General features: G+C 60.8%; 60 protein-coding genes, 1 other RNA gene and 1 pseudogene (1 of these 62 cut by a window edge). 41 read left to right on the top strand and 21 right to left on the bottom strand.

From position 1 onward, the window contains the following. A protein-coding gene (locus LO50_RS15045) for a carbon-nitrogen hydrolase family protein (protein WP_044315502.1) crosses the window boundary here: on the top strand, positions 1-248 show its 3' portion. The gene continues 598 nt to the left of window position 1, outside the view; only the last 248 of its 846 coding nucleotides appear in the window; the start codon falls outside the window, past its left edge; it ends in the stop codon at positions 246-248. A gap of 2 nt (positions 249-250) precedes the next feature. Further along, positions 251-1,693: a metalloprotease TldD gene (gene tldD, locus LO50_RS15040; RefSeq protein WP_044315501.1), complete on the top strand. Its 1,443-nt coding sequence runs from the start codon at positions 251-253 to the stop codon at positions 1,691-1,693. Positions 1,694-1,757: 64 nt separating this feature from the next. Here the strand turns inward: tldD and yjgA are convergent, their stop codons facing one another. Further along, positions 1,758-2,279 carry a ribosome biogenesis factor YjgA gene (yjgA, locus tag LO50_RS15035; RefSeq protein WP_044315500.1) on the bottom strand — a complete coding sequence of 174 codons (522 nt, stop codon included), beginning with the start codon at positions 2,277-2,279 and terminating at the stop codon, positions 1,758-1,760. A 112-nt stretch (positions 2,280-2,391) separates the two neighbouring features. Between yjgA and pmbA the strand changes: the two genes are divergently transcribed. Beyond that, a complete protein-coding gene (gene pmbA, locus LO50_RS15030) occupies positions 2,392-3,738 on the top strand; it encodes a metalloprotease PmbA (protein ID WP_023445918.1) in 1,347 nt (448 codons plus the stop codon). 50 nt (positions 3,739-3,788) lie between these two features. On the opposite strand, the gene LO50_RS15025 is transcribed toward pmbA, so the two are convergent. The 10 genes from LO50_RS15025 to LO50_RS14980 form a co-directional block, all read right to left on the bottom strand. Beyond that, the gene (locus tag LO50_RS15025) at positions 3,789-4,061 is read right to left on the bottom strand and encodes an HPr family phosphocarrier protein (RefSeq protein ID WP_014821387.1); all 273 of its coding nucleotides are present in this window, start codon (positions 4,059-4,061) and stop codon (positions 3,789-3,791) included. A gap of 13 nt (positions 4,062-4,074) precedes the next feature. Further along, complete coding sequence (rapZ, locus tag LO50_RS15020; RefSeq protein WP_014821386.1) at positions 4,075-4,932, bottom strand: RNase adapter RapZ; 858 nt, start codon at positions 4,930-4,932, stop codon at positions 4,075-4,077. After that, positions 4,933-5,397 carry a PTS IIA-like nitrogen regulatory protein PtsN gene (gene ptsN, locus LO50_RS15015; RefSeq protein WP_014821385.1) on the bottom strand — a complete coding sequence of 155 codons (465 nt, stop codon included), beginning with the start codon at positions 5,395-5,397 and terminating at the stop codon, positions 4,933-4,935. It lies immediately after the preceding gene. Positions 5,398-5,404: 7 nt separating this feature from the next. After that, positions 5,405-5,713 (bottom strand): ribosome hibernation-promoting factor, HPF/YfiA family, encoded by a 309-nt coding sequence (gene hpf, locus LO50_RS15010; protein WP_003302844.1) that lies wholly within the window; start codon positions 5,711-5,713, stop codon positions 5,405-5,407. 73 nt (positions 5,714-5,786) lie between these two features. Then, complete coding sequence (locus tag LO50_RS15005) at positions 5,787-7,301, bottom strand: RNA polymerase factor sigma-54 (RefSeq protein WP_014821384.1); 1,515 nt, start codon at positions 7,299-7,301, stop codon at positions 5,787-5,789. A 146-nt stretch (positions 7,302-7,447) separates the two neighbouring features. After that, positions 7,448-8,173 carry an LPS export ABC transporter ATP-binding protein gene (gene lptB, locus LO50_RS15000; RefSeq protein WP_003302842.1) on the bottom strand — a complete coding sequence of 242 codons (726 nt, stop codon included), beginning with the start codon at positions 8,171-8,173 and terminating at the stop codon, positions 7,448-7,450. Beyond that, a complete protein-coding gene (lptA, locus tag LO50_RS14995; RefSeq protein WP_044315499.1) occupies positions 8,173-8,718 on the bottom strand; it encodes a lipopolysaccharide transport periplasmic protein LptA in 546 nt (181 codons plus the stop codon). The genes lptB and lptA overlap by 1 nt, the downstream gene beginning before the upstream one ends. Continuing rightward, a complete protein-coding gene (lptC, locus tag LO50_RS14990; protein WP_003302839.1) occupies positions 8,705-9,277 on the bottom strand; it encodes an LPS export ABC transporter periplasmic protein LptC in 573 nt (190 codons plus the stop codon). The genes lptA and lptC overlap by 14 nt, the downstream gene beginning before the upstream one ends. A gap of 8 nt (positions 9,278-9,285) precedes the next feature. Further along, positions 9,286-9,810, bottom strand: coding sequence for a KdsC family phosphatase (locus LO50_RS14985; protein WP_041014836.1), 525 nt, complete (start codon positions 9,808-9,810; stop codon positions 9,286-9,288). Further along, entirely contained in the window at positions 9,811-10,785 is a 975-nt protein-coding gene (locus LO50_RS14980) for a KpsF/GutQ family sugar-phosphate isomerase (protein ID WP_003302836.1), read from the bottom strand. A 281-nt stretch (positions 10,786-11,066) separates the two neighbouring features. Between LO50_RS14980 and LO50_RS14975 the strand changes: the two genes are divergently transcribed. The 11 genes from LO50_RS14975 (at position 11,067) to hisC (ending at position 19,654) form a co-directional block, all read left to right on the top strand. Next, entirely contained in the window at positions 11,067-11,882 is an 816-nt protein-coding gene (locus LO50_RS14975) for an ATP-binding cassette domain-containing protein (protein ID WP_044315498.1), read from the top strand. After that, a complete protein-coding gene (gene mlaE / locus LO50_RS14970; protein ID WP_003302833.1) occupies positions 11,875-12,672 on the top strand; it encodes a lipid asymmetry maintenance ABC transporter permease subunit MlaE in 798 nt (265 codons plus the stop codon). Before LO50_RS14975 ends, mlaE begins: the two co-directional genes overlap by 8 nt. Next, a complete protein-coding gene (mlaD, locus tag LO50_RS14965) occupies positions 12,672-13,130 on the top strand; it encodes an outer membrane lipid asymmetry maintenance protein MlaD (RefSeq protein WP_003302832.1) in 459 nt (152 codons plus the stop codon). Before mlaE ends, mlaD begins: the two co-directional genes overlap by 1 nt. 11 nt (positions 13,131-13,141) lie before the next feature. Further along, the gene (locus LO50_RS14960) at positions 13,142-13,789 is read left to right on the top strand and encodes an MlaC/ttg2D family ABC transporter substrate-binding protein (RefSeq protein ID WP_044315497.1); all 648 of its coding nucleotides are present in this window, start codon (positions 13,142-13,144) and stop codon (positions 13,787-13,789) included. Beyond that, positions 13,782-14,096 carry an STAS domain-containing protein gene (locus LO50_RS14955; RefSeq protein ID WP_044315496.1) on the top strand — a complete coding sequence of 105 codons (315 nt, stop codon included), beginning with the start codon at positions 13,782-13,784 and terminating at the stop codon, positions 14,094-14,096. The genes LO50_RS14960 and LO50_RS14955 overlap by 8 nt, the downstream gene beginning before the upstream one ends. 13 nt (positions 14,097-14,109) lie before the next feature. Beyond that, positions 14,110-14,601 carry a phosphate-starvation-inducible protein PsiE gene (locus LO50_RS14950; protein ID WP_044315495.1) on the top strand — a complete coding sequence of 164 codons (492 nt, stop codon included), beginning with the start codon at positions 14,110-14,112 and terminating at the stop codon, positions 14,599-14,601. Between the two features lie 99 nt (positions 14,602-14,700). After that, the gene (locus LO50_RS14945) at positions 14,701-14,940 is read left to right on the top strand and encodes a BolA family protein (protein ID WP_044315494.1); all 240 of its coding nucleotides are present in this window, start codon (positions 14,701-14,703) and stop codon (positions 14,938-14,940) included. Between the two features lie 103 nt (positions 14,941-15,043). After that, positions 15,044-16,309, top strand: a complete 1,266-nt coding sequence (gene murA / locus LO50_RS14940) for a UDP-N-acetylglucosamine 1-carboxyvinyltransferase (protein ID WP_044315493.1) — start codon at positions 15,044-15,046, stop codon at positions 16,307-16,309. A gap of 74 nt (positions 16,310-16,383) precedes the next feature. After that, positions 16,384-17,016 carry an ATP phosphoribosyltransferase gene (hisG, locus tag LO50_RS14935; RefSeq protein ID WP_044315492.1) on the top strand — a complete coding sequence of 211 codons (633 nt, stop codon included), beginning with the start codon at positions 16,384-16,386 and terminating at the stop codon, positions 17,014-17,016. Positions 17,017-17,185: 169 nt separating this feature from the next. After that, entirely contained in the window at positions 17,186-18,496 is a 1,311-nt protein-coding gene (gene hisD / locus LO50_RS14930) for a histidinol dehydrogenase (protein WP_044315491.1), read from the top strand. 111 nt (positions 18,497-18,607) lie between these two features. Next, positions 18,608-19,654: a histidinol-phosphate transaminase gene (gene hisC / locus LO50_RS14925; protein WP_044315490.1), complete on the top strand. Its 1,047-nt coding sequence runs from the start codon at positions 18,608-18,610 to the stop codon at positions 19,652-19,654. Between the two features lie 103 nt (positions 19,655-19,757). On the opposite strand, the gene algW is transcribed toward hisC, so the two are convergent. After that, positions 19,758-20,912 (bottom strand): Do family serine endopeptidase AlgW, encoded by a 1,155-nt coding sequence (gene algW / locus LO50_RS14920; protein ID WP_044315489.1) that lies wholly within the window; start codon positions 20,910-20,912, stop codon positions 19,758-19,760. A gap of 161 nt (positions 20,913-21,073) precedes the next feature. On the opposite strand from algW, the gene LO50_RS14915 reads away from it, so the two are divergent. The 3 genes from LO50_RS14915 (at position 21,074) to cysN (ending at position 24,846) form a co-directional block, all read left to right on the top strand. Next, positions 21,074-21,832, top strand: coding sequence for a Nif3-like dinuclear metal center hexameric protein (locus LO50_RS14915; RefSeq protein ID WP_044315488.1), 759 nt, complete (start codon positions 21,074-21,076; stop codon positions 21,830-21,832). 186 nt (positions 21,833-22,018) lie between these two features. Beyond that, complete coding sequence (gene cysD / locus LO50_RS14910; RefSeq protein WP_023445904.1) at positions 22,019-22,936, top strand: sulfate adenylyltransferase subunit CysD; 918 nt, start codon at positions 22,019-22,021, stop codon at positions 22,934-22,936. A gap of 11 nt (positions 22,937-22,947) precedes the next feature. Beyond that, on the top strand, positions 22,948-24,846 hold the full coding sequence (gene cysN / locus LO50_RS14905; protein WP_044315487.1) for a sulfate adenylyltransferase subunit CysN: 1,899 nt from the start codon (positions 22,948-22,950) through the stop codon (positions 24,844-24,846). Between the two features lie 264 nt (positions 24,847-25,110). Here cysN and LO50_RS14900 read toward each other — a convergent pair. From LO50_RS14900 to LO50_RS25400, 3 genes and pseudogenes are all read right to left on the bottom strand, one after another. Beyond that, positions 25,111-25,395, bottom strand: a pseudogene (locus LO50_RS14900) (YtoQ family protein); the annotation flags it as partial. 91 nt (positions 25,396-25,486) lie between these two features. Next, positions 25,487-26,884, bottom strand: coding sequence for an O-antigen ligase family protein (locus tag LO50_RS14895; RefSeq protein ID WP_044315486.1), 1,398 nt, complete (start codon positions 26,882-26,884; stop codon positions 25,487-25,489). Between the two features lie 127 nt (positions 26,885-27,011). Beyond that, entirely contained in the window at positions 27,012-27,458 is a 447-nt protein-coding gene (locus LO50_RS25400; RefSeq protein ID WP_044315485.1) for a pilin, read from the bottom strand. Positions 27,459-27,781: 323 nt separating this feature from the next. Between LO50_RS25400 and pilB the strand changes: the two genes are divergently transcribed. From pilB to yacG, 5 genes are all read left to right on the top strand, one after another. Beyond that, a complete protein-coding gene (pilB, locus tag LO50_RS14885; protein ID WP_044315484.1) occupies positions 27,782-29,485 on the top strand; it encodes a type IV-A pilus assembly ATPase PilB in 1,704 nt (567 codons plus the stop codon). 1 nt (position 29,486) lies between these two features. Next, positions 29,487-30,704, top strand: coding sequence for a type II secretion system F family protein (locus LO50_RS14880; RefSeq protein ID WP_003302807.1), 1,218 nt, complete (start codon positions 29,487-29,489; stop codon positions 30,702-30,704). A 2-nt stretch (positions 30,705-30,706) separates the two neighbouring features. Then, positions 30,707-31,576, top strand: a complete 870-nt coding sequence (locus LO50_RS14875; protein WP_044315483.1) for a prepilin peptidase — start codon at positions 30,707-30,709, stop codon at positions 31,574-31,576. A 131-nt stretch (positions 31,577-31,707) separates the two neighbouring features. Then, entirely contained in the window at positions 31,708-32,316 is a 609-nt protein-coding gene (gene coaE, locus LO50_RS14870) for a dephospho-CoA kinase (protein WP_031297489.1), read from the top strand. Continuing rightward, positions 32,313-32,510 carry a DNA gyrase inhibitor YacG gene (gene yacG / locus LO50_RS24215; protein WP_080902117.1) on the top strand — a complete coding sequence of 66 codons (198 nt, stop codon included), beginning with the start codon at positions 32,313-32,315 and terminating at the stop codon, positions 32,508-32,510. The genes coaE and yacG overlap by 4 nt, the downstream gene beginning before the upstream one ends. Positions 32,511-32,520: 10 nt before the next feature. On the opposite strand, the gene LO50_RS14865 is transcribed toward yacG, so the two are convergent. Both LO50_RS14865 and LO50_RS14860 read right to left on the bottom strand, forming a co-directional pair. Continuing rightward, the gene (locus tag LO50_RS14865) at positions 32,521-33,201 is read right to left on the bottom strand and encodes an energy-coupling factor ABC transporter permease (protein ID WP_044315482.1); all 681 of its coding nucleotides are present in this window, start codon (positions 33,199-33,201) and stop codon (positions 32,521-32,523) included. Positions 33,202-33,263: 62 nt separating this feature from the next. Beyond that, positions 33,264-34,301 (bottom strand): NADP(H)-dependent aldo-keto reductase, encoded by a 1,038-nt coding sequence (locus LO50_RS14860; RefSeq protein ID WP_044315481.1) that lies wholly within the window; start codon positions 34,299-34,301, stop codon positions 33,264-33,266. A 431-nt stretch (positions 34,302-34,732) separates the two neighbouring features. On the opposite strand from LO50_RS14860, the gene rplM reads away from it, so the two are divergent. From rplM to LO50_RS14825, 7 genes are all read left to right on the top strand, one after another. After that, entirely contained in the window at positions 34,733-35,161 is a 429-nt protein-coding gene (gene rplM / locus LO50_RS14855; protein ID WP_044315480.1) for a 50S ribosomal protein L13, read from the top strand. 14 nt (positions 35,162-35,175) lie between these two features. Further along, positions 35,176-35,568, top strand: a complete 393-nt coding sequence (gene rpsI / locus LO50_RS14850) for a 30S ribosomal protein S9 (protein ID WP_044315479.1) — start codon at positions 35,176-35,178, stop codon at positions 35,566-35,568. Positions 35,569-35,824: 256 nt separating this feature from the next. Further along, the gene (gene petA / locus LO50_RS14845) at positions 35,825-36,418 is read left to right on the top strand and encodes a ubiquinol-cytochrome c reductase iron-sulfur subunit (protein WP_014821354.1); all 594 of its coding nucleotides are present in this window, start codon (positions 35,825-35,827) and stop codon (positions 36,416-36,418) included. Further along, on the top strand, positions 36,418-37,629 hold the full coding sequence (locus LO50_RS14840; RefSeq protein ID WP_003302794.1) for a cytochrome b: 1,212 nt from the start codon (positions 36,418-36,420) through the stop codon (positions 37,627-37,629). The genes petA and LO50_RS14840 overlap by 1 nt, the downstream gene beginning before the upstream one ends. Further along, complete coding sequence (locus tag LO50_RS14835) at positions 37,629-38,408, top strand: cytochrome c1 (RefSeq protein ID WP_044315478.1); 780 nt, start codon at positions 37,629-37,631, stop codon at positions 38,406-38,408. The genes LO50_RS14840 and LO50_RS14835 overlap by 1 nt, the downstream gene beginning before the upstream one ends. Before the next feature lie 88 nt (positions 38,409-38,496). Next, positions 38,497-39,114: a glutathione S-transferase N-terminal domain-containing protein gene (locus LO50_RS14830; protein ID WP_003302791.1), complete on the top strand. Its 618-nt coding sequence runs from the start codon at positions 38,497-38,499 to the stop codon at positions 39,112-39,114. Between the two features lie 12 nt (positions 39,115-39,126). Further along, positions 39,127-39,525, top strand: coding sequence for a ClpXP protease specificity-enhancing factor (locus LO50_RS14825; RefSeq protein ID WP_044315477.1), 399 nt, complete (start codon positions 39,127-39,129; stop codon positions 39,523-39,525). A gap of 39 nt (positions 39,526-39,564) precedes the next feature. On the opposite strand, the gene LO50_RS14820 is transcribed toward LO50_RS14825, so the two are convergent. The 4 genes from LO50_RS14820 to LO50_RS14805 all read right to left on the bottom strand — a co-directional run bounded on the left by LO50_RS14820 (position 39,565) and on the right by LO50_RS14805 (position 43,007). Beyond that, positions 39,565-40,143, bottom strand: a complete 579-nt coding sequence (locus tag LO50_RS14820) for a BON domain-containing protein (RefSeq protein WP_014821351.1) — start codon at positions 40,141-40,143, stop codon at positions 39,565-39,567. Then, positions 40,140-40,733: a phosphoheptose isomerase gene (locus tag LO50_RS14815; RefSeq protein WP_013981954.1), complete on the bottom strand. Its 594-nt coding sequence runs from the start codon at positions 40,731-40,733 to the stop codon at positions 40,140-40,142. Before LO50_RS14815 ends, LO50_RS14820 begins: the two co-directional genes overlap by 4 nt. 109 nt (positions 40,734-40,842) lie before the next feature. Continuing rightward, positions 40,843-41,205: a YraN family protein gene (locus LO50_RS14810; protein WP_044315476.1), complete on the bottom strand. Its 363-nt coding sequence runs from the start codon at positions 41,203-41,205 to the stop codon at positions 40,843-40,845. After that, the gene (locus LO50_RS14805) at positions 41,205-43,007 is read right to left on the bottom strand and encodes a penicillin-binding protein activator (protein WP_044315475.1); all 1,803 of its coding nucleotides are present in this window, start codon (positions 43,005-43,007) and stop codon (positions 41,205-41,207) included. The genes LO50_RS14810 and LO50_RS14805 overlap by 1 nt, the downstream gene beginning before the upstream one ends. A 124-nt stretch (positions 43,008-43,131) precedes the next feature. Between LO50_RS14805 and rsmI the strand changes: the two genes are divergently transcribed. From rsmI to LO50_RS24210, 12 genes are all read left to right on the top strand, one after another. Continuing rightward, complete coding sequence (rsmI, locus tag LO50_RS14800) at positions 43,132-43,995, top strand: 16S rRNA (cytidine(1402)-2'-O)-methyltransferase (protein ID WP_014821347.1); 864 nt, start codon at positions 43,132-43,134, stop codon at positions 43,993-43,995. A gap of 72 nt (positions 43,996-44,067) precedes the next feature. Continuing rightward, positions 44,068-44,426: RNase P RNA component class A (gene rnpB / locus LO50_RS23870), an RNA gene on the top strand. A 293-nt stretch (positions 44,427-44,719) separates the two neighbouring features. After that, positions 44,720-45,175 (top strand): division/cell wall cluster transcriptional repressor MraZ, encoded by a 456-nt coding sequence (mraZ, locus tag LO50_RS14795; protein WP_003302783.1) that lies wholly within the window; start codon positions 44,720-44,722, stop codon positions 45,173-45,175. Then, the gene (gene rsmH, locus LO50_RS14790; RefSeq protein ID WP_044315474.1) at positions 45,172-46,119 is read left to right on the top strand and encodes a 16S rRNA (cytosine(1402)-N(4))-methyltransferase RsmH; all 948 of its coding nucleotides are present in this window, start codon (positions 45,172-45,174) and stop codon (positions 46,117-46,119) included. The genes mraZ and rsmH overlap by 4 nt, the downstream gene beginning before the upstream one ends. Positions 46,120-46,127: 8 nt before the next feature. Beyond that, a complete protein-coding gene (gene ftsL / locus LO50_RS14785; RefSeq protein WP_218857949.1) occupies positions 46,128-46,406 on the top strand; it encodes a cell division protein FtsL in 279 nt (92 codons plus the stop codon). Beyond that, positions 46,403-48,130 carry a peptidoglycan D,D-transpeptidase FtsI family protein gene (locus tag LO50_RS14780; protein ID WP_014821344.1) on the top strand — a complete coding sequence of 576 codons (1,728 nt, stop codon included), beginning with the start codon at positions 46,403-46,405 and terminating at the stop codon, positions 48,128-48,130. Before ftsL ends, LO50_RS14780 begins: the two co-directional genes overlap by 4 nt. Next, positions 48,130-49,593 (top strand): UDP-N-acetylmuramoyl-L-alanyl-D-glutamate--2,6-diaminopimelate ligase, encoded by a 1,464-nt coding sequence (locus LO50_RS14775; protein WP_044315473.1) that lies wholly within the window; start codon positions 48,130-48,132, stop codon positions 49,591-49,593. Before LO50_RS14780 ends, LO50_RS14775 begins: the two co-directional genes overlap by 1 nt. Beyond that, complete coding sequence (locus LO50_RS14770; protein ID WP_044315472.1) at positions 49,586-50,962, top strand: UDP-N-acetylmuramoyl-tripeptide--D-alanyl-D-alanine ligase; 1,377 nt, start codon at positions 49,586-49,588, stop codon at positions 50,960-50,962. Before LO50_RS14775 ends, LO50_RS14770 begins: the two co-directional genes overlap by 8 nt. Beyond that, positions 50,962-52,044, top strand: coding sequence for a phospho-N-acetylmuramoyl-pentapeptide-transferase (gene mraY, locus LO50_RS14765; RefSeq protein ID WP_014821341.1), 1,083 nt, complete (start codon positions 50,962-50,964; stop codon positions 52,042-52,044). Before LO50_RS14770 ends, mraY begins: the two co-directional genes overlap by 1 nt. 6 nt (positions 52,045-52,050) lie before the next feature. Then, complete coding sequence (gene murD, locus LO50_RS14760; RefSeq protein WP_044315471.1) at positions 52,051-53,394, top strand: UDP-N-acetylmuramoyl-L-alanine--D-glutamate ligase; 1,344 nt, start codon at positions 52,051-52,053, stop codon at positions 53,392-53,394. Next, positions 53,394-54,617, top strand: a complete 1,224-nt coding sequence (ftsW, locus tag LO50_RS14755) for a putative lipid II flippase FtsW (protein WP_044315470.1) — start codon at positions 53,394-53,396, stop codon at positions 54,615-54,617. Before murD ends, ftsW begins: the two co-directional genes overlap by 1 nt. Next, a partial coding sequence (locus LO50_RS24210) for a glycosyltransferase (protein ID WP_173425598.1) occupies positions 54,607-54,715 on the top strand: 109 nt, incomplete at its 3' end. The genes ftsW and LO50_RS24210, both read left to right, overlap by 11 nt.

Raw genomic sequence — 54,715 nt, 5'->3', positions numbered from 1 at the left:
CCATCGAGACTCAGTGCTATATCCTGGCTGCCGCACAGGGTGGAGAGCATCCTGGTGGTCGCCTCACCCATGGGCATTCGTCTATCGTGGACCCATGGGGCCGTCTGCTGTGCGAGCAGGCGACTGGCGAGGCGGCTTTGGTTGCCGCTCGGGATGCGTCCGAACAGGCTGCCATCCGCCAGCGAATGCCGCTGCAGCGCCACCGCCGATTTTCCGTACCGTGCCTGGCCACGGACCGTTTGGAGTGAATATGAGTGAACTGCTGTTACCTGTCACCGAGCGACTGCTGACACCTGGCGGCCTGGGTATCGATGACCTGCCAGGCTTGCTCGGTGAACTCGCCGGGCCCGGCGTGGATGCGGCGGACCTGTACTTTCAGGATCAGGTTTCCGAGTCCTGGGTGCTCGAGGATGGCATCGTCAAGGAGGGCGGCTTCCATCTGGAGCAGGGCGTCGGCGTGCGCGCACTGTCCGGCGAGAAAACCGGTTTCGCCTACAGCAACGCGATCACTGCCGATGCATTGCGTCAGGCGGCTCAGGCTGCACGCTCCATCGCGCGCAGCGGCCAGCAAGGCCAGGTCAAGGTGCTGTCCAGGGCGGCATTCGCGCCGTTGTACGCGCAGGACAATCCGCTCGACGGGCTCGGCCGTGCCGAGAAGGTCGAGCTGCTCAAGCGCATCGACGTCGCGACCAGGGCGCTGGACCCTCGCATCAAGCAGGTGACTGTAAGCCTGGCGGGCGTCTGGGAGCATATCCTGGTGGCCGGAATGGACGGTGGTATGGCGGCCGACATCCGCCCTCTGGTGCGTTTCAACGTCAGCGTGATCGTCGAGCAGAACGGCCGCCGCGAGCGCGGTGGCCAGGGTGGCGGCGGGCGTACCGGCTACCAGTACTTCCTCAGCGAGGATCGCGCCATGGGCTACGCCCGCGAGGCACTGCGTCAGGCGCTGGTCAACCTCGAAGCGGTGCCGGCACCGGCCGGTTCCTTGCCGGTTGTGCTTGGGCCTGGCTGGTCCGGCGTGCTGTTGCACGAGGCCGTCGGCCATGGCCTGGAGGGTGATTTCAATCGCAAGGGCAGCTCGGCCTACAGTGGCCGGATCGGGCAGAAGGTGGCGTCCAGCCTGTGCACCATCGTCGATGACGGTACCCTGGCGGATCGCCGAGGTTCGCTCAGCGTCGATGACGAAGGCACGCCGACCCAATGCACCACGCTGATCGAGAACGGCATTCTCAAGGGTTATATCCAGGACAAGTTAAACGCCCGCCTTATGGGCGTCGCGCCGACCGGTAACGGCCGCCGCGAGTCTTACGCGCATCTACCGATGCCGCGCATGACCAACACCTACATGCTGGCCGGCGAAAGCGATCCGCAGGAAATCATTCGCTCGGTGAAGAAGGGCATCTACTGCGCCAGCCTCGGCGGCGGTCAGGTCGACATCACCAGCGGCAAGTTCGTCTTCTCCACCAGTGAGGCCTATCTGATCGAGGACGGCAAGATCACCGCGCCGGTGAAGGGCGCGACGCTGATAGGCAATGGCCCCGAGGTGATGAACCGGGTGTCGATGGTCGGTAACGACCTGGCGCTCGACAGCGGTGTCGGCACCTGTGGCAAGGATGGGCAGTCGGTGCCGGTGGGCGTCGGCCAGCCGACCCTGAAGATCGACGAGATAACCGTAGGCGGAACGGGTGCGTGAAGCCGCGGCGAGTGCCAGCCGCGAGCTTCAAGGGTAGAGGTTGAGGTACGGGTTGAGATTGCCGTCAGCGCAAGCCGCGTTTGGCTTCGTCCAGTTCGCGGATGTACTTGAATATCTTACGGCTGGCGGCCGGCGGCTTGTTGCGCGCCGCCTCGTGCTGGGCGTGGCGGATCAACCCGCGCAGATGCTGGCGGTCGGTCTCGGGGTACTCGGATACGAACGCTTCCAGGGTGGCGTCGTCACCGCCGATCAGACGGTCGCGCCAGCGCTCCAGCGCATGGAAGCGCTCGTTGTATTGGCGCGTCGAGGCGTCCAGTTGATCGACCAGCGCGAGAATGGCATCGACATCCTGGTCGCGCATCAGCTTACCGATGTACTGGATGTGCCGTTTGCGCGCGATATGCGCCTTGTGTTTCGGCGCGTCGACCAGCGCCTTCTGCAACGCGTCGCTCAGCGGCAGGCGAGCGATGAGGTCAGGCTTGAGGGTAGTTAGCCGCTCGCCTAGCTCCTGCAGGGCAAGCAGCTCGCGTTTGACCTGGGACTTGCTTTTTTCGTCGAAATCGTCGGCGTCGGAGTGTTCAGACATGGGGATGGTCCACTAGGAAATGCCGCCATGATAACAGCAGCCCTGGCAGCAGGCTTCAGAGGAGCGGCGCCAGGTTGCAACTTGATTCGATTGCAGTGGTTTGGGAGTGCTTATGAGTGAAGTAGAGGGCATCGGCCCGCACGCGCTGCCCGGTTTGCGCGAGAAGGTCGAGCGCATCATCGAGGAAGCGCGCCGGCAGGGCGCCAGCGCCAGCGAGGTTTCGGTCTCCATGGAGCAGGGGCTGTCGACCACAGTGCGTCAGCGCGAGGTGGAGACGGTCGAGTTCAATCGCGACCAGGGCTTCGGCATCACGCTCTATGTCGGCCAGAGCAAAGGCACTGCGAGCACCACCGGCAGTGGTGACGACGCCATCCGTGAAACCGTAGCCGCCGCGCTGGCCATCGCCAGGCATGCCTCGGAGGACGAATTTGCTGGCCTCGCTGACGCTACGCTGATGGCTCGCGAGCTTCCCGATCTCGATCTTTACCATCCGTGGGCGGTCACCCCCGAACAGGCCATCGAGCAGGCGCTCAGCTGTGAAGACGCCGCGTTCGCCTTCGATCAGCGTATCCGCAACGCAGACGGCACTACGCTAAATACCCATCAGGGCTGCCGCGCCTATGGCAACAGCAACGGCTTCATCGGGGGCTATTGCAGCAGCCGTCACAGCCTGAGTTGCGTGATGATCGCCGAGAGCGAAGGGCAGATGCAGCGTGACTATTTCTACGACGTCAATCGCATCGGCGAGGCGCTGCTCGACCCGCAGACCATCGGCCGGCGTGCAGCCGAGCGTGCCGTGCGACGTCTGGGCGCGCGCCCGGTTCCTACCTGCGAAGTGCCGGTACTTTTCGCCCCCGAGCTGGCGACCGGTCTGTTTGGCCACTTCATTGCAGCGATTTCCGGCGGAAATCTCTACCGCAAGGCGTCCTATCTCGAGGATGCCCTGGGGCAGACGCTGTTTCCCGAGTGGCTGAGCCTCGATGAGCGTCCGCACATTCCCCGTGCCCTCGGTAGTGCCAGCTACGATGGCGATGGCCTGGCAACCTATGCCAAGCCGTTCGTGGAAAACGGTCGCTTGCTCTCCTATGTGCTTTCGACCTATTCCGGACGCAAGCTCGGTATGCCCAGTACGGCCAACGCCGGGGGTGTGCACAACCTGTTCGTCAGCCATGGGGAAGAGGATCAGGCGGCGTTGATCCGGCGCATGGGCCGAGGCCTGCTGGTAACGGAGCTGATGGGACAGGGCCTGAATCTGGTGACCGGCGACTATTCTCGTGGCGCCGGCGGCTACTGGGTCGAGAATGGCGAGATCCAGTTCCCGGTACAGGAAGTAACGATTGCCGGAAATCTGCGCGACATGTTCCGCCAGATCGTGGCGGTCGGTTGCGATGTGGAAACGCGCGGCAACGTGCGGACCGGCTCGGTGCTGGTCGAGCGAATGATGGTCGCTGGCAAGTAAGGTAGGCGCGGCGCGGTCGGCAACGATTCGCGCCGCTGTGGCAAGGTGGTCTACTCGCCTTCTTCGAAATAGTCGTCGATCAGCGCGGTCAGCGCGTTCAGTGCGTCCTCTTCCTGTTCACCTTCGGTGTCCAGGTGCACGGTGGTGCCTTTGCTGGCGGCGAGCATCATGACCGCCATGATGCTCTTTCCGTCGACCAGCGTGGCCGGACAGCGGCCAACGCGAATCTTGCAGGGGTAGCGATTGGCAACGGCGACGAACTTGGCGGCAGCGCGCGCGTGCAGGCCGAGTTTGTTGATGATGGTGACTTCGCGGGCGGGCATGGTGCAGGTATTCCTAGGCGAGGTCCCGATGACGGACCTGCAGGTTCTTCAGCGGTTCTCTCAACGCCTGGCCTAGCCGCTCGGCCAGGTAGACCGAGCGATGATGGCCGCCGGTGCAGCCGATGGCGATGGTGACATATGCGCGGTTGCTGGCTGCAAAGCGCGGCAGCCATTTGCTCAGATAGCCGTGGATATCCTGGAACATTTCTTCCACGTCGGCCTGGGCGCTGAGGTAGTCGATCACCGGCTGGTCTAGCCCGGAAAAGTCGCGAAGCTCGGCTTTCCAGTAAGGGTTGGGCAGGCAACGTACGTCGAACACGAGATCGGCATCGACCGGCATCCCGCGCTTGAAACCGAATGACTCGACCAGAAAAGCGGTGCCCGGCTCAGGCTTGTTGAGCAAGCGCAACTTGAGCACGTCGCGCAGCTGATAGAGATTGAGATGGGTGGTGTCAATCTTCAGGTCGGCGTGATCAATGATCGCTGCGAGCAGCAACTCCTCATCATGGATCGCTTCGGCCAGAGAGCGATTTTCGTTGGTCAGTGGATGGCGGCGGCGGGTTTCCGAGAAGCGCTTGAGCAGGGTCTCATCGTCGGCGTCCAGATAGAGCACATCGCACTGGATATGCCTGGCGCGGACTTCTTCGAGTAGCTCGGGGAAGCGCTTGAGCTGGCTGGGTAGGTTGCGCGCGTCGATCGACACGGCGACCTGCGGATGCAGCAGCTCAGTGTGCAGCAGGGCGCGCTCGGCAAGCTCAGGCAACAGTCCGGCAGGCAGGTTGTCGATGCAATAGAAACCGTTGTCCTCAAGCACGTTCAGTGCAGTGCTCTTGCCCGAACCCGAGCGTCCACTGACGATGATCAGCCGCATCTATGCCCCGTTCTGCACGTCGACCACTACCTGGTAGAGGCTTTCGTTGCTCGGCGCCTGGCGCAGTCGTTGGCGTACGTCTTCGCGGTCGAGCATGCTGGCGATCTGGCGCAGCAGTTCGAGATGCTCGTCGGTGGCGGCCTCCGGTACCAGCAGGACGAACAGAAGGTCCACCGGCGCGCCGTCGATGGCGTCGAAATCCACTGGCGTCTGCAGGCGCAGAACGGCGCTCAGCGGAGCATTGCAGCCAACCATGCGGCAGTGCGGGATGGCGATGCCGTTGCCGAAGCCGGTCGAGCCGAGCTTCTCGCGCGCGATCAGGCTTTCGAAGATGGTCTGGGAATCGAGATCGATAAGGTCCTGGGCGATCACCTTGGCGATCTGTTCCAGGACGCGCTTCTTGCTACCGCCCGGGACGTTCACCAAGGAACGCCCGGGGGTGAGGATGTTTTCGAGTCGGATCATATTGGAGTCAGCGGGTGACAGCGCCCTGTGTGTGGTCGAGCTGCTTCTCCTTGTGCTTGATCAACTGGCGATCGAGCTTGTCGACCAACAGGTCGACGGCAGCGTACATGTCTTCGTGATCGGCGATGGCCACGACTTCGCGGCCTGCGACGTGCAAGGTTGCTTCGGCTTTCTGCTTGAGTTTCTCGACCTGGAGGATCACCTGAACGCTGATGATGCGGTCGAAGTGGCGAGCAAGCCGATCGAATTTCTCCTCGATGTAGTCACGCAGGGCATCGGTTACTTCCAGATGAACACCGCTGATGTTGACTTGCATACTGCTATCTCCTTTGCCTTGTACGAAGAGCAGGTTGGTAGGCCTGCGCCGGGACAGTTCGACCAGGGGCCGATCACAGTAGACGTTTGCGCTCGCTGGATGGTGCGATACCGAGCGACTCGCGGTACTTCGCAACTGTGCGGCGGGCCACCTGGATGCCCTGCGCTTCCAGTAAACCAGCGATCTTGCTGTCGCTCAACGGCTTTTTCTGGTTTTCGGCGGCGACCAGTTTCTTGATGATCGCGCGGATCGCGGTGGACGAACATTCGCCGCCTTCCGCCGTGCTGACGTGGCTGGAGAAGAAGTATTTGAGTTCGTAGATGCCGCGTGGCGTGTGCATGTATTTCTGCGTGGTCACGCGGGAGATGGTCGACTCATGCATGCCCACCGCCTCGGCGATGTCGTGCAGTACCAGAGGCTTCATCGCCTCGTCACCATGCTCGAGGAAGGCGCGCTGGTGTTCGACGATCTGAGTCGCCACCTTCATCAGGGTCTCGTTGCGGCTGAGCAGGCTCTTGATGAACCAGCGCGCTTCCTGCAGCTGGTTGCGCATGAAGGTGTTGTCCGCACTGGAGTCGGCGCGTTTGACGAAGCCGGCGTATTGCGCGTTGACGCGAAGGCGCGGCATGGCTTCCTGATTCAGCTCGACCAGCCAGCGATCATTGTGCTTGCGCACGATCACGTCGGGCACCACGTATTCCGGTTCGCTCGCCTCGATCTGCGACCCCGGGCGCGGGTTCAGGCTCTGGATCAGTTCGATGACCTGGCGCAGATCGTCTTCCTTGATCTTCATTCGCCGCATCAACAGGCTGTAATCCCGGCTGCCGAGTATGTCCAGATAGTCGCTGACCAGACGCTTCGCTTCGCTCAGCCATGGTGTGCGGTCGGGCAGTTGGCGCAGCTGCAACAGCAGACACTCGCGCAGGTCACGTGCGCCGATGCCGGCCGGTTCGAATTGCTGGATACGACGCAGAACGACCTCGACCTCGTCGAGTTCGATTTCCAGCTCGGGATCGAACGAGTCGACGATTTCCTGCAGCGTCTCTTCGAGATAACCCTGTTCATTGATGCAGTCGATGAGGGTGGTCGCGATCAGTCGGTCGGTGTCGCTCATTGGCGCGAGGTTCAGCTGCCACAGCAGATGGCTCTGCAGGCTTATGCCGCTCGACGTCCGGCTGGTGAAATCCCACTCGTCGTCATCGTTGCTGGGCAGGCTGCTGGCGCTGGTCTGGTAGATGTCTTCCCAGGCAGTGTCGACCGGAAGCTCGCTGGGAATCCGCTCGCCCCAGTCGCCGTCGCTGTCGTCCAGGCTGTCACTGCTATGAGAGGGCTCCTCGTAGGTGCTTTCCTGGCTGCTGCTCTTCTCGGTGACGGTGTCGCCTGGCCGTTCAGCGGCCTCGGCCATAGGGTCGGAGCTGTCGAAGTCGTCTCCGTCTTCTTCGCGCTCGAGCATGGGATTGGAGTCCAGCGCCTCCTGGATCTCCTGTTGCAGATCGAGGGTGGATAGCTGGAGGAGCCTTATGGCCTGTTGCAGCTGCGGTGTCATCGTCAGCTGCTGGCCCATCTTCAGGACTAGCGATGGTTTCATGGCAGAGGACTTCGAACCTTTTATGCCGGCGCAACCGCGCCCATTCCGACATGCCGTGCGCGGGGCGCCGGCAGAAAGCAAATTATATGCCTGCCGATGAAGCCTTTGCCTAGAGCCGATTTGCCGAGCCGAGCAAAAAATCCGCCTTACAGGCGGAATTCGTGGCCCAGATAGACTTCCTTGACCAGCTGATTGCTCAGGATGGTCTGCGCATCGCCCTCGGCAATCAGTTGCCCGTCGTTGACGATATAGGCCGTCTCGCAGATATCCAGGGTCTCGCGGACGTTGTGATCGGTGATCAGCACGCCGATGCCCTTGGCCTTGAGGTGATGGATGATCTGCTTGATATCGCCCACCGAAATCGGGTCCACGCCGGCAAAGGGTTCATCAAGCAGGATGAACTTCGGTGCCGTGGCCAGTGCGCGGGCAATCTCCACGCGGCGTCTTTCACCACCAGAGAGGCTCATGCCGAGGCTGTCGCGGATATGGTTTATATGGAATTCCTGCAGTAGGCCTTCCAGCGCCTGCTGACGGCCGTTGCGGTCCAGATCCTTGCGGGTCTCGAGAATGGCCATGATGTTATCGGCGACCGAGAGCTTGCGAAAGATCGAGGCCTCCTGTGGCAGGTAGCCAATGCCGGCGCGTGCGCGGCCGTGCATCGGCAGGTGGGTGACGTCGTCCTGATCAATCAGCACGCGGCCCTGGTCGGCATTCACCAGGCCGACGATCATGTAAAAGCAGGTGGTCTTGCCGGCGCCGTTGGGGCCGAGCAGGCCGACGATCTGCCCGCTTTCAATGGACAGGCTGACATCGCGCACGACCTGCCGGCTCTTGTAGCTCTTGGCCAGATGCTGGGCTTTGAGAACGGCCATTACTCGGGCTGCTCCGCAGCCTGAGCGTTTTTGCGCGGCTGGATCACCATGTCCACGCGCGGGCGCGGCGTGGTGACATCGGCATTGGTGGCGCGCCCGGCGTTGACGATCTGCCGACGGGTGTCATAGACGATCTTCTCGCCTTCGAAGGTGTTGCCTTCCTGAACGACCTTGGCCTGATCGATGAGCACGATCCGCTCGTTGGCGGCGAAATACTGGATGGTCAGGCCGTAGGCTTTGACGATCTCCTTGTCCACCGCAGGCTTCTGCTCGTAGTAGGCCGGCTTGCCGATGGAGGTGAAGACTTCGACGTCGCCGTTGTCATCCTGGGTAATGGTCACCGTGTCGCCGGTGATCTTCATCGTGCCCTGGGTGATGACCACGTCGCCGCGGTAGACCGCCACGCCCTGTCGGTCGTCCAGTTCGGCGGTGTCGGCTTGAACGCGGATTGGTTGTTCACGATCCTCGGGAAGCGCCCAGGCGCTGGCGCCAAGCCAGAATGCGCTCAAACCGAGCAGGAGGGGGAGAGTCTTAACGCAGCTCATGCTGGCCTCTTACGTTGGACAGCAGGAGCATCCTGCCGTCATCCATGTACGCTTTCATGCCGGTTGCCGTGGTCACGCCATTGGCGGCCTCGATTCTAACGGCTTGGTTTGTCTCGGCATAATCCTTCTCCGGCCATACCGTCAGGCGGCTGGTGGTCAGGATCGTCGGGCGCCCTTTGGCGTCGGTTCGCTCGACCTTGACCTGATCGATCAGCAGCACCTCGTCGCCTTCGGCCGATACTTCGCCGCGCTCACTGCGCACGTGCCACGGCAGTTCGGTGCCGCGATAGGACAGCAGATCCGGTTTGGTCAGCAGGCTGATGTCGCTCGCCTTGATGTGCTCGAGCTTGTCTGCGGTCAGTTCGTAGTTGCGCTTGCCGTCGGGCTGATATTGCACCGTGCGGGAATTGATCACATAGAAGTCGACATCAGGCGTTGCGCCACTGGCGACGGACGGCTCCTGCATGAAGCTTTCCGGCCGGATGTTCCAGTAGCCGACCGCCACCAGCAGGGCGGCGATCAGCGTCAGCAGTACAGCGAAGCGCATTTTGCGAAGCATGCCGACCCCTACAGATATGCGTTTTGCGCGGCGGCCAGGGTGCCCTGCGCGCGCATGATCAGTTCGCAGAACTCGCGTGCCGCACCCTCGCCACCGCGGGCCAGGGTAACGCCATGGGCATGTTCACGAACGAAGGTGTCGGCGCTGGCCACGGCCATGCCGAGGCCTACGCGGCGTATCACCGGCAGATCAGGCAGGTCGTCACCGAGATAGGCTACTTCAGAGTAGCTCAGGCCAAGTTCGGTCAGCAGTTCGTCGAGCACGACCAGCTTGTCCTCGCGGCCCTGATAAAGGTGCTGGATACCGAGGTTCTGCGCTCGACGCTCTACCACGGGCGTCTTGCGCCCGCTGATGATCGCGGTGCGCACGCCGGAGTTGATCAGCATCTTGATGCCGTGGCCGTCCAGTGTGTTGAACGTCTTGAACTCGCTGCCGTCGGTCAGGAAATAAAGACGGCCATCGGTGAGCACGCCGTCGACGTCGAAGATCGCCAGGCGGATGTCGCGGGCGCGCTGCAGGAGCTGCTCGTGCATTTACATGACCCCCGCGCGCAGCAGGTCATGCATGTTCAGCGCGCCCACCGGCAGCTCCTGCTCGTCGACCACCACCAGCGCACTGATCTTGTGGTCCTCCATGATCTTCAGTGCTTCGGCGGCGAGCATTTCGGCATGGGCGGTCTTGCCATGTACGGTCATGATTTCGTCGATGCGCGTCTGGCGAACGTCGACACCCTTGTCCAGTGCGCGGCGCAGGTCGCCGTCGGTGAAGATACCAGCGAGCCGTCCGTCCGCTTCGACGATGACGGTCATGCCCAGGCCCTTCTGCGTCATTTCCAGCAGGGCATCGCGCAGCGATGTGCCGCGCGGAACCTTCGGCAAGCGCTCGCCGGTGTGCATGACGTGCTCGACTTTCAATAGCAGGCGACGGCCCAGCGCACCACCCGGGTGAGAGAAAGCGAAATCTTCGGCGGTGAACCCGCGGGCCTCGAGCAGCGCGATAGCCAGGGCATCGCCGAGCACCAGGCTGGCGGTGGTGGAGGAGGTCGGCGCAAGATTCAGTGGGCAGGCTTCGATGGCGACACTGGCGTCCAGATTCACCGCGGCGGCCTTGGCCAGCACCGAGTTGGGGTTGCCGGTCATGCTGATCAGGGTGATGCCGAGCCGCTTGATCAGCGGTAGCAGAGTGACGATCTCGCTGGTGGTGCCGGAGTTGGAAAGGGCGAGGACGACATCGTCCTGAGTGATCATGCCCATGTCGCCATGACTGGCCTCGGCAGGATGCACGAAGAAGGCGGCGGTGCCGGTGCTGGCCAAGGTGGCAGCGATCTTGCGGCCGACGTGCCCGGACTTGCCCATGCCAACCACCACCACACGGCCCTTGCAGCCAAGGATCAGCTCGCACGCCTGCACGAAATCGGCATCGATACGTGCGTTCAACTGCTCAACCGCCTCGATTTCCAGGCGGATGGTGCGTTGCGCGGTTTCGATCAATTGGCTGCTCTGGCTCATGGCTGGCGAGGTCGTCCGATTAAAAGGCGGGGATTATAGCGAGAAACCGCTGCGTGCTCATGGAAAATGTCGGTGCGTCACGGTCGGCGCGCAAAGCGATTCGATCAGCCTGAGCTGAACCGAAGCTGAACGGCGCGTGGCTAGCAATCTGCCGAAACGCTCATCGGTTTGGGCGGCCTCCGGCGCAATGCTATAGTGCGCCGCCGAAAACGGTCAGGGCAGAAAGTATCCCAGCGTCATCGGGAGCCGTCTGCTTCGCAGACTGTATGCAAGGAGACCAGATGAGCGCCTGCAATGACTTCGCTGTCGAGCTGAAGGGAGTGACCTTCAAGCGAGGCGAGCGCAGTATTTTCAACGATGTCGATATCGCCATACCGCGAGGGAAGGTCACGGCCATCATGGGGCCGTCCGGTTGTGGCAAGACGACGCTGTTGCGCCTTATCGCTGCGCAATTGATGCCGTCGCGCGGGGAAGTCTGGGTGGCAGGCAACAATCTGCCGAGCCTCTCGCGCAGCGAGTTGTTCGATATGCGCAAGCAGATGGGTGTGCTGTGCCAGAGCGGCGCGCTGTTCACCGATCTCGACGTGTTCGAGAACGTGGCGTTTCCGCTGCGGGTGCACACCAGGTTGCCGGACGAGATGATCCGCGACATCGTGCTGATGAAGCTCGAAGCGGTGGGGCTGCGTGGCGCCATCGAGCTGATGCCCGACGAGCTGTCCGGTGGTATGAAGCGGCGTGTCGCGCTGGCGAGGGCGATTGCCTTGGACCCGCAGATTCTGATGTATGACGAACCCTTCGCCGGACAGGATCCGATTGCGATGGGCGTTCTTGTGCGGCTGATTCGCCTGCTCAACGACGCACTGGGCATCACCAGTATCGTGGTCTCCCACGACCTGGCCGAAACCGCGTCCATTGCCGACTACATCTATGTGGTGGGCGACGGCCAGGTGCTTGGCCAGGGTACGCCGGCGGAGCTGATGGAGTCGCACAATCCGCGCATCAGGCAATTCATGACGGGCGCAGCCGACGGGCCGGTGCCATTCCATTTTCCTGCACCGGCCTATGCCGACGATCTACTGAGAGGCACCGATGCGTAAGCGTTCGTTGTTGGATCGGATTGCCCTGCTCGGTCGCGCCGGACTGGATGTGCTGGCAGCCCTAGGGCGCTCGACGATATTTCTGGTGCATGCGCTATTCGGGCGAAGCGGGCTGCGTAACGGCTTTTCGCTGCTGGTCAAGCAGCTCTATTCGGTGGGTGTGCTGTCGCTGGCGATTGTAGTTGTCTCCGGCATCTTCATCGGCATGGTGCTGGCGCTGCAGGGCTATAACATTCTCAGCAGCTACGGCTCCGAGCAGGCGGTTGGGCAGATGGTCGCGCTGACCCTACTGCGCGAGCTCGGTCCGGTGGTTACTGCGCTGCTGTTCGCCGGGCGTGCCGGCTCGGCTCTGGCGGCCGAGATCGGCAATATGAAGTCGACCGAGCAGCTCTCGAGCCTGGAAATGATCGGAGTCGATCCGCTCAAGTACATCATCGCACCGCGCCTCTGGGCCGGTTTCATCTCACTGCCGCTACTGACGCTGATCTTCAACGTGGTCGGCATCTGGGGCGGGGCGATGGTGGCGGTGGAGTGGCTCGGTGTTTACGAAGGCTCGTTCTGGGCCAACATGCAGAACAGTGTCGACTTCAGTTCCGATGTACTCAACGGCGTTATCAAGAGCGTCGTCTTTGCGCTGGTGGTGACCTGGATCGCTGTATTCCAAGGCTACGACTGTGATCCGACCTCCGAAGGTATCAGCCGTGCCACCACCCGGACCGTGGTTTACGCCTCGCTGGCGGTACTCGGCCTCGATTTCATTCTGACCGCGTTGATGTTTGGAGATTTCTGATGCGTATCCGCACACTGGAAATGGGTGTCGGGCTGTTCCTGCTTGCCGGCCTGCTGGCCTTGCTGCTGCTGTCGCTGCGCGTCAGCGGGCTGAGCGTTACCAATGCCGATACCTACAAGCTGTATGCCTATTTCGACAATATTGCCGGATTGACTGTCCGATCCAAGGTGACCATGGCCGGCGTGACGATCGGCAAGGTCACCGCGATCGACCTGGATCGTGATAGCTACACCGGACGAGTGACGCTGGAAATCCAGCAGGATGTCGACATCCTGCCCGCCGACTCGACGGCTTCGATCCTTACCGCAGGACTGCTGGGCGAGAAGTACATCGGCATCAGCGTCGGCGGCGAGGAGGAGTTGCTCGCGGATGGCGACACCATTCAGGACACCCAGTCCTCACTGGTGCTCGAGGATCTGATCGGCAAGTTCCTGCTCAACTCGGTTAATAAAGATTGAAGGAGATGCACATGATGACTGCCTTGCGCCGCGGCCTGCTGATTCTGTTGGCCGTTCTGCCCATGTTCTCCCATGCTGCGCTGACAGCCCACCAAGTCATTCAGCAGACCACCGATGAGTTGCTGGCCGATCTGAAGGCCAACAAGGAGCAGTACCGCAACGATCCGGCGGCATTCTATGACTCGCTTAACGAGATTCTCGGCCCGGTGGTCGATGCCGAAGGCATCTCGCGCAGCATCATGACGGTCAAATACTCGCGCAACGCCTCGCCTGAGCAGATGACGCGCTTCCAGGAGAATTTCAAGCGCAGCCTGATGCAGTTCTATGGCAACGCCCTGCTGGAATACAACAACCAGCAGATCCGCGTGCTGCCGTCGAGCGGCAAGGCGGATGACAAGCGCACCAGCGTCGGCATGGAGGTGGTAGGGCGCCAGGGCGAGATCTATCCGGTGTCTTACACCATGGTCAACGACGGCGAGTGGCGGGTTCGCAACGTGATCATCAACGGCATCAATATCGGCAAGCTGTTCCGCGATCAGTTCGCCGATTCCATGCAGCGCAATGGCGGCGATCTGAACAAGACCATCGACGGTTGGGCCGAGGTGGTGGCGCGAGCCAAGGACACCGAGGCCGGACAGCAGGCCGCTGGCGATGAGTGAGGCGCGTATCGAGCGTGCTGGCGAAGGCGAGCTGCGCCTGATCGGCGTGCTCGACTACAGCAGCGGGCCTGCACTACGCGAGGCCGGGAGAGCGCTGATCGCGGACAGCCGCTCGGCACTGATGCTGGATTGCTCGGCGGTCGAGCGATCCAGCAGCGTTGGCCTTTCTCTTCTGCTGGCCTTCATGCGCGATGCCAGGACCTCCGGCGTCGATCTGCGAATCACTGCCTTGCCGGAGGATATGGAAAAGATTGCCAAGGTGTCCGGCTTGCTGGATATCCTGCCGCTGGAAGCATCCCGGGCCTGAAAGGAAGAGCCGTATGAAACTGCGCTGGGCGGAAGAGCTGCGCGATAGCGTGCACGAGTTGGCCGAATCGCTGGGCAACCTGTTGGTGGAAACGTTCCACTATCTGGCGCTGTTCGCGATCGGCGCGGTGACGGCCTGGGCGGCGGTCATGGCCTTTCTCGGTATGGTCGAGAAGGGGCATATCACGGTCGATGACATCCTGCTGCTGTTCATCTACCTGGAGCTGGGTGCGATGGTCGGGATCTATTTCAAGACCAACCACATGCCGGTGCGATTTCTGATCTATGTGGCCATCACCGCACTGACCCGTCTGTTGATTTCCGATGTTTCACATCACCATCGTCCTGACATGGGCGTGGTCTATGTGTCGGGGGCGATCCTGCTGTTGGCGTTGGCCATTCTGGTGGTGCGCTTCGCCTCTTCACGCTTTCCCGCCGTGCAGAGCGATAGCGGCCGGCCACGCCACCAGCGTGGCCGTGACCAGGGCGCCGAGACGCTCGATTGAGACATCTCCGTCGGTTCGGCGAGGTTCGGGGTTCGCAGCCTCCGGGCTTTTTTGTATGATGACCGGCCCGTGCGCGTCCTGCGCCGATCGAGGTTGAACATGCAGGCCCAAGAAGTGAAGAATTTCCTGGAAGAGAAGATTCCAGGTGCCCAGGTAGAAGTGGAAGGCGAAGGCTGCAACTTCCAGCTCAACGTGATCAGTGACGAGCTGGCCGGTCTGAGCCCCGTCAAGCGCCAGCAGCAAATCTACGCTCATCTCAATCCCTGGATCGCCGACGGCAGCATTCACGCCGTCACCATGAAGTTCTTCAGTCGCGCCGACTGGGCCGGGCGCGTCTGATCGCGGCCGGCCAGCACCTCCACTCATTCCAGGCAGAGCGCGTCGTATTGACTGCGCCGCCCCCTTCGGCAGTGCTTCCAGCCTGCGGCTTACGGGAATACTCATGGACAAACTGATCATTACCGGCGGCATTCGCCTCGATGGCGAGATTCGCATTTCCGGTGCGAAGAACTCCGCCCTGCCGATTCTGGCCGCGACCTTGCTGGCCGATACCCCGGTCACCGTGTGCAATCTGCCGCACCTGCATGACATCACCACGATGATCGAGCTGTTCGGTCGCATGGGCGTGCAGCCGGTCATCGACGAGAAGCTCAGCGTCGAAGTCGACGCCAGCAGCATCAAGACGCTGGTCGCGCCTTATGAGCTGGTGAAGACCATGCGTGCCTCGATCCTGGTGCTCGGGCCGATGGTCGCGCGTTTCGGTGAAGCCGAAGTAGCTCTGCCTGGCGGTTGCGCGATCGGTTCGCGTCCGGTCGACCTGCACATCCGTGGTCTCGAAGCCATGGGCGCGCACATCGACGTCGAGGGTGGCTACATCAAGGCCAAGGCGCCTGCCGGCGGTCTGCGTGGTGCGCATTTCTTCTTCGATACGGTCAGTGTGACCGGTACCGAGAACATCATGATGGCCGCCGCGCTGGCCAACGGCCGCAGCGTGCTGGAAAACGCCGCGCGCGAGCCCGAGGTGGTCGATCTGGCCAACTTCCTCAACGCCATGGGCGCCAAGGTATCCGGTGCCGGCACCGACACCATCACCATCGATGGCGTCAAGCGCCTGGGCGGCGGTCGCTACAGCGTGATGCCCGACCGTATCGAAACCGGGACCTACCTGGTCGCCGCCGCCGCCACCGGCGGTCGTGTGCGCCTGAAGGACACGGATGCGACGCTGCTCGAAGCCGTACTGCACAAACTGGTCGAGGCCGGCGCGCACATCGATACCGGCAGTGACTGGATCGAGCTGGACATGAAGGGTAAACGACCCAAGGCGGTCAATGTGCGCACTGCGCCATACCCCGCGTTTCCGACCGACATGCAGGCCCAGTTCATCGCCCTGAACGCCATTGCCGAAGGCACCGGCACGGTGATCGAGACGGTCTTCGAAAACCGCTTCATGCACGTCTACGAGATGAACCGCATGGGCTCGCAGATCCTGGTCGAAGGCAATACCGCCATCGTCACGGGTGTCGAGCGTCTCAAGGGGGCGCCGGTCATGGCGACCGATCTGCGTGCGTCGGCAAGCCTGGTCATCGCCGGTCTGGTCGCCGAGGGCGATACGCTGATCGATCGCATCTACCACATCGACCGTGGCTACGAGTGCATCGAAGAGAAGCTGCAGCTGCTGGGCGCGAAGATTCGCCGCGTGCCGGGCTAGGTTTCGCGAGACGGATGGCTAGCGGGCCCTTGACTAGCGAGGGCCCACCCGAGGTTCCAAAGGAAATGTGCTCCATGCTTACCATCGCCCTGTCCAAAGGTCGCATCCTCGACGATACCCTGCCGCTGCTCGCCGCAGCCGGCATCGTGCCCACCGAGAACCCGGACAAGAGCCGCAAGCTGATCATCCCGACCACCCAGGATGACGTGCGTCTGCTGATCGTCCGCGCTACCGACGTGCCCACCTACGTCGAGCATGGTGCGGCCGATCTCGGCGTCGCCGGCAAGGATGTGTTGATGGAGTACGGAGGCCAGGGGCTGTACGAGCCACTCGATCTGCGCATCGCCAACTGCAAATTGATGACCGCTGGCAAGGTCGGCGCGCCGGAGCCCAAGGGCCGTCTGCGCGTGGCGACCAAGTTCGTCAACGTCGCCAAGCGCTACTACGCCGAGCAGGGCCGCCAGGTCGACATCATCAAGCTGTACGGCTCCATGGAGCTGGCGCCGCTGGTGGGGCTGGCGGACAAGATCATCGATGTCGTCGACACCGGCAACACCCTGCGTGCCAATGGTCTGGAGCCCCAGGAACTGATCGCGCACATCAGTTCGCGGCTGGTGGTGAACAAGGCTTCGATGAAGATGCAGCACGCGCGCATCCAGGCGCTGATCGATACCCTGCAGACGGCGGTTCAGCAGCATCAGCATTGATGCATCTCGCGGTCGCCACCGCGCCTGCCTATTCGTGCCATAGCTGAAATTCTCAGGTGCCCGCACGGTGGGCTTGATATTCTAGCGGCGCCTGAGAGTCCGGCCTGTGCTTCGTGCGGTTGCAACGAAGCCGGCTGCTTCCGATGCCTAGCCAACCATGAGGCCCGCTATGACCGCTCCCTCCGCCATTCGCCGACTCAACGCTGCCGATGCCGACTTCGCGCGTCATCTGGATCATCTGTTGAGCTGGGAAAGCGTTTCCGACGATGGCGTGAACTCGCGGGTGCTGGAAATCATCAAGGCCGTACGCGAGCGTGGCGATGCCGCGCTGGTCGAGCTGACCCAGCGCTTCGATGGTCTCCAGGTCGCCTCCATGGCCGATCTGATCCTGCCACGCGCACGTCTGGAGCAGGCCCTCGAGCGGATTACCCCGGAACAGCGCGAGGCTCTCGAAATTGCTGCCGAGCGGGTGCGCAGCTATCACGAGCGGCAGAAACAGGACTCCTGGACCTATACCGAAGCCGACGGCACGGTGCTGGGGCAGAAAGTCACCCCGCTGGACCGCGCCGGTCTCTACGTGCCGGGCGGCAAGGCATCCTATCCATCGTCGGTGCTGATGAACGCCATTCCGGCCAAGGTTGCTGGTGTGCCGGAAGTGGTCATGGTCGTGCCTACCCCGCGTGGCGAGCTCAATGAGTTGGTGCTCGCGGCGGCCTGCATTGCCGGCGTCGATCGGGTCTTTACCATCGGTGGTGCGCAGGCGGTCGCGGCGCTGGCCTACGGTACCGAGAGCGTGCCGCCGGTGGACAAGATCGTCGGCCCCGGAAACATCTATGTGGCTACCGCCAAACGCCATGTGTTCGGCAAGGTCGGCATCGACATGATCGCCGGCCCGTCGGAAATCCTGGTGGTCTGCGACGGCCAGACCGACCCGGACTGGATCGCCATGGACCTGTTCTCCCAGGCCGAGCATGACGAGGATGCCCAGTCGATTCTGGTCAGCCCGGATGCCGTCTTCCTTGATCGCGTCGCCGAAAGCATCGCCCGCCTGCTGCCGACACTGGAGCGTGCCGATATCGCCCGTACCTCCATCGAAGGCCGTGGTGCGCTGATTCAGGTGGCCGACATGCAGCAGGCGATCGATGTCGCCAACCGTATCGCGCCTGAGCACCTGGAGCTTTCGGTCGCCGAGCCGGAGCAATGGCTGCCGCAGATTCGGCATGCCGGCGCGATCTTCATGGGGCGTTACACCGCCGAGGCGCTGGGCGATTACTGCGCTGGCCCGAACCACGTGCTGCCGACCTCGGGCACGGCGCGCTTCTCCTCGCCGCTGGGTGTGTATGACTTCCAGAAGCGCTCGTCGATCATCAATTGCTCGGCCGAGGGTGCCTCGACGTTGGGCAAAGTGGCGTCGGTGCTGGCGCGCGGCGAATCGCTGACGGCGCATGCGCGCAGCGCCGAGTACCGCATCAAGAGCTGACGCTGGGCGGCCGGCACGGACTGGCTCATGCCCGTTCGCCGTCGCCACTTGGCAAGGCGTTTGAACTATCGCCTCACGACCAACCGATCACTTTCGAGGAGAGAAGGGCAGATGAGCAAATTCTGGAGCCCCTTCGTCAAGGACCTGGTGCCCTATGTGCCGGGTGAGCAGCCCAAGCTGAGCAAGCTGGTCAAGCTCAACACCAACGAGAACCCCTATGGCCCATCGCCACGTGCGATCGCCGCGATGCAGGCCGAGCTCAACGACGGTCTGCGGCTGTATCCGGACCCGAACGGCGAGCGGCTGAAGCAGGCGGTGGCCGAATATTACGGCGTGTGCCCAGCTCAGGTCTTCGTCGGCAATGGCTCGGACGAAGTGCTAGCCCATGCCTTTCATGGTTTGTTCCAGCATGACCGCCCGCTGCTGTTTCCTGATATCAGCTACAGCTTCTACCCGGTGTACTGTGGGCTGTATGGCATCGCCTACGAAACCGTCGCGCTCGATGAACAGTTCCAGATCGATGTGGCCGATTACAGCCGGCCGAACGGCGGCATCATCTTCCCTAACCCGAATGCGCCGACTGGCTGCCTGCTTCCACTTCAGGCGATCGAGCAGCTATTGCAGGCGAACACTGAATCCGTGGTGCTGATCGATGAGGCCTATGTGGATTTCGGCGGTGAGTCTGCCATCGCATTGGTGGACCGTTATCCGAATCTGCTGGTGACGCAGACGCTGTCCAAGTCGCGTTCGCTGGCCGGTCTTCGTGTGGGGCTGGCGGTCGGCCATCCGGATCTGATCGAGGCGCTGGAGCGGATCAAGAACAGCTTCAATTCCTACCCGCTGGACCGTATCGCCATCGCCGGCGCCGCGGCGGCGTTCGAGGATCGCGCCCATTTCCAGCAGACCTGTCAGCAGGTCATCGACAGTCGCGAGGCGGTAGTCACGGCTATGCAGGGGCTGGGGTTCGAGGTTCTGCCATCGGCGGCGAACTTCATTTTCGCACGTCATCCGCAGCGCGATGCGGCCGCGATAGCCGCGAGCCTGCGCGAGCAGGGCGTGATCGTGCGGCACTTCAAGCAGCCACGTATCGAGCAGTTCTTGCGTATCACCATCGGTACGCCGGAGCAGAATCAGGCGCTGCTGGCGGCGCTTGGCTGAGGCTGAGATTTTTGAGCAGGTATACGGCCTGCCATTGCCTCGCGCGCCGCGGAGATGGCGCCTGTTGCGGCGGTTCCTAATACCGTTGGGCGGACAGTCCTTGTTATTTAGGTGCCGCGTTCACAGGTGGTCGCATGCCGACCTCGGCGGTAAGGGTCAGTGGCTTGCCATTGCGCAGGATATCGATGTCGATGTTCTCGCCCGGACGCGCGCGCGCAACCTGGTTCATCGAGCTGCGTCCGTCGGCCGACTGCACCCCGTCGATGCTCAGGATCAGGTCGCCTGGCTGAAGCCCGGCGCGTGCCGCCGGGCCGTCGCGGTAGACACCCGCCACCACGATTCCCGGTCGTCCTTCCTGACCAAAGGACTCGGCAAGCTCCTGGGTCAGCGACTGCACCTCCACGCCCAGCCAGCCACGGATAACCTGGCCGTGCTCGATGATCGACTTCATCACTTCCAGTGCCAGCTTTACCGGAATCGCGAAACCGATGCCCTGGGAACCGCCAGACTCGGAAATGATGGCGGTATTGATGCCGATCAGGTTGCCGCCGGCATCCACCAGCGCGCCGCCCGAGTTGCCGCGGTTGATTGCAGCGTCTGTCTGGATGAAATCCTCATAGGTATTCAGGCCCAGCTGGTTGCGACCGGTGGCGCTGATGATGCCCATGGTGACCGTCTGGCCAACACCGAAGGGATTGCCGATCGCCAGGGTGACGTCGCCCACGCGTATGCGATCTGAATGGCCGAGCGTGATGGCCGGCAGGTTTGCGAGGTCGATCTTCAGCACGGCAAGGTCGGTCTCGGGATCGCTGCCAATCACCCGTGCCAGCGTTTCGCGGCCGTCCTTGAGGGCTACCACAATCTGCTCTGCGTTGGCAGTTACATGATTGTTGGTCAGCAGATAGCCTTCGGAACTCATGATCACCGCAGAACCGAGACTCGACTCCATGCGCCGCTGTCTGGGCAGGTTGTCACTGAAGAAGCGTTGAAACAGCGGGTCCTTGGACAGCGGTTGCTGCTCGCTCTTCTCGATGACCTTGGTGGTGTAGAGGTTGGCGACTGCCGGTGCAGCTGCGGCCACTGCGCTGCCGTAGGAGTAGGGCCCTTGCTGTGGGGCGCTGGCAACCAGCGGGGCCTGGCGCAGGCTGAGGTCCTGCTCCTTGATACCCACCAGCTGTGGGTAACGCTGGATGATCAGCAGTGCTACGAGCAGGCCGACCAGCAACGGCCAGCCGAGAAAACGTAGGGCATTGAACATCGCGCAGGGGTCCGGACAGAGTTGCGGGCGCGGGGAGCGCCCCTTAAGGTGGCGGCATTATACGAAGCTCTAACTGAAATGCAGCTTCATGTGTGCATGATTTGCCACGGCGGTTCGACGAGAAATCTATCGAGCCATGTCTCATCTACCAAGAGGTTGCCATGACTGTTGCGCTCACTGCCCTGGTTCAGGAAGCAGACCGATATCTGGATGCCGCCAGGATTGCCGATTACTGCCCCAATGGTCTGCAGGTCGAAGGGCGCCCTCGGGTGGCGCGGATCGTCAGTGGTGTGACGGCCAGCCAGGCGTTGCTGGATGCGGCGGTCGAGGCGGGCGCCGATGTTGTTCTGGTCCATCATGGGTATTTCTGGAAGAACGAGGACGCCCGCATCGTCGGCATGAAGCAGCGCCGCCTGAAGACCTTGCTGAGCAATGACGTCAGCCTGCTGGCCTATCACCTGCCGCTCGATGTGCATCCCGAGGTCGGCAACAATGCCCGATTGGGTGCATTGCTCGGTCTTAGCATTGACGGTCCACTGGAACCGGGTAATCCGCATTCGGTGGGGCTGGTTGGTTCGCTCGAGAAGCCGCTGGCGCCGGCTGAGTTCATGCGTCGAATCCATGACGTGCTCGGGCGGGAGCCGCTGATGGTCGCCGGCGACAGCCCGATTCGGCGTGTCGCCTGGTGTACTGGCGGCGCGCAAGGCTATATCGACCAGGCCGTGGCGGTCGGAGTGGACGCCTATATCACCGGCGAGATCTCCGAACCCACGGCGCATATCGCGCGAGAGAACGGCCTGAGCTTCTTCGCTGCAGGTCACCACGCGACAGAGCGCTATGGGGTCCATGCGCTGGGTGAGTACCTTGCCAACCGCTTCGGCATCGAGCACCAATTTATCGATTGCCCGAACCCCGCCTGAAGCTTGCCCTATGAGCGCAGTGGGGCATGCATTCTCCATTTCAGCGGTCCCGCAGCACGGCGGCGAGTCGATATAAATCTATAGCTTTTAGGTCTAAAAGGCTGCCTGATTAGAATCGAAAGTCGTGTTAGAGTTGCGCCCATTCCACGGCCCGCCGGCCGTCCATCTGCAAAATCGTGAGTAGCCATGGTCGACAAACTGACGCATCTGAAACAGCTGGAGGCGGAGAGCATCCATATCATTCGTGAGGTCGCTGCAGAGTTCGGCAACCCGGTGATGCTGTATTCCATCGGCAAAGATTCGGCCGTAATGCTGCACCTGGCGCGCAAGGCCTTCTTCCCTGGCAAGCTGCCGTTCCCAGTGCTGCATGTCGACACGCGCTGGAAATTTCAGGAGATGTACAGCTTCCGCACCAAGATGGTCGAGGAGATGGGCCTTGAGCTGATCACCCACATCAACCCCGACGGTGTGGCGCAGGACATGAACCCCTTCACCTACGGAAGTGCCAAGCACACCGATGTGATGAAGACCGAAGGGCTCAAGCAGGCGCTGGACAAGTACGGTTTCGATGCCGCCTTCGGTGGTGCCCGTCGCGACGAAGAGAAGTCTCGCGCCAAGGAGCGTGTCTACTCCTTCCGTGACAGCAAGCACCGCTGGGACCCGAAGAACCAGCGCCCCGAGCTGTGGAATCTCTACAACGGCAAGGTCAAGAAGGGCGAGTCGATCCGTGTGTTCCCGCTCTCCAACTGGACTGAGTTGGACATCTGGCAATACATCTACCTCGAGCAGATCCCGATCGTGCCGCTGTACTTCGCTGCCGAGCGGGAAGTCATCGAGAAGAACGGCACGCTGATCATGATCGACGATGAGCGGATCCTCGAGCACCTCACCGATGAGGAAAAAGGGCGCATCGAAAAACGCATGGTCCGCTTCCGCACCCTCGGCTGCTACCCGCTCACCGGTGCGGTCGAGTCGACCGCGACCAGCCTGCCGGAAATCATCCAGGAGATGCTCCTGACCCGCACTTCCGAGCGCCAGGGGCGCGTCATCGACCATGACGCCACCGGCTCGATGGAAGAAAAGAAACGCCAGGGTTATTTCTAAGGAAACGCATCATGAGTCATCAATCCGAACTGATCAGCGAGGACATCCTCGCCTACCTGGCGCAACACGAGCGCAAGGAACTCCTGCGTTTCCTGACCTGCGGCAACGTCGATGACGGCAAGAGCACCCTGATCGGCCGCCTGCTGCACGATTCGAAGATGATCTACGAGGACCATCTCGAAGCGATTACCCGCGACTCCAAAAAGGTCGGTACCACTGGCGAAGACGTCGATCTGGCGCTGCTGGTCGATGGGCTGCAGGCCGAGCGCGAGCAGGGCATCACCATCGACGTTGCCTACCGTTATTTCAGTACCGCCAAGCGCAAGTTCATCATTGCCGACACCCCCGGCCATGAGCAGTACACGCGCAACATGGCCACCGGCGCGTCCACCTGCGACCTCGCGATCATCCTGGTAGATGCCCGCTACGGGGTGCAGACCCAGACCAAGCGCCACAGCTTCATCACCTCGTTGCTGGGCATCAAGCATATCGTCGTCGCCATCAACAAGATGGACCTGATGAGCTTCGATCAGGGCGTGTTCGAGAAGATCAAGGCCGACTACCTGGCATTTGCCGATCGCATCGAACTCAAGCCGTCGTCTCTGCACTTCGTGCCGATGTCGGCGCTGAAGGGCGACAACGTGGTCAATCGCAGCGAACGTGCGCCTTGGTATGAAGGGCAGTCGCTGATGGAGATTCTCGAGAGCGTCGAGATCGCCGGCGATCGTAACTTCGATGACCTGCGCTTCCCGGTGCAGTACGTCAACCGCCCGAATCTGAACTTCCGTGGCTTCGCCGGCACCCTGGCCAGCGGTATCGTGCGCAAGGGTGACGAAATCGCTGTGCTACCGTCCGGCAAGACCAGCCGGGTGAAGTCCATCGTCACCTTCGATGGCGAGCTCGAGCAGGCGACGCCGGGTGAGGCCGTCACCCTGACGCTGGAAGACGAGATCGATGTCTCGCGCGGCGACATGCTGGTACATGCGGACAGTCGCCCACGTATCGCCGACAGCTTCGACGCCATGCTGGTGTGGATGGGCGAAGAGCCGATGCTGCCGGGCAAGAAGTACGACATCAAGCGCGCCACCAGCTACGTGCCCGGCTCCATCGCCAGCATCGCCCACACGGTGGACGTGAATACCCTGGAGCAAGGCCCGGCGAGCAGCCTGCAACTCAACGAGATCGGCAAGGTCCGGGTCAGCCTGGATACGTCCATCGCGCTGGACGGTTATGCGCAGAACCGCACCACCGGTGCCTTCATCGTCATCGACCGGCTCACCAACGGTACCGTCGGTGCGGGCATGATCATCGCCGATCCGGTCATCCAGGGTTCCGGCAGCCATCACGGCGCGTTGGCTCACGTGGCTACCGAAGAGCGCGCGGCACGCTTCGGCCAGCAGCCGGCCACCGTGCTGTTCACCGGCCTGTCGGGTGCGGGCAAGAGCACGCTGGCCTACGGAGTCGAGCGCAAGCTGTTCGACATGGGGCGTGCTGTCTACGTGCTGGATGGCCAGAACCTGCGCCACGACCTGAACAAGGGCCTGCCGCAGGATCGCGCCGGCCGCACCGAGAACTGGCGCCGCGCCGCGCAGGTTGCCAAGCAGTTCAACGAAGCCGGCCTGGTTACCCTGGCGGCCTTCGTCGCGCCGGACGCCGAAGGCCGTGAACAGGTCAGGGCACTGGTAGGCGCCGAACGTCTGATCACGGTGTACGTCCAGGCGTCGCCGCTGACCTGCCAGCAACGCGATCCGCAAGGCTTGTATGCTGCGGGCGGCGACAACATCCCGGGCGAGTCCTTCCCCTATGATGTGCCGGGCAATGCGGATTTGGTGATCGATACCGAATCTGTCGGTGTCGCTGAGGGGGTCAAACAGGTGATCGACCTGCTGCGTCAGCGCGGCGCGATCTAAGGACGCTTCGGTGACAAAGAAACGCCCTGCAGATGCAGGGCGTTTTGCATTCGGGATCGCTCCGTCACTAACACGGAATGGGAAGGGTGGAGTCGTGTTCGTGAGTTCAAGCGTTGAGCGCTTCGGCGTGATCAACGTGCTGCAGGGCCAAGCTTCGCGCCCAGGTTGGCGTTTCCACGATGCCGTATGTTCATCGAGCCGCTTTCGTGGGAGGCGCGCCCTCGCGGCGAACGCAGGCCGTAGGCCTGCCGATACCGCTGGCTATCAGTCGCGCAGCACATACTTCAGAATTTTCACGACCTGCTCGGTACTGGTCGCCCAAGCCATCGCCGCAGCATCGACTTCCTTCATGGGGGGGTGGACGATGTCTTCGCTATGCAGCGTGATGTAGGGCTTGTCCGACGCCGCGAAGTAACCCGCGTCGAACGCGGCGTTCCACTGCTTCTACTTGTCGCCAAAGCTCACCACTACCAGATCGGCCTGCTAGATCAGTGTCTTGGTACGGATCGCATTGACCTTGGACGACTTATGGTCGCGCCAGAATGTATTCGGCTCTGCGCAACTGCCGCCATATCGCGATGTTTGTAACGCAAGGCCCATAGCTGTAGGTCGTAGCGTTGGTGTCGTGTGCGGAAGTTGCTTATGGTGATTTCACTGGTAGCCATCCATGCGACCAAAAACGAGGCGTCCAGCCTGTATGGTGTTCTTTTATATCTGTCTCTTGGGTTAGCGGAAGCGTCGGGGCTTCTTTAATTAGTACTTTTCCCAGCACCAGCACAACCGGTATGGCAAAGATTCCGATGGCTATACGTTGAGACATTTTTGCAGGTATGGGAGAACTCCAGCGAGCCAGCGCTAGGCCAATTAATAACGCCAGCCAGGTTTCGGTGTAGGGCATGACGAAGACGCCATCGATCTGAGCCAGAACTAGTGCGCCGACAATTGCTACCCAAAGCCCCGCATCTAGTTCATGGGCGGAAGTTTGACATAAGCAGCGAGCGCCATGTGACAGACCCCAGGCACCTATAGCGAGAGCAAAAAGGGTCGTGGCAAAGCCCCATTCAGCAAGCCATTGAAGCACGACCTGGTGAGGATGGGCGGCAATGGGATTGTAGTTTGCCGAGTAGTGCATTGGGCCAACGCCCAGCCATGGATTGGCTACTGCTGCTTCCCAAGCCAGCTGCCATAGATGCTCACGTCCTGACAGGCTGACGCGCAAGCTATTACGTAAGCTGGGAGCGAGTTCTAGCCAGAATGGAATAAGCTTGAACAGCAACAGAAATAGCGAAAAGCCCAATAAGGCCATGCTGGCTTGCAATGCCATGATGCGCCAAAGCTGCCGGTTAATCAGCAGCAAAACGAAGTGACTGACTATTAGCCCTAGCCATAAGCCCCGTCCGCCAAGTGTATAGGCGATGCACCATTGAGTAATAAGTGCTAGCCCCAACAGCGTAGTGAGAGACGTACGGCGCTGGTGATGGCAGCGCTTCAGTAGTAGCGCCATTACGGGAAACAGCATGACTTGGAACTGGCCAAAAAAACGGGGGTTGGAAAAACCATTGAACAGAATGTCGGCATCGAGCATACGTATGCCAGTGACAAACGCCATCAAGTAATAAACGAGAAACTGAAACGCATGGAGGAAGCCGACAGCAGCCATTACCCAAAGTATGAAGCTTTGCCAGATTGGGCGTTCTGCTAGGCCGCCTACAACTAAAGACAGAAGGAGTAGCCCGATATAGCGGCTCCATTCCTTCAAGGCCCATTGTGGCAAGGCCGACAACGCGGATGAACACAGCCCCAGCAAAAGCAGGCTGGACAAGAGCAGTAAGGCGGGGCGGGGCAAGGCACGTTGGGGTAACAAAAAAGCCAGCGGGGCGCAGGCGCATAGCAGGAGCAATTGATAGATGCGCTGTTGGTCATGCCAGCCGTAACCGAGATGCCAAGTGTCTATGGCCGAGAAGGAAAAGGCGATGAGCAGCACTGCAAGCAGTGCGTAAGCTATCGTAGCCGGAATAAGGGCTTCGATCCGTGACATGGCAGTTTTCCACGGCAAGCGCTTGAGGCCCAAAAAAGCGAAGCCCCACAGAAGGGGCTTCGCGTGGCCGGTCAGAGCGGTGTGTCAGCGTAAGCCTAACCCGCCCTGCAAGGCTAAGTGTAAACGATTAGGAAGCGGTGCAGCCAGCGGGAGTGTAAGCCTCCTTCCAGCCGGTAACTTTATCAATCTCGCAGCTCCACTTGCCATCCGCATCGCGAGCCATATTGATCTTGGCGCCGGTAATTTTTGCGTTACCTTTCAATTCGCATGTGATGAGGTTGGTTTTTGCGGTAATACCAGTGGCGGGAACATAGGCCGCCGACGTCATGGTGCAGCGAGCGGAGTGCTGAATCCCTAGCTCGGTGAGGTTGTTAGCAGTGAGCGCTCGACCGTCATTAATAGCTAGCTCAAAGGCAGTCTTCGCCGGGGCAACTTCAGCGAGACCAGCCGATACTTGAGACTTGGAGGTGTAGTCCTGATATTGCGGGATCGCAACCGCAGCCAAAATCCCGATGATCGCTACAACGATCATCAATTCAATAAGAGTAAAACCCTTCTGCATCTGAGCTTTCATTTGAATCTCCTTTAAGTGTTAAGGCTGTGAGCCTGGCAGATCTAAAGCAGTTGGCGTGCCAGATTATGATCAGGCGATTTTTCTTGATCGATAATGTGATGGCTGTCCGTGTCTTGCTGTATGAAAGAGATGGGCCGGTCTCTTCGGGTGATGGCACTTGCGCGTAAGACGGGGTGGCAGGTCCGGCGGCTTTCCATGGATTTTTTTAAACCACATGCTTGTGGCGGCGATATGTGACGAAACACGGCACTTTGTGGTGTGGTTGTTTGAACCTTCGGTTAACTGCGTTATAAGGCGGAGCATTCGATTTCCGTGAGAGCGTTATGAACGAAAATATCTCCCTTTCCGGCCTGGCCCGGCAGATGGTGCAGGCTGGGGTATTGGATGAAAAGACGGCGCAGCAGGCCCAACTGCAGGCGCATCGCAATAAGCTGTCACTAGTGACCTATGTGGTGCAGAACAAGCTGGCGAAGGGGCGGGCGGTTGCCGAGCTTGCGTCTGACCAGTTTGGGGTCGCCTTGATGGACTTGGCTGCGCTGGAAAAGGACTCGCTCCCCAAGGATCTAGTCAGTGAGAAGCTAGCGCGTCAGCATCGGGTACTGCCTCTGGTCAAGCGTGGCACCAAACTCTATGTCGCCATTTCCGATCCGGCCAATCACCAGTCGATCGCCGATATCCAGTTCAGTACCGGGCTGACCATCGAATCGATTCTGGTGGAGGACGACAAGCTGGGTGCTGCCATCGACAAGCTCTATGACAGCGGTACGAGTGGTCTGGAGGAGTTGGGCGAAGTTGATCTGGACGGCATCGACGTCGAGTCTGTCAATGATGATGCCAAAGGCGGAGAGGAGGGTGAGGCCGCCGATGACGCCCCGGTAGTACGCTTCGTCAATAAGATGCTGCTCGATGCCATACGCGGTGGCTCATCGGACCTACACTTTGAACCCTATGAAAAGGCCTACCGGGTGCGCCTGCGTACCGATGGGGTGCTGCATGAGGTGGCGCGGCCACCGATCCAGCTGGCTCCGCGTATCTCCGCGCGGTTGAAAGTGATGGCCGGGCTGGATATTTCCGAGCGGCGCAAGCCGCAGGATGGCCGGATCAAGATGAAGCTTTCCAAGACTAAGGCCATCGACTTTCGCGTGAACACCCTGCCGACGCTGTGGGGCGAAAAGATCGTGATGCGGATTCTCGATCCCTCCAGCGCGCAGATGGGCATCGATGCCCTGGGCTACGAGGAGTCGCAGAAGCAGCTGTATATGGATGCGCTCAAGCAGCCCCAGGGCATGATCCTGGTCACCGGGCCGACCGGCTCGGGCAAGACGGTTTCGCTGTACACCGGTCTGAATATCCTCAACACGGTGGATGTGAATATCTCGACTGCTGAAGACCCGGTGGAGATCAACCTGGAGGGCATCAACCAGGTTAACGTCAATCCACGTCAGGGCATGGATTTCGCCCAGGCGTTGCGCGCCTTTCTGCGCCAGGATCCGGACGTGATCATGGTAGGTGAGATTCGTGACCTGGAAACGGCCGAGATCGCCATCAAGGCGGCGCAGACAGGCCATATGGTGATGTCCACCCTGCACACCAACAGTGCCGCGGAAACCCTGACGCGCCTGCGTAACATGGGGGTGGCTGCGTTCAATATCGCCACCTCGGTGAACCTGATCATCGCCCAGCGGCTGGCGCGCAAGCTGTGCTCGACCTGCAAGAAGGAAGTCGAGGTACCGCGCGATGCGTTGCTCAAGGAAGGCTTCCCCGAAGAAAGCATCGGTACTTTCAAGATTTACGGGCCGGTAGGCTGCGAAAACTGTGTGGGCGGTTACAAAGGGCGTGTCGGTATTTATGAAGTGGTTAAAAACACGCCGGCGTTGGCCAGGATTATCATGGAGGACGGCAATTCCATCGACATTTCCACCCAGATGCGTAAAGACGGCTTTAACGATCTGCGTACTTCGGCTCTAGTTAAAGCCATGCAGGGCGTGACCAGCCTGGAAGAAGTGAACCGGGTGACCAAGGACTAACATGGCGCAGAAAGCGATAAAAACCAGTGTGTTCACCTGGGAAGGGACAAACAAGCAGGGCGCGAAGATAAAGGGCGAGCTCAACGGCGTGAGCCCCGCGATGGTCAAGGCGCAGCTGCGCAAGCAGGGTGTCAATCCCCAAAAGGTGCGCAAGAAGTCGGTTTCGCTGTTCAGTGCTGGCAAAAAGATCAAGCCGATGGACATCGCCCTGTTCACTCGCCAGATGGCAACCATGATGAAAGCAGGTGTGCCGCTATTGCAGTCCTTCGACATCATCGGTGAGGGCTTTGACAATCCGAACATGCGCAAGCTGGTGGATGATCTGAAACAGGAGGTCGCCGCGGGTAATAGCTTCGCAACGGCGCTGCGCAAGAAGCCTCAATACTTCGATGATCTCTATTGCAATCTGGTTGACTCGGGCGAGCAGTCCGGTTCGCTAGAAACGCTGCTTGATCGGGTGGCAACCTACAAGGAAAAGACCGAGGCCCTGAAGGCCAAGATCAAGAAGGCGATGAATTACCCTATTGCCGTCGTATTGGTTGCAATCATTGTTTCGGCGATCTTGCTGATCAAGGTGGTTCCGCAGTTTCAGGACGTCTTCGCAAACTTCGGCGCGGAGCTCCCGGCGTTTACATTGATGGTGATTGGCTTGTCCGAAGCGCTGCAGGCCTGGTGGCACGTGGTGCTGCTCGTCATGTTTGGGGCGGCTTATGCTTTCAAGACTGCCCACGGCAAATCGGAACGTTTCCGCAATGGGTTTGACCGTTTTTTGCTCAAGATCCCAGTGGTCGGCGATATTCTCTATAAGTCTGCGGTGGCGCGCTTTGCGCGCACGCTGGCCACTACCTTTGCCGCCGGTGTACCGTTGGTCGATGCATTGGACTCGGTGGCCGGGGCGACCGGCAATGTGGTGTTCCGCAATGCGACCATGAAGGTCAAGGCTGATGTATCCAGTGGTATGCAGCTTAACTTTTCGATGCGCACTACCGGCACCTTTCCCAGTATGGCGATCCAGATGACGGCGATTGGCGAGGAGTCCGGCTCTCTTGATGAGATGCTTGCGAAGGTGGCGACGTTCTATGAAGACGAAGTCGACAATATGGTCGACGGGCTGACTGCTCTGATGGAGCCAATGATCATGGCGGTGCTTGGTGTGCTGGTCGGCGGTTTGATCATTGCCATGTATCTCCCGATTTTCCAGCTGGGTGCCGTCGTCTGATTATGATGTTGATCGATTATCTGGCCAGCCACGTGCTGGCCTTTGTTTTGTTCGCTGCTTTGCTGGGCTTGTTGATCGGCAGCTTTCTCAATGTCTTGATTTATCGCCTGCCGATCATGATGCAGCGTGAGTGGCGCGCGCAGGCGCTTGAGTATCTCGAGTGCCCGCCGGAGCCGGTCCGTGAGCGCTTCAATCTGCTGCTGCCAAGCTCGCGGTGCCCGCACTGTGATCATCAGATTCGCTCTTGGGAGAATATCCCCTTGGTCAGCTGGCTGGCCTTGCGTGGCAAGTGTTCGTCATGCCGGGCGCCGATCAGCAGTCGCTATCCCCTTGTGGAGTTGGCGTGCGGCCTGCTTTCTGGCTATGTCGCTTGGCATTTCGGGTTGACCTGGCAGGCTGGCGCAATGCTGTTCCTGACCTGGGGGTTGGTGGCGATGAGCATGATCGATATCGATCATCAGTTGCTGCCCGATTCGCTGGTTCTGCCGTTGTTGTGGCTTGGTCTCATCCTGAACAGCTTCGGCTTGTTCGTATCGCTTGAAAGTGCACTGTGGGGAGCGGTAGCGGGATATCTGAGCCTGTGGTCGGTTTATTGGCTGTTCAAGCTGGTCACCGGCAAAGAAGGTATGGGCTATGGCGATTTCAAACTGCTTGCGATGTTAGGAGCTTGGGGTGGCTGGCAGGTGTTACCACTTACCATCCTACTGTCGTCGGTGGTTGGGGCTGTTCTTGGCACAATCCTGTTGCGGGTGCAGCGCGCCGAGAGCAGCACGCCCATCCCTTTCGGTCCCTACTTGGCGATCGCCGGCTGGATCGCGTTGCTTTGGGGTGACTGGATTACCGAGAGCTATCTCCAGTTCGCGCGCTTCTAAGTCGGACACTATTGCTGAGTCGAAAGCCGTTCCGCCGACTTGTACTCTTAACGAAAGACGTTCTGGGCTTGCGCTTCGCAGGCTGAGTAGTTACTACTGCGCGTCCTGTTTTTAGTCTGGGTGTGGTTGCAATGAAACCCTGGATTCTCGGGTTGACTGGCGGCATTGGTAGTGGCAAGACCGCGGTGCTGGATCGCTTCGCCAGTCTGGGCGTACATGTCGTCGATGCCGATCAGGCGGCGCGCTGGGTGGTCGAGCCGGGGCGGCCAGCGTTGCTGCAGATTGCCGAGCGCTTCGGCTCAGGCATCTTGCTCACGGACGGCTCTCTGGATCGAAAAGGGCTGCGTGAGCGTATATTCGATAACCCGGCCGACAGGCAGTGGTTGGAACAGCTGCTGCATCCTCTGATTCGAGCTGAGATCGCCAGGCATCTCGCCTTGGCTGAGTCGCCTTACGCCATCATGGCTTCTCCGCTCCTGATCGAGTCAGGGCAGTACCGTCAGGTCAATCGTGTGCTGGTTGTGGACGTCCCTGTGTCACTCCAGGTTGCGCGCACGATGGCACGTGATCAAGTCAGTGAGGAGCAGGTGCGGGCGATTCTCAAGGCGCAGGCCAGTCGTGAAGCGCGCCTGCAACATGCCGATGATGTGCTGGTAAATGATCGAGATCTGTCGTGGCTAGGGTCGGAGGTCGAGCGATTGCACCGCTTTTATTTGAAGTTACGAGGAGGGCAGGTATGACCGCTGCGATAGTTGAGTGTCCGACGTGTGGAGCGCCGGTAGAGTGGGGGGCGCAAAGCCCAAGCCGGCCGTTCTGTTCCGATCGTTGCAAGCTTATCGATCTTGGTGCCTGGGCGTCGGAAGCGCACGCGATTCCTGGCAATGAGCTCGAGGATGATCTGTTCTCCGGTGACATGCCTCCGCGCGAGCACTAGCGCTTTGACGCTACTTGTCTTCTTTCCATGGCGCCTGCAGATAGCGGCTTTGATTGAAACTTTCCATCCAGTCCGGGTAGAAAACCACCAGAGCGGTAATGGCTGTGCCGTTGATGAAGGCTTCGGGGAACATGACCAGCCATAGGTAGCCGGCAAAATCCGCCAGCCAAGGCGGCATCGGGTAGCGACCATCTAGTAGCAGTACGCCGAGCGATGCCAGGATGCACGCCAATGCTGCGAGCGCCGCTGGAAAGAATCCAGCGAAGAAAATGAAGACGAACAGGTTGCGGGGTTGGGCGCGTTCGACGATTCGCGCGCATACAACCGTGACCAGCACTGGGATCAGTACCAGCAGGATGCCGTTCATGCCCAGGGCTGCAACTTGTTGATGACCTGTCAGTGTCAGGCCGACCTGGGCGATGAGGGCGGCGATGATTGCCAGTGGCCAGTCCAGTAGCAAGGTGACGGCTGTCAGCCCGATGAAGTGGAATGAAAGGCCCGAATCGAAGTCCCTTCGCACCAGCCAGAGCAGAAAGATCGAAAGCATTGCGCCGAACAGCAAGTGCTGACGGCGAGTATCACTGAAGAGCTCGACCCAGGGAGCTCGCCAGGTCGCCCATAACAGCGCGATCACATAGATTATCCAGCCTGCCAGCAGGCTGGATGGAGCAAGCAGGTGAGCGGCGATCATGCTAGTGATTCCTTTGTGCTCGTTGTTGCCGGTGCGCAGTAGTCGTTGCTTCGTGAAGGGGCTTAGGGGGCTGGATTCGGCTGTTCTGTGTGGATCGCTTCAATTGCGGCTAGCACTTCACTCGAGAGCGTAATTTCGGCGCTACGGATATTCGACTCAAGTTGCTCTAGTGATGTCGCGCCGATGATATTGCTGGTGACGAAGGGTTGCGCTGTGACATAGGCAAGTGCCATCTGTGCTGGATCCAGTCCATGCTCGCGAGCCAGTTTAACGTACCGAGAGCATGCGGCTTTGGCCTGGGGATTGTTATAGCGTGCGAAACGTTGAAAGAGCGTGAGGCGCGCGCTGGCAGGGCGAGCACCGTTCTCGTATTTGCCGCTGAGCATGCCGAATGCTAGTGGCGAGTACGCGAGTAGGCCGCATTGTTCGCGGATGCTGATTTCCGCCAGGCCGACCTCGAAACTGCGATTGAGCAGGTTATAAGGGTTCTGTATCGAAACCGAACGCGGCAAGCCGCGAGCTTCGGCTAATTGCAGGTATTTCATCGCGCCCCAAGGCGTTTCGTTGGACAGGCCGATGTGGCGGATTCTGCCCGCTTTGACTTCGGCATCGAGCGCTTCGAGAGTTTCTTCCAGTGGAGTGAAGTCGCCATCTTGATGTCGGTAGCCCAGCTGCCCGAAAAAGTTGGTGCTGCGTTCCGGCCAATGCAGCTGGTACAGGTCGATCCAGTCGGTCTGCAGACGCCGAAGGCTGTTATCGAGCGCGGTGCGGATCTGTTCGCGATTGAATTTGGGTTGACCGTCGCGAATGTGTGTAATGCCGTTGCCGGGTCCCGCGATCTTCGTGGCTATGATCCAGTCGGCTCTGTCGCCCCGGCTCTGGAAGTAATTTCCTATGTATTGCTCAGTGGTTGCGTAGGTTTCCGGGCGCGGCGGCACCGGGTACATCTCGGCCGTATCTATGAAGTTGATGCCGGCAGTCTTCGCCCGGTCGATCTGGGCGAATGCCTGGGCCTGGTCGTTCTGTTCTCCCCATGTCATGGTGCCGAGGCAAAGTGAACTGACTTTCAGATTTGTGCGGCCGAGTGAGCGATATTCCATGCAATACCTCGCGTGATCCGAGACTGAGTGCCGAAGAGCTTAACGAAGACGGGACGGCTTGTGCTCATGAGAGCGTTCGACGTATCCGAAGTGCCCTGGATGTCACGCTGGCAGATCTAGGGAGTGAGGCTCCCTGTTTGGTGGGCTGTGCCTGCTTGAGAGCGGGTGTAGCGGAATTCGATAACTATAAATGTCGGTTGCTATTTTGCTGGTAATCAGGATAATTCCGCAGCCTGTCGCCGGGGATGCCTAGCCTGTCGACGCAAGCCAAAGGTAGGGGATGCCTAGCCTACCGAACCACTGCCGTGGCGGACGCGCTGACCCGAGCCCCCGATAGCGTCTGTTTCCGGCTGCCCTGGCCTTGCCAGGGCGAGCACCATTCAGTAAGATTCGCCGTCTTATTTTCAGGGCGGCCCCTGAGGCTATAACGAATGAAGACATTTACTGCTAAACCGGAAACCGTCAAGCGCGACTGGTTCGTCGTCGACGCTGCCGGCCAGACCCTGGGTCGTCTGGCAACCGAAATCGCTAGCCGCCTGCGTGGCAAGCATAAGCCGGAATACACCCCTCACGTAGATACTGGCGATTACATCGTCGTGATCAACGCTGAGCAAGTGCGTGTGACTGGTGCCAAGGCCACAGACAAGGTGTACTACTCTCACTCCGGTTTCCCGGGTGGCATCAAGTCGATCAGCTTCGAGAAGCTGATCGCCAAGGCGCCCGAGCGTGTGATCGAGACCGCGGTCAAAGGCATGCTGCCGAAGAACCCGCTGGGTCGCGACATGTATCGTAAGCTGAAGGTGTACAAGGGTGCCAACCACCCGCACACCGCCCAGCAGCCCCAAGAACTGAAGATTTAACGGAATAGTTCATTATGTCGGCGACTCAAAATTACGGCACTGGCCGTCGCAAGACTGCAACCGCGCGCGTCTTTCTGCGCCCGGGTACTGGCAAGATCTCCATCAACAACCGTGAGCTGGATAACTTCTTCGGTCGCGAAACTGCCCGCATGGTCGTTCGCCAGCCGCTGGAGCTGACTGAGACTGTCGAGAAGTTCGACATCTACGTCACCGTTTTTGGTGGTGGTGTCAGTGGTCAAGCCGGTGCCATTCGTCACGGTATCACTCGTGCTCTGATCTCGTATGACGAAACTCTGCGCAGCCCGCTGCGTAAGGCTGGCTTCGTCACTCGCGACGCTCGTGAAGTGGAGCGTAAGAAGGTCGGTCTGCGCAAAGCGCGCAAGCGTCCGCAGTACTCCAAGCGCTAATTCGCGCTTTCAAAAGAAACGCCCAGTTTCGTTCGGAGCTGGGCGTTTTTTTTTGGGATGCGTTTTTATATGGCGGTGCGACAGTGTGTCGCGCGCTGGAAAGCCTGAAGGCCGGGCATTAGGGCTTATGTGACAGGCTATTACCTTGTCAGAAGAAGGCCTTTTCTTTACCATTTGGCGAATTTTTCGCGGCCCAATTTTACGTGGTACATGCCTGCGTCAAGCAGGCCATAAGAAGCTGATGGGAGACGACTGAATGAGCAATGACGGCGTGAATGCAGGCCGGCGTCGCTTCCTTGTGGCCGCCACTTCGGTGGTGGGCGCTGCAGGAGCGGTGGGTGCTGCGGTCCCGTTTGTGGGATCGTGGTTCCCGAGTGCCAAGGCCAAGGCTGCCGGTGCGCCGGTAAGGGTAAATATCAGCAAGATCGAGCCGGGGCAGCAGATGGTCGCCGAGTGGCGCGGTCAGCCGGTATTTATCGTGCGTCGGACCGACGAGGTCCTCGGAAATCTGGAGAAGGTTGCCGGCCAGGTAGCCGATCCTGAGTCCAAGGCTTCCGAGCAGCCTGCTTATGTCGATCCGAAGAACCGGTCGATCAAGCCCGAGTTGCTCGTGGTGGTCGGTCTGTGTACTCACCTCGGCTGTGCGCCGTCCTTCCGTCCTGAGGTGGCTGCGGCCGATCTCGGTGCTGATTGGCTTGGTGGGTATTTCTGTCCTTGCCATGGTTCCAAATACGATATGGCCGGTCGCGTCTATAAGTCGCAGCCAGCTCCCTTGAACCTGCCGGTGCCCCCGCACTCGTACGAGACCGATAATGTAATCATCATCGGTGTGGACCAGGAGAACGCCTGATGAGCAAGTTCATGGAATGGGTCGACGCCCGCTTCCCCGCGACCAAGATGTGGGAAGACCATCTTTCGAAGTACTACGCCCCCAAGAACTTCAACGTCCTGTATTTCTTCGGTTCGCTGGCGCTGCTCGTACTGGTCAATCAGATTCTTACCGGTATCTGGCTGACCATGAGCTTCGAGCCTTCGGCTGAGGGCGCGTTCGCCTCCGTCGAATACATCATGCGCGACGTTGAGTACGGCTGGATCATCCGTTACCTGCACTCCACGGGCGCGTCTGCGTTCTTCGTGGTGGTCTATCTGCATATGTTTCGCGGGATCCTCTACGGCTCCTATCAGAAGCCGCGCGAGCTGGTGTGGATCTTCGGCATGATGATCTATCTGGCGCTCATGGCTGAGGCCTTCATGGGCTATCTGCTGCCTTGGGGACAGATGTCCTACTGGGGTGCCCAGGTAATCATCTCGCTGTTTGGTGCCATTCCGGTCATCGGTGGTGACCTGACCCAGTGGATTCGCGGTGACTACCTCATCTCAGGCATCACGCTGAACCGCTTCTTCGCGTTGCACGTGATCGCGCTGCCAATCGTCATTCTTGGCCTGGTCGTTCTGCACATCCTGGCGCTGCACGAGGTTGGCTCGAACAACCCGATGGGTGTCGATATCAAGAAGACCAAGGATGAGAACGGCGTGCCGCTCGATGGTATCCCGTTCCACCCGTACTACACCGTTAAGGACATTGTCGGTGTCGTGGTGTTCCTCTTCGTCTTCTGTGCGGTCGTGTTCTTCTTCCCTGAGATGGGTGGCTATTTCCTTGAGAAGCCGAACTTCGAAGTGGCGAACGCGTTCAAGACTCCGGCACACATTGCTCCTGTTTGGTACTTCACTCCGTTCTACGCGATTCTGCGTGCGGTGCCTGACAAGCTGCTTGGTGTTATCGCCATGGGGGCGGCGATCGCAGTGCTCTTCGTGTTGCCCTGGTTGGATCGAAGCCCGGTCAAATCCATGAAGTACAAGGGTTGGATGAGCAAAGTAACGCTGTTGGCGTTCTGTGTATCCTTCATCATTCTCGGCGTGCTTGGCGTACTTGCACCGACTCCCGAGCGCACTCTGCTCGCGCGGATATGTACTGCTATCTACTTCGGCTACTTCATCCTGATGCCGTTCTATACCAAGCTCGAGAAGACCAAAGTGGTTCCGCAAAGGGTGGCTGGCTGATGAAAAAGCAATTTGCTGCATTGATTCTTGCAATCCTGCCGGTCTTTGCCTCCGCTGCAGGGACCGAGGTGCACTTGGATAAGGTCGATATCGACCTGACTGACAAAGCGGCCATGCAGGACGGGCTGAAGACTTTCGCCAACTACTGCATGGGTTGTCATAGCGCGCAGTACCAGCGTTATGAGCGTGTTGCCACTGACCTCGGTATTCCCGAAGAGGTCATGATGGACAACATCGTCTTTGCTGATGCCAAGTTTGGCGATCACATGAAGATCGGCATGAAGCCTGATGATGCCAAGGTCTGGTTTGGTGCCGCTCCGCCGGACCTGACCCTGGTTGCTCGCGTTCGCGGCAACGACTGGCTGTACACCTACATGCGCAGTTTCTACGAAGATCCGGCCCGCCCTTATGGCGTCAACAACACGGTCTTCCCGAACGTGGGTATGCCGCACGTCTTGGCTCCGCTTCAGGGGCGTCGCGTCGTGGGCTGCAAGCAGGTGCAGGTGGTCGAAGACGGTCGCAAGCAGTTTGATCCTCTGACCGGCACGCCGATCACTAAAGAGGCATGCGATCAGATGGTCATCGAGCCTGGTACCGGCACGCTCTCCGAGGCCGAGTATGACGAGAAGATCAAGAACCTGGTGACCTTCCTTGCCTATTCGGCAAACCCGGTCAAGCTGGAGAGCCAGCGCATCGGTACCTATGTGCTGCTGTTCCTGGCGGTGTTCTTCGTGTTCGCTTACCTGCTCAAGCGTGAGTACTGGAAAGACGTTCACTAAGCTGCACGTTCCAACTGCTGTACCCTGCGCGCGCCCTCTGGGCGCGCGTGTTTTTTCTGCTTCAAGATAAAAGAGTGAGGAAGGACCTATGGCTGCAACCAATCGGTTGGGCTGCTACTCCGATCCCGCCGACCACTATTCCCATCGCGTTCGTCTCGTGCTCGCAGAGAAAGGCGTCAGTGTGGACATACTTGACGTCGAGGCGGGGCAGTGTCCGGTCAAGCTGGCCGAGGTGAACCCGTATGCCAGTGTTCCGACGCTGGTGGATCGCGATCTGGCACTGTATGAGCCGAGTGTGATTCTGGAGTATCTGGAAGAGCGTTACCCCCATCCCCCTTTATTGCCGGTGTATCCAGTTGCGCGGGCGAATACTCGCCTGCTGGTTCATCGCATTCAGCGAGATTGGTGTTCGCTGGCCGACCGTATCCTTGACCAGCGTACCGCTGAGCCGGAGCGCGCGCAGGCGCGCAAAGAGCTTCGTGAAAGCTTGACCGGCGTGTCGCCGATATTCGCGGAAAAGCCGTATTTCATGAGTGACGAGATCAGTCTCGTCGACTGCTGCCTGTTGCCTATCCTCTGGCGTTTGCCCAGACTCGGTATCGAGTTGCCTCGAGCTGCCAAGCCGTTGCTTGACTATATGGAGCGCAGTTTCGCCCGCGAGGCCTTTCAGGCCAGTCTTTCCGCCGTCGAGCGCAACATGCGCTGAGAGAGGGTTCCCATGAATTCAAGTCGCCCCTATCTAGTCAGGGCGCTCTACGAGTGGATCGTGGACAATGATTGCACGCCGCACTTGCTGGTCAACGTCGATTATCCCGGCGTGCAGGTCCCTGCCGGGTTCGCCAGTGACGGGCAGATCGTGCTGAACGTTGCGCCAAGCGCGATACGCTACCTGCACATGGATAATGAGGCGATCAGCTTCGAGGGGCGTTTCGGTGGCGTTGCTCACTCGTTGAACGTGCCGTCCGCTGCTGTGATGGCCATCTATGCCAGGGAAAATGGGCAGGGCATGGTGTTCGAGATCGAGCCGACGCCGCCGGACGACGATGCGCCAAGCGAGAGCGGTGGTGACGACGCGCCGCGGCCGGGCGGACGTCCGAGTTTGAAGGTGGTCAAGTAGGCGATCGCGGCGCCCGGGCCTATCGGGCGCCAAAGTCGGTCAGTCGATGTATTCGAACAGTTTGACGATACGCTGCACGCCACTGACGCTCTGAACGAGGTTGGTTGCGCGGTTGCCTTCCTGGCGGGTAACCAGGCCCAGCAGATAGACAATGCCGTTTTCGGTGATCACCTTGATCCGCGAGCCCGGCACGCTGTTATCTGCGAGCATCTGGGTCTTGATCTTGGTGGTCAGCCAAGAGTCGTTGCTGCGTGCCAGTGCAGAGGAAGGCTGCAGGATCTGCAGTTCATTGTGGACGCGCTTGACGCGCTGCACGCTGCCTGCAGCTCGTTCGGCCGTTTCCTTGAGTTCTGCGCGCGGAGTCTGTCCGGCCAGCAGCACGACGCCGTTGTAGCTCGCTACGACAATGTGCGAGCCCTGATCAAGGTCGGGATGGGCCTTGGCGATATTGACCGCAGCCTTTGTTTCGATCAGCGAGTCGTCGATCTTGCTGCCGATGGTGCGGGTGCCGCGGTTGTCGGCAATTGGATCGTCGCGGGTTGCGGTCAGTACCGAACTACAGCCGCTGACGGCCAGACATAGGCCTAGGGCGATAACGGGCAGGCGGGGCACGTTCATTCCTCACTTCCGAACAATTGGTTGTCGATCAGGTCGCACAAGCAGTGGATAGCCAGGAGGTGCACTTCCTGGATGCGGGCGGTTACCTTGGCTGGTACGCGGATTTCGACGTCTTCTGGCAGCAGCAGCGACGCCATGCCGCCGCCGTCCCGTCCAGTCAGTGCCACTACCAGCATCTCCCGGTCATGAGCTGCCTGGATGGCCTGGATCACGTTGGCGGAATTGCCGCTTGTAGAGATCGCTAGCAATACGTCGCCTGGCTGACCCAGGGCGCGGATCTGCTTGGAGAATACTTCGTTGTAGCTGTAATCGTTGGCGATCGAGGTGATCGTCGAGCTGTCTGTGGTCAGAGCGATGGCGGGAAGGCTCGGCCGCTCACGCTCAAACCGGTTGAGCAGTTCGGAGGAGAAATGCTGCGCGTCGCCGGCGGAGCCGCCGTTGCCACAGGTAAGAATCTTGCCTTCGCTAAGAAGGGCATTGACCATCGCCTGTCCAGCCTGCTCGATGCTCGGGGCCAGGACTTCCATGGCCTGCTGCTTGGTTTCGATGCTGGCCTGGAACAGTTGGCGGATTCGGGTTTGCATGTCCATTGTGTTCGACCTTAAAGGTTGCAAGCGCCACCGGCTATCGCTTCGGTATGCGCTTGCGGTTCGCTAGGGCTGGGCGGCATCGTGCAGCAGTCGCTGCGTAATGAATCGTTCAGCTATCAAATGCGTTGCGGATCCAGTTCAGATTCTCGGTCTGCCCGGCTGATGTGATCGCAACGACGTCGAAGCGACAAGGGCTCCGGGCCCATCGGCTTTCCTTCTGCAGGAAGAGCTGGGCAGCCTTGATCAGCTTCTGCTGCTTGCGCGCATCGATGCTTTCAAGGGCGCCACCCCAGGCGGCGTAGCGCCTGTAGCGGACCTCGACGAATACTACTGTATCGCCGTCGAGCATGACCAGATCAAGCTCCCCGCTGCGGCAGGACCAGTTGCGCGTCAGCAGGCGCAGGCCCTGTTCGCACAGGTGACGCAACGCGAGTGCTTCGGCAGAGCGTCCGCTGCTCTGGCTGTCGCTCATTACTGCGTGTTATCCAGGCGCTGGACCTCGCCGTCGCGGAACTCGGCCCATGGAAGATGACGCTCGATGCGCTGCTGCGGGTTCAGGCTGAGCGTGCCGGAGAGGCCGTCGAGTTGAGTATCCGGAAGTGCCAGCAGTTGATTCAGCCGCGGCGCGAGAAGGTAGGCGTCCGCACCCATTGCGTACAGTCGACCCAGACTGCCTCCCGCCTGCGGCCATTTCTGCTCGACTTCCTGGCGCAATGGAAGTTGGTCGTTCAATAGCCAAGGTGTTTCTGTGAAACGAATGCCTTCGAGGTCCAGGTACTGGGTGCGATCGTGGCTGGCCGCATGCAGGTGAGAGGTGGCGTATACCGGAAGGTCGCCCGCATATTGGAAGATCAGGGTGGGTCGGACTTGCTGGGCCTGCTGCGGAGTGGCTGCCAGGAACAGGAAGTCGACGTCCTGCCGGCGAGTGGGCTGGTTGCTCGTCGAGGCGTCAGTGATGCTGCTGACCCGTCCGCCACGACTCTCGCTATTGCGCAGTTGCAGCAGATCGGCGATCTGGTTGGCGAGTTGCACGGGCTCGGCCAATGGCTCGGCTGCAACCAGTGTTCCGCCGGCTTCTTCCCAGCTCTGGCGGAAGGCATCCAGAATCCGCCCGCCCCAGTCTCCGCGAGGAGCCAGTGCGATGGCGCGGCGATGGCCGTCCGCCCATGCGCGGCGGGCGACCTCGCGGGCTTCGTCCTCGGCAGCCAGGCCGAACTGGAACAGCTGGGGCGGGGTGCTCTGACCGGCGTCACTGTAGTTCAGGGCGAGTGTCGTGATCGGCAGCTGATCGCTCTCGGCCAGTTGGCGCACCAGATCCTTTTCCAGCGGGCCCACGACCAGCTGTACGCCGGCAGCCTGGGCCTGTCTGTAGAACTCGTCGATGGAGGTCATGCGGGTGCTGTCATAAAGCTCGATGCGCAGCGCCTGGCCGGATTGCTGCGCGTGCAGGTGTGCCGCAAGGAAGCCGTCACGCAGGGCGCGAGCGACGCTTGCCAGCTGGCCGTCCATGGGGAGCAGCAGTGCGATGTTGTTCAGGGGCTGATCGGCCAGCTCACGAAGTTTCTGTAGTGGCTCAGGGAGCTGTTCTGCGGCAGGGTGCTGGGGGTTTTGTGCAATCCAGTCGTCAATGGCGCGCTGTTGCTGGGCAACGGTGCCGGCGCGTTTCAGTGACAGCGCCAGCGACTGCCAGCCGGCGAGATCGTCATCTGCCGCGCCTTGCAGTTGCTGCTCGGGAAGTGCGGATATGAGTTTCCAGATGGCTTCGTGGTTGGTTCTGGCTTGCTCGCCACTCAGGAGTGGAGCAGTGAAAACCCGTTCGCGCGCAGCGGCGAGGGGCTTGTCGGTCGCCTCCAGCGCTTCCGCCCGCGCCAGCTGGCTACGAACCTGCTGCGCCACTGGTAGCTCGCCCAGGCGTTCGAACGCAGGGTGCTGCAGTGCTTGCTCGGCTTGTTCAGGTTTGCCATCGGCTAGTGCGATTTCGGCCTGCAGTGTCAATGCGAAGATCTGCTGCGCTGGTTTCAGTGTATCCAGCTGAACCTTTTCCAGAATGCTGCGAGCCTGGGCATGGTTGCCCTGTTGGATGCTCTGGTCGGCGGCGGCCAGGCGCAGCTGCACGGCTTGTTCGGGGTCGCTTTGGTCGGCTTTCTCCAGCAGTTGCTGGGTGGAAGCCTGTGGTGTGCGAGGCAGTTCGCCCAATGTCGAAGAGGGAGAGCTGGCGCAAGCTGCGAGCATGATTGCGACGCACAGGAGTAGAAGGGGGCGTAAGCAAGCCATTGTTTGATCGTTCCTGAAAGCACTGGCGAGTGTTGGCGGATTGTACCCAAGCGCTGAAGTGGCGGCGATGTTGCGGCGGTGAATCGGGCTACAATGCGCATTTCCGTGACAGAGGTAAGCCCTTGTGACTGCCAGCGGTGGTGCGAATTCCGGAATGGGGACGCTTTATGTCGTCGCCACGCCGATCGGCAATCTGGAGGACATCAGTGCCCGAGCGCTGCGGGTGCTGCGAGAGGTGTCGCTGATAGCCGCGGAGGATACCCGTCACTCGTCTCGGTTGCTCGCGCACTTCGGTATTCAGACGCCGCTGGCAGCTTGCCACGAGCATAACGAGCGTGAAGAGGGGGGGCGATTCATCGGGCGGTTGCAAGGTGGAGATGATGTCGCGCTGATCTCCGATGCGGGTACGCCATTGATTTCCGATCCGGGATATCACCTGGTGCGCCAGGCGCGTGCCGCTGGGGTTGCAGTGGTGCCGGTCCCGGGTGCTTGTGCGCTGATCGCCGCACTGTCGGCGGCTGGGTTGCCCTCGGATCGATTCATCTTCGAAGGCTTTCTGCCAGCCAAGGCTGCTGCACGATGTGCACGGCTCGAAGCGCTGAAAGAAGAGCCACGCACTCTGATCTTCTACGAAGCTCCGCACCGCATACTGGAATCGCTTGGCGACTTTCGAGATGTGTTCGGTGGCGATCGAATTGCCGTGCTCGGCCGAGAGCTGACCAAGACGTTCGAAACACTGAAAGGGCTGCCGCTGAGCGAGTTGCACGCGTGGGTCGAGGCCGACAGCAATCAGCAGCGCGGCGAGTGCGTGGTGCTTGTAGAGGGTTGGCATGCTCCGCTAGACGAGAGCGCGGTGAGCGCAGAGGCGCTCCGGGTGCTCGATCTGCTGTTGGCAGAAATGCCGCTCAAGCGGGCGGCCGCAATCGCAGCCGATATTACCGGTGTGCGTAAGAATCTGTTGTACCAGGCGGCGTTGGAACGCAAATAGGAGCTGGGTCTGGGCCTCGTGCCGCCTGGTGAGCTTGCAGGCAGCGCGTTGCGGCGATACTCTGGCGCCTGGAGAGTCGATCGGACAGTCGCTGTCTCTTTTTGTTCCACAAAAAGGGAGGGAGGAAAGTCCGGGCTCCATAGGGCGAAGTGCCAGGTAACGCCTGGGAGGCGCGAGCCTACGGAAAGTGCCACAGAAAATAACCGCCTAAGCACTTCAGTGCCGGTAAGGGTGAAAAGGTGCGGTAAGAGCGCACCGCGCGGCTGGCAACAGTCCGTGGCTAGGTAAACCCCACTTGGAGCAAGACCAAATAGGGATCCATCGGCGTGGCCCGCGCTGGATCCGGGTAGGTTGCTAGAGGCAGTCAGCGATGGCTGTCGTAGAGGAATGGCTGTCCTCGACAGAACCCGGCTTACAGATCGACTCTCCTCCTTCTTCCTTCGCAATACCCTATTTTTAATTCCGAAACATTCTTGCTCTTAACAAAGTACTTTAACTTTGTTGAGCAACTCGCTGTTGTCTCTGAAGATGCTTCCAGTCCTCTGCGCATTCTCCGCTCGAATTACCTCTCAACGTCGCTAAATTGCCGCTCCGTAAGGCTTTTTCCCGTCTGGCTCGCCTTGACGGTGGGGCGGCTGCGTTTCTATAGTGCGCACAAGTGGTAGGAAGTGGCAGAAAGTGGGTAGATATGGGCATGGATAGCTAATTCAGGGGAAGCGCAGCCGTGTTTCGCGGAGCTAACGCCATCAGTCTCGACGCCAAAGGCCGGCTAGCCATGCCCAGCCGGTATCGCGACGAGCTGAATTCCCGTGGCGATGGCCAGCTGATCATCACGATCGACGCCGTGGACCGTTGTTTGTGCATTTACCCCTTGCCCGAGTGGGAGCTGATCGAAGCCAAGCTCCGCGAATTGCCCTCCTTGCGTGAAGAGGCCCGTCGCCTGCAACGCCTGCTGATTGGTAATGCTGTCGATCTGGAAATGGATGGCAGTGGGCGCGTCGTGGTGCCGCCGCGTCTTCGTGAGTACGCCCGGCTGGACAAGCGCGCGATGTTGGTAGGGCAACTGAACAAGTTTCAACTATGGAACGAGGACGACTGGAACGCGGTTTCTGACGCGGACCTGGCGGCCATCAAGCAACCCGGCGGTCTGCCGGAAGAACTACGTGACCTAATCCTGTGAACCAGATCAGCAGCTTGCGACATATCACCGTGTTGCTCGACGAAGCCGTCGCGGCGCTGAGCGTGCGCCCGGACGGACGCTATCTGGATGGCACCTTTGGGCGGGGTGGTCACAGCCGGCTACTGCTTCAGCAGCTTGGGCCTGATGGCCTATTGCTAGGATTCGACAAGGATCCGTTAGCCATCGCTACGGGGCAAGCACTGGCGGCCGAGGACGGCCGCTTTGTCGTTGTGCAGAGAAGTTTTGCCGAACTTGGCGAAGAGGTGGCGCAGCGCGGCTGGAGCGGAACCGTCAGTGGCGTTTTGCTGGATCTGGGCGTTTCGTCACCGCAGCTGGACGACCCCGAGCGCGGCTTCAGTTTTCTTAACGACGGTCCTCTGGACATGCGCATGGATCCTAGCCGAGGCGTCAGTGCGGCCGATTGGATAGCGCACGCCGACGAAGATGAGATCGCCCGGGTGTTCAAGGATTATGGCGAAGAGCGCTTCGCCAAGCGCATGGCTCGTGCGGTGGTGCAGCGCCGCGAAGCGGCGCCTTTCGAGCGTACCGCCGACCTCGCCAAGGTCCTGACTGAGGCCAATCCCGCTTGGGAGAAGGGCAAGAATCCGGCGACTCGTGCGTTTCAGGGACTGCGCATCTACATCAACAATGAGCTTGGCGACCTGGAGCATGGCCTTGATGCAGCCCTGGAGGCACTGGAAGTGGGCGGCCGGCTGGTGGTCATCAGCTTTCATTCGCTGGAAGACCGCATCGTCAAGCAGTTCATGCGCCGCCACGCCAAGGGCGAGGCGGACAAGCTGCCACGCGACCTGCCCATCATTCCGAAGGCATTCGAGCCGCGCCTTAAGCTGCTCGGCAAGCCGCAGTACGCTTCCGATGCCGAGGTCAAGGGCAACCCGCGTTCGCGCAGTGCGGTAATGCGCGTGGCGGAGAAGCTGCGGTGACCAAGGTAATGCGCTCCATGCCCAGCGGCAGCCTGTTGATGCTGGTGCTGTTCGTCAGTGTCCTGCTGTCGGCGATCGCAGTTGCCTACTCGGCACATTGGAATCGTCAGTTGCTCAACGAGCTCTACGGTGAGCTTAGCGTGCGTGACAAGGCCCAGGCCGAGTGGGGGCGGTTGATCCTCGAGCAGAGCACCTGGACTGCGCACAGCCGCATCGAGACGCTGGCGACCGAGCAGTTGCACATGCATATCCCCGAAGCGGCAGACGTCAGGCTGGTGAAGCCATGACCCTTCAAGGTGCGCTGTATCCGTGGCGGTTTCGTATCGTGCTCACGCTGCTGGCGCTGCTGGTCGGTGCAATTGTCTGGCGTATCGTCGATCTTCAGGTGATGGATCAGGGCTTCCTCAAGGGGCAGGGTGATGCGCGCAGCGTTCGGCATATCCCGATTCCTGCGCATCGTGGTCTGATCACCGATCGCAACGGTGAACCGCTCGCGGTGAGCACGCCGGTTACCACGTTGTGGGGCAATCCCAAAGAGCTGCAGGCAGCAAAGTCGCGTTGGCCGGACTTGGCCAAGGCGCTGGGTCAGGATGCTGCCACGCTGAGCGAGCGTCTCAGGTCGCAGGCGTCGCGCGAGTTCATCTATCTGGTGCGCGGACTTACCCCGGAGCAGGGGCAGGAAGTCCTCGACCTGAAGATCCCCGGCGTTTATGCGCAAGAAGAGTTCCGTCGGTTCTATCCGGCTGGCGAAGTGGCTGCCCATGTGGTCGGCTTCACCGATATCGATGATCGTGGCCGTGAGGGCATGGAACTCGCGTATGACGAGTGGCTGGCTGGTGTGCCAGGCAAGCGTCAGGTGCTTAAGGATCGTCGCGGGCGGTTGATCAAGGACGTTCAGGTAGTAAAGAACGCCAAGGCCGGCAAGGCGATGGCATTGTCGATCGATCTGCGCCTGCAGTACCTCGCGCACAGCGAGCTGCGCAACGTCGTGCAGGAATACGGTGCCAAAGCCGCCAGCCTGGTGATGGTCGACGTCAAGACCGGCGAGATTCTCGCCATGGCCAACCAGCCTACCTATAACCCGAACAATCGGCGCAATCTGCAGCCCGCGGCAATGCGCAATCGCGCCATGATCGACGTCTTCGAGCCCGGTTCCACCGTCAAACCTTTCAGCATCGCGGCGGCGCTGGGTACCGGTAAATATCAGCCGGATTCGGTCGTCAATACCTTGCCCGGGTGGATGCGTATCGGCCGCTACACGATTCGTGATGTCTCCCGTGGCGGCATGCTGACGCTGACCGGGATTCTGATGAAGTCGAGCAACGTCGGCATCAGCAAGATCGCCTTGGATATCGGCGCCGAGCCGGTATACGCGGTGATGCAACAGGCCGGTTTTGGCCAGGATACCGGGCTGGGTTTCCCCGGCGAGCGCGTCGGCAATCTGCCCAATCATCGCAAGTGGCGAGACGCTGAGACGGCTTCGCTTGCCTACGGCTATGGCCTGTCGGTGACCGCCGTACAGTTGGCGCATGCGTATGCCGTGCTGGGTAACCAGGGCAGCAACGTGCCGCTCTCTCTGTTGCGTCTGGATCGCACCCAGGACGGCGTGCAGGTTATTGACAAAGAGATTTCCGGCATTGTTCTGCAGATGTTGCGCGCGGTCGTGGAAGAGGAGGGTGGCGGCGGCGCTCGTGCCAAGGTGCCGGGCTATCACGTAGGCGGCAAGAGCGGTACCGCGAAGAAGATTTCCGGCACCGGCGGCTACACCAAAGACGCCTATCGCTCGTTCTTCGCCGGGGTTGCGCCACTTTCCAATCCGCGCATCGCTGCGGTGATCGTCGTGGACGAGCCGAGCAAAGGACAGTACTACGGCGGACTGGTCGCGGCACCGGTGTTCGGCAAGGTCATGGCGCGCGCCCTGCGGCTGATGAACGTCGCACCGGACAATCTGCCGCCGCCTGCCGAGCTGCAGACCGCCGAAGCGGCAAAGGGCAAGGGAGGGCGTATCTGATGCCGATGCCATTGAATCACCTGCTGCCTCAGGCCGGCAGCGACGTGCTGATCCGTGAGCTGACACTCGACAGTCGCAAGGTTCGCGGCGGAGACCTGTTCCTCGCTGTACCGGGTCTGCAGTTCGATGGTCGCGATCACATACAGGATGCCGTCGCCCGTGGCGCGGCCGCGGTCGCTTATGAAGCAGAGGGCCTCGACCAGTCACTGACCGGCAACGCAGTCATGGTTCCGGTGCTGCATCTGGCAGAACAGCTATCGGCGATTGCCGGCCGCTTCTACGGCGAGCCCAGCCGCAGCCTGCGTGTGATCGGTGTGACCGGAACCAACGGCAAGACCAGTGTCAGCCAGCTGATTGCCCAGGCGCTCGATCGGCTCGGCGAACCCTGCGGAATCATCGGCACGCTTGGCACCGGATTCCACGGACAGCTGGAACTGGGACGCCATACCACGCCGGACGCCATCGGCGTGCAGGCAACACTGGCGAACCTTAAACAAGAGGGCGCTCGCGCGGTAGCGATGGAAGTGTCCTCGCATGGTCTCGATCAGGGGCGCGTCGCGGCCCTGGATTTCGATGTCGCCGTGTTCACCAATCTGTCGCGTGACCACCTCGATTACCACGGCAGCATGGATGCTTACGGTGCTGCCAAGGCGCGCCTGTTCGAGGTGCCCGGGCTGAGCTGTCGGGTAATCAACCTCGACGATGCCTTTGGCCGCGTGCTGGCCGGCGAGGAGCGCGAGTCGCGCCTGATCACTTACAGCCTGGAAGACCCCACGGCCTACCTGTTCTGCGCTGAAGCGCGTCTCGACGACGACGGCATTCATGCTCGGCTGATCACGCCGCAGGGCGAGCGCTCGTTGCGCAGTCCGCTGCTCGGGCGTTTCAACGTCAGCAATGTATTGGCCGCCGTCGGCGCCCTGCTTGGCATGGACTATCCGCTGGACGAAATCCTGGCCGTGCTGCCTGAACTGCAAGGCCCCGCCGGCCGCATGCAGCGGCTGGGTGGCGGCGACCATCCGCTGATCGTGGTCGACTACGCACACACCCCCGATGCGCTGGAGAAAGTCCTCACCGCGCTGCGTCCACACGCGCGCGGCAGGCTGCTTTGTCTGTTCGGTTGCGGCGGTGATCGTGATACCGGCAAGCGCCCGCTGATGGCTGAAGTCGCGGAGCGGCTGGCCGACGGCGTCGTGGTCACCGATGACAATCCGCGCAATGAGGCGCCTGAACAGATTCTCGAGGGTATCCGTTCGGGGTTCAGCAATCCTGCGGCGGTCACTTTCAGCCATGGCCGCGCGCAGGCAATCGCCAGTCTGATCGCGGCCGCGCGAGCGGAAGATGTGGTCGTGCTGGCCGGCAAAGGTCACGAGGACTATCAGGAAGTTCGCGGCGAACGCTTGCCGTTCTCCGATCTCGAGGAAGCCTGCAGGGCGCTGTCCGTCTGGGAGAAGGCCAATGCTTGAGTCGATGCGCCTGAGCGAATTGCAGCTACCGCTGTCTGGCCGCCTGGTCGGAGCGGATGCCAGCTTCACTGCCGTCAGCACAGACAGCCGGGCCATCGAACCTGGCCAGCTGTTCATCGCGCTGACCGGGCCACGCTTCGATGGTCATGCCTATCTGGCGGACGTCGCCGCCAAAGGCGCCGTTGCAGCACTGGTCGAGCGTGAAGTTGCAGATGCAGGCCTGCCGCAGCTGGTCGTTGCCGATACCCGGTTGGCGCTTGGGCAGCTCGGTGCGCTCAATCGCGCCGCATTCAACGGTCCGGTCGCAGCGATCACCGGCTCCAGCGGCAAGACCAGCGTGAAGGAAATGCTCGCCAGCATTCTACGCAGCGCCCATGGCCAGGACGCCGTACTGGCCACTCGCGGCAACCTCAACAATGACTTGGGTGCGCCACTGACGCTGTTGGAGTTGAGCACCAGTCATCGCAGCGCCGTCATCGAACTCGGCGCTTCGCGGCCCGGCGATATTGCCTACACCGTCGATCTGGTGCGCCCGGATGTCAGCGTAATTACCAATGCGGGCACCGCCCACGTCGGCGAGTTCGGTGGCCCGGACAGGATCGTCGAGGCCAAGGGCGAGATTCTCGATGGCCTGAACGCATCCGGCACCGCGGTGCTCAACCGTGACGACAAGGCCTATTCGATCTGGGCCGAGCGCGCTGCGGGCAAACGCATCGTATCGTTCGGCCTGGACGACCCCCTCGTGGATTTCTCCGCCGGGTCGATCGCCTACGACCAGCGTGGCTGCCCGAATTTCGTGCTGACTGGCCCGCTGGGCAATCTTCGCACCCAGCTCAATCTGCTGGGCCGGCATAACGTGGCCAACGCCTTGGCGGCAGCCGCGGCAGCCTATGCGCTGGGTATCGAGGCCGAGGCCGTGGTGGAGGGGCTGGAAAGCCTGCAACCGGTCGAAGGCCGAGCCGTGGCGCAAATGCTGGCCAACGGTGTGCGCCTGATCGACGACAGCTACAACGCCAATCCGGCATCGATCTGTGCCGCCATCGACGTGCTGGCCAGCTTTGCCGGTCGCACCATCCTTGTGCTTGGCGATATGGGCGAGCTGGGCGAGTGGGCCGCGCAGGGCCATCGCGACGTCGGCGCCTATGCCGCTGGCAAGATCGACACGCTTTATGCCGTCGGGCCTCTGATGGCCCACGCAATTCAGGCATTCGGTCCAGGCGCTCGGCACTTCGCCGACCAGGCCAGCCTTATCGACAGCCTGCGAGCCGAACAGGGCAGCGGTACCACCATTCTGATCAAGGGCTCACGCAGCGCGGCGATGGACAAAGTCGTCGATGCGCTCGCTGGGCCATCCATGGAGAAACACTGATGCTGCTGCTGCTCGCCGAGTATCTGCAACAGTTCCACAAAGGCTTCGCGGTCTTTCAGTACCTGTCGCTGCGTGGAATTCTCGGCGTCCTCACCGCGCTGGTGCTGTCGCTGTGGATGGGCCCTTGGCTGATCCGTACGTTGCAGATGCGCCAGATTGGCCAGTCCGTGCGTACCGACGGTCCGCAGTCGCACCTGTCCAAATCCGGCACGCCGACCATGGGTGGTGCGCTGATCCTCAGCGCCATCAGCATCAGCACCTTGCTCTGGGCCGATCTGTCCAATCGCTACGTCTGGGTGGTGCTGGCGGTGACCTTGCTGTTCGGCGCGATCGGTTGGGTCGATGACTACCGCAAGGTGATCGAGAAGAACTCGCGGGGCTTGCCAAGCCGTTGGAAGTATTTCTGGCAATCGGTCTTTGGCCTCGGCGCCGCGGTCTTCCTTTATATGACTGCGCAGACACCGGTCGAAACCACGCTGATTCTGCCGCTGCTGAAGAACATCGAGATTCCACTCGGGATTGGTTTTGTCGTGTTGAGCTACTTCGTCATCGTCGGCTCGAGCAACGCGGTCAACCTGACCGACGGCCTCGACGGTCTGGCGATCATGCCAACGGTGATGGTCGGCGGCGGCCTTGGCATCTTCTGCTACCTCTCGGGCAACGTGAACTTTGCCGAGTACCTGCTCATTCCTTACGTGCCGGGTGCAGGCGAGCTGATCGTCTTCTGCGGCGCGCTGATCGGGGCCGGACTTGGCTTTCTCTGGTTCAACACCTATCCGGCCCAGGTCTTCATGGGCGATGTCGGTGCGCTGGCGCTCGGCGCGGCGCTGGGCACCATCGCCGTGATCGTTCGCCAGGAAGTGGTTCTGTTCATCATGGGCGGCGTGTTCGTGATGGAAACCCTCTCGGTGATGATCCAGGTGGCGAGCTTCAAGCTGACTGGCAAGCGCGTGTTTCGCATGGCGCCGATCCATCACCATTTCGAACTCAAGGGCTGGCCCGAACCCCGGGTGATCGTGCGCTTCTGGATCATCACTGTGATCCTGGTGCTCGTCGGCCTTGCCACCCTGAAACTGAGGTAATCAAGAGTGCTCATCGCTTCCGACCAGTTCCGCATCGTTGTCGGCCTCGGCAAGAGCGGCATGTCCCTGGTTCGCCATCTGGCGCGCCGGGGCCTGCCGTTTGCCGTCGCTGATACCCGTGTGAACCCACCGGAGTTGGCGACGCTCAAGGCCGAGTATCCAGACGTGCAAGTGCGCTGTGGCGAGCTGGACGTCGAGTTTCTCTGCACCGCCAGCGAGCTGCTGGTGAGCCCGGGCCTGGCGGTCAGTACGCCGGCGCTGCAGGAAGCCGCGGCGCGTGGGGTCAAGCTGTCCGGTGATATCGAGCTGTTCGCCCGCGAAGCCAAGGCGCCGATCATTGCGATCACCGGCTCCAACGCCAAGAGCACCGTGACCACGCTGGTCGGCGAGATGGCCGTGGCGGCAGGGCGCACCGTGGCGGTTGGTGGCAACCTGGGCACGCCGGCGCTTGATCTGCTGGCAGACGACGTCGAGCTTTATGTGCTGGAGCTGTCCAGCTTTCAGCTGGAGACCACCGAGCAGCTCAATGCCGAAGTGGCGACCTGCCTGAACATCAGCGAAGACCATATGGACCGCTACAGCGGCCTGCCAGCCTACCATCAGGCCAAACACCGAATTTTCCGCGGCGCGCGTCAGGTGGTGGTCAATCGCGATGACCGGCTCAGCCGTCCGCTGGTCGCGGATGACCTGCCGACCTGGACCTTCGGCCTCGGCAAGCCGGACTTCAAGGGCTTTGGGCTGTTCGAGGAAAAAGGCGAGAAGTACCTGGCGTTCCAGTTCGATGCGCTGATGCCGGTTCGCGAGCTGAAGATGCGTGGTGCGCACAATCAGTCCAATGCTCTGGCAGCGCTGGCGCTGGGGCACGCGGTGGGTCTGCCGTTCGAGCCGATGCTGGAGACGTTGCGCCAGTTCGTCGGTTTGCCGCATCGCTGCCAGTGGGTTGGCCAGCGTGGCGACGTCAGCTATTACGACGATTCCAAGGCCACCAATGTCGGTGCCGCGCTGGCTGCGATCGAAGGCCTGGGTGCGGATATCGACGGCAAGCTGGTGCTGATCGCCGGTGGCGATGGCAAGGGCGCAGACTTCTCCGCGCTGCGCGCGCCGATTGCACGCTATTGCCGTGCCGTGGTGCTGCTCGGTCGTGATGCGCAACGTCTTGCGGACGCGCTGGCCGATGCCACCACCCTGGTTCATGTCGCAACACTGGGCGAAGCCGTGCAGCGCGCCGCCGAGTGTGCCGAAGCGGGCGATGCGGTATTGCTGTCGCCGGCCTGTGCCAGTCTGGACATGTTCAAGAATTTCGAAGAGCGCGGTCGCCTGTTCGCCGCTGCGGTGGAGGCGCTCGACTGATGCTCGCCTTCCTGCGCCATGCTCCTTCGCCCTTGTTCGGCCGCCGCGGTCTGGATCTTGACTTCCCCATGCTCGCCGGCTGTCTGGCTTTGCTTGGCCTGGGTCTCGTGATGATCACTTCGGCGTCGTCCGAAGTCGCGGCGGTCAATGCCGGCAATGCGCTGTATCACATGAGTCGCCATCTGGTTTATGTGGCGCTGGGCCTCGGCGCGGGAGTTGCGATGCTGCTGGTACCGCTGTCGGTCTGGCAACGCCTGGACTGGATGCTGCTGCTGGCGGCGTTCGGCCTGCTGATCCTTGTCCTGCTGCCGGGAATCGGCCGGGAAGTGAACGGTTCGATGCGCTGGATCGGTTTCGGCGCCTTCAACGTGCAGCCGTCCGAGCTGGCGAAAGTCTTCGTGGTGATCTACCTGGCCGGCTATCTGGTGCGCCGGCAAGAGGAAGTTCGCGAAAGCATGTGGGGCTTTGCCAAACCCTTCCTGGTCCTGCTGCCCATGGCATTCCTGTTGCTGCTGGAGCCGGATTTCGGTGCGACCGTGGTCATGATGGGCGCCGCAGTGGCGATGTTGTTCCTCGGTGGTGTTGGCATGATCCGCTTCTGTCTGCTGGTGATCGCCGCGGTGGGTGCCGTGGTGGTGTTGGTGCAGACCCAGGAATACCGTCTGCAGCGCCTGATCACTTTCACCGACCCCTGGGCTGATCAGTACGGCGCCGGCTACCAGCTGACCCAGGCGCTCATCGCCTTCGGCCGCGGGGAATGGTTCGGCGTCGGCCTGGGTAATAGCGTGCAAAAGCAGTTCTACCTGCCCGAAGCGCATACCGACTTCGTATTCTCCGTATTGGCCGAAGAGCTGGGCATGGTCGGCGCACTGGCGACCATCGCGCTGTTCGCCTTCGTCGGTGTTCGCGCACTGTATATCGGTCTGTGGGCAGAGAAGGCCCGGCAGTTCTTCGCGGCGTATGTGGCCTGGGGGATGGCGTTCCTCTGGCTGGGACAGTTCCTGATCAACGTGGGAGTAAACGTAGGTCTGCTGCCAACCAAGGGCCTGACGCTGCCGTTCCTCAGTTATGGCGGCAGCTCGCTGGTGGTGACCTGCGCAAGCATGGCGCTGCTGCTGCGCATCGAATGGGAAAGCCGCACCGTGCTGGGCAGCGAGGACACCGAGTTCGACGAGGCCGATTTCGCCGAGCCGCCGGCCAAGGAGGTCGCCCATGGCCGCTAATGTACTGATCATGGCCGGCGGCACCGGTGGCCACGTTTTCCCGGCGCTCGCCTGTGCTCGTGAGTTCCAGGCCCGCGGCTACTCCGTGCACTGGCTCG

Source organism: Stutzerimonas stutzeri, assembly GCF_000935215.1.
Classification (GTDB): Bacteria; Pseudomonadota; Gammaproteobacteria; order Pseudomonadales; family Pseudomonadaceae; genus Stutzerimonas.
The sequence above is the reverse complement of the archived record's forward strand: the minus strand, read 5'-3'. Positions and strand labels throughout refer to the sequence as shown.

Excerpts from the sequence above, each read along its gene's own strand:
- hpf (WP_003302844.1), bottom strand. The coding sequence starts at position 5,713 with ATGCAAGTCAACATCAGCGGTGTTCATCTGGAAGTAACCGATGCCCTG.
- LO50_RS14895 (WP_044315486.1), bottom strand. The coding sequence starts at position 26,884 with ATGTCACGGATCGAAGCCCTTATTCCGGCTACGATAGCTTACGCACTG.
- LO50_RS14960 (WP_044315497.1), top strand. The coding sequence starts at position 13,142 with ATGATGACTGCCTTGCGCCGCGGCCTGCTGATTCTGTTGGCCGTTCTG.
- LO50_RS14835 (WP_044315478.1), top strand. The coding sequence starts at position 37,629 with ATGAAAAAGCAATTTGCTGCATTGATTCTTGCAATCCTGCCGGTCTTT.
- mlaE (WP_003302833.1), top strand. The coding sequence starts at position 11,875 with ATGCGTAAGCGTTCGTTGTTGGATCGGATTGCCCTGCTCGGTCGCGCC.
- LO50_RS14915 (WP_044315488.1), top strand. The coding sequence starts at position 21,074 with ATGACTGTTGCGCTCACTGCCCTGGTTCAGGAAGCAGACCGATATCTG.
- mraY (WP_014821341.1), top strand. The coding sequence starts at position 50,962 with ATGCTGCTGCTGCTCGCCGAGTATCTGCAACAGTTCCACAAAGGCTTC.
- LO50_RS25400 (WP_044315485.1), bottom strand. The coding sequence starts at position 27,458 with ATGAAAGCTCAGATGCAGAAGGGTTTTACTCTTATTGAATTGATGATC.
- ftsL (WP_218857949.1), top strand. The coding sequence starts at position 46,128 with ATGCGCTCCATGCCCAGCGGCAGCCTGTTGATGCTGGTGCTGTTCGTC.
- hisG (WP_044315492.1), top strand. The coding sequence starts at position 16,384 with ATGCTTACCATCGCCCTGTCCAAAGGTCGCATCCTCGACGATACCCTG.
- LO50_RS14985 (WP_041014836.1), bottom strand. The coding sequence starts at position 9,810 with ATGCACGAGCAGCTCCTGCAGCGCGCCCGCGACATCCGCCTGGCGATC.
- petA (WP_014821354.1), top strand. The coding sequence starts at position 35,825 with ATGAGCAATGACGGCGTGAATGCAGGCCGGCGTCGCTTCCTTGTGGCC.
- lptA (WP_044315499.1), bottom strand. The coding sequence starts at position 8,718 with ATGAGCTGCGTTAAGACTCTCCCCCTCCTGCTCGGTTTGAGCGCATTC.
- LO50_RS14825 (WP_044315477.1), top strand. The coding sequence starts at position 39,127 with ATGAATTCAAGTCGCCCCTATCTAGTCAGGGCGCTCTACGAGTGGATC.
- hisD (WP_044315491.1), top strand. The coding sequence starts at position 17,186 with ATGACCGCTCCCTCCGCCATTCGCCGACTCAACGCTGCCGATGCCGAC.
- LO50_RS14805 (WP_044315475.1), bottom strand. The coding sequence starts at position 43,007 with ATGGCTTGCTTACGCCCCCTTCTACTCCTGTGCGTCGCAATCATGCTC.
- murA (WP_044315493.1), top strand. The coding sequence starts at position 15,044 with ATGGACAAACTGATCATTACCGGCGGCATTCGCCTCGATGGCGAGATT.
- LO50_RS14770 (WP_044315472.1), top strand. The coding sequence starts at position 49,586 with ATGCTTGAGTCGATGCGCCTGAGCGAATTGCAGCTACCGCTGTCTGGC.
- LO50_RS14830 (WP_003302791.1), top strand. The coding sequence starts at position 38,497 with ATGGCTGCAACCAATCGGTTGGGCTGCTACTCCGATCCCGCCGACCAC.
- rpsI (WP_044315479.1), top strand. The coding sequence starts at position 35,176 with ATGTCGGCGACTCAAAATTACGGCACTGGCCGTCGCAAGACTGCAACC.
- LO50_RS14815 (WP_013981954.1), bottom strand. The coding sequence starts at position 40,733 with ATGGACATGCAAACCCGAATCCGCCAACTGTTCCAGGCCAGCATCGAA.
- algW (WP_044315489.1), bottom strand. The coding sequence starts at position 20,912 with ATGTTCAATGCCCTACGTTTTCTCGGCTGGCCGTTGCTGGTCGGCCTG.
- pilB (WP_044315484.1), top strand. The coding sequence starts at position 27,782 with ATGAACGAAAATATCTCCCTTTCCGGCCTGGCCCGGCAGATGGTGCAG.
- yacG (WP_080902117.1), top strand. The coding sequence starts at position 32,313 with ATGACCGCTGCGATAGTTGAGTGTCCGACGTGTGGAGCGCCGGTAGAG.
- LO50_RS14955 (WP_044315496.1), top strand. The coding sequence starts at position 13,782 with ATGAGTGAGGCGCGTATCGAGCGTGCTGGCGAAGGCGAGCTGCGCCTG.
- LO50_RS15005 (WP_014821384.1), bottom strand. The coding sequence starts at position 7,301 with ATGAAACCATCGCTAGTCCTGAAGATGGGCCAGCAGCTGACGATGACA.
- LO50_RS15025 (WP_014821387.1), bottom strand. The coding sequence starts at position 4,061 with ATGCCCGCCCGCGAAGTCACCATCATCAACAAACTCGGCCTGCACGCG.
- LO50_RS14820 (WP_014821351.1), bottom strand. The coding sequence starts at position 40,143 with ATGAACGTGCCCCGCCTGCCCGTTATCGCCCTAGGCCTATGTCTGGCC.
- coaE (WP_031297489.1), top strand. The coding sequence starts at position 31,708 with ATGAAACCCTGGATTCTCGGGTTGACTGGCGGCATTGGTAGTGGCAAG.
- LO50_RS14860 (WP_044315481.1), bottom strand. The coding sequence starts at position 34,301 with ATGGAATATCGCTCACTCGGCCGCACAAATCTGAAAGTCAGTTCACTT.
- lptC (WP_003302839.1), bottom strand. The coding sequence starts at position 9,277 with ATGCTTCGCAAAATGCGCTTCGCTGTACTGCTGACGCTGATCGCCGCC.
- pmbA (WP_023445918.1), top strand. The coding sequence starts at position 2,392 with ATGAGTGAAGTAGAGGGCATCGGCCCGCACGCGCTGCCCGGTTTGCGC.
- LO50_RS14810 (WP_044315476.1), bottom strand. The coding sequence starts at position 41,205 with ATGAGCGACAGCCAGAGCAGCGGACGCTCTGCCGAAGCACTCGCGTTG.
- hisC (WP_044315490.1), top strand. The coding sequence starts at position 18,608 with ATGAGCAAATTCTGGAGCCCCTTCGTCAAGGACCTGGTGCCCTATGTG.
- LO50_RS14980 (WP_003302836.1), bottom strand. The coding sequence starts at position 10,785 with ATGAGCCAGAGCAGCCAATTGATCGAAACCGCGCAACGCACCATCCGC.
- ptsN (WP_014821385.1), bottom strand. The coding sequence starts at position 5,397 with ATGATCCGACTCGAAAACATCCTCACCCCCGGGCGTTCCTTGGTGAAC.
- LO50_RS14875 (WP_044315483.1), top strand. The coding sequence starts at position 30,707 with ATGATGTTGATCGATTATCTGGCCAGCCACGTGCTGGCCTTTGTTTTG.
- LO50_RS14975 (WP_044315498.1), top strand. The coding sequence starts at position 11,067 with ATGAGCGCCTGCAATGACTTCGCTGTCGAGCTGAAGGGAGTGACCTTC.
- tldD (WP_044315501.1), top strand. The coding sequence starts at position 251 with ATGAGTGAACTGCTGTTACCTGTCACCGAGCGACTGCTGACACCTGGC.
- ftsW (WP_044315470.1), top strand. The coding sequence starts at position 53,394 with ATGCTCGCCTTCCTGCGCCATGCTCCTTCGCCCTTGTTCGGCCGCCGC.
- cysN (WP_044315487.1), top strand. The coding sequence starts at position 22,948 with ATGAGTCATCAATCCGAACTGATCAGCGAGGACATCCTCGCCTACCTG.
- rplM (WP_044315480.1), top strand. The coding sequence starts at position 34,733 with ATGAAGACATTTACTGCTAAACCGGAAACCGTCAAGCGCGACTGGTTC.
- mlaD (WP_003302832.1), top strand. The coding sequence starts at position 12,672 with ATGCGTATCCGCACACTGGAAATGGGTGTCGGGCTGTTCCTGCTTGCC.
- LO50_RS14840 (WP_003302794.1), top strand. The coding sequence starts at position 36,418 with ATGAGCAAGTTCATGGAATGGGTCGACGCCCGCTTCCCCGCGACCAAG.
- LO50_RS14880 (WP_003302807.1), top strand. The coding sequence starts at position 29,487 with ATGGCGCAGAAAGCGATAAAAACCAGTGTGTTCACCTGGGAAGGGACA.
- LO50_RS14865 (WP_044315482.1), bottom strand. The coding sequence starts at position 33,201 with ATGATCGCCGCTCACCTGCTTGCTCCATCCAGCCTGCTGGCAGGCTGG.
- LO50_RS14775 (WP_044315473.1), top strand. The coding sequence starts at position 48,130 with ATGCCGATGCCATTGAATCACCTGCTGCCTCAGGCCGGCAGCGACGTG.
- lptB (WP_003302842.1), bottom strand. The coding sequence starts at position 8,173 with ATGGCCGTTCTCAAAGCCCAGCATCTGGCCAAGAGCTACAAGAGCCGG.
- LO50_RS14780 (WP_014821344.1), top strand. The coding sequence starts at position 46,403 with ATGACCCTTCAAGGTGCGCTGTATCCGTGGCGGTTTCGTATCGTGCTC.
- LO50_RS14950 (WP_044315495.1), top strand. The coding sequence starts at position 14,110 with ATGAAACTGCGCTGGGCGGAAGAGCTGCGCGATAGCGTGCACGAGTTG.
- LO50_RS14945 (WP_044315494.1), top strand. The coding sequence starts at position 14,701 with ATGCAGGCCCAAGAAGTGAAGAATTTCCTGGAAGAGAAGATTCCAGGT.
- rapZ (WP_014821386.1), bottom strand. The coding sequence starts at position 4,932 with ATGCGGCTGATCATCGTCAGTGGACGCTCGGGTTCGGGCAAGAGCACT.
- cysD (WP_023445904.1), top strand. The coding sequence starts at position 22,019 with ATGGTCGACAAACTGACGCATCTGAAACAGCTGGAGGCGGAGAGCATC.
- yjgA (WP_044315500.1), bottom strand. The coding sequence starts at position 2,279 with ATGTCTGAACACTCCGACGCCGACGATTTCGACGAAAAAAGCAAGTCC.